Below are 56632 nucleotides of genomic sequence, written 5' to 3' on the forward strand. Positions count from 1 at the left end.
GCCGCCGCGAGTCCCAGGTACGAGCCGAACAGGGCGCCCGCGGCCAGGTTCAGCAGCGGCCGCGGTACGAACGCCACCGTGCACAGGCCGTACGCCGTCGCGAACACCACCGCCGCGGCTACCCCGCCCAGTTGGGGCGGCCAGCCGTGCGCCAGCAGCCGCTGCGGCTCGAAGAGCAGCACGGACACTCCGGCCGCCGTGAGCAGGGCGAGAAGCAGACAGAGCCGCGCCCAGGGGGACAGCAGCACACGCGCCCAGCGGGCGGGAGGGGCAGACGTGGCGGACACGGACGGGACGACCGGGACCGGCGGGGCCGCGGGGACGGCGGCGGCCGGCTCGGTGGCGGCGGCCCGGGCAGAGGCCGTGGCGGTGCCCCCAGAGCGGGTGGTGGCATCGAGCATTCGGTGACATTAGCGGACGGATGTCAGTGATCGCCGCATGGCCCGGAACACGGGAGCCGTCCGCCGCCCTGAAAACCGTTCGACGGGCGGCAGGGGTCTCGTGAATGATCGGTCCCATGTTCCGGCACGCCTTCGTCCTCACAGCATCCGCGGTCGCGGATGCCCCGGAGGCTGCCGTCCTGATCCTCGTCGCCGCAGTCGACGGCGCCCGAAGCTGACCCTCCCCGGACCGTCCGGCGGACCCCTCAGGGGGAGGGTCGGCCATCCCGTGGGGTCCCGCAGCGCAGCACCTACCAGGCTTCGAGGTACAGCCATGCCCAAGACGGCGTACGTACGCACCAAACCGCATCTCAACATCGGCACGATGGGTCATGTCGACCACGGCAAGACCACGTTGACCGCCGCCATCACCAAGGTGCTGGCCGAGCGCGGCTCCGGCACCTTCGTCCCGTTCGACCGCATCGACCGGGCCCCGGAGGAGGCCGCGCGCGGCATCACCATCAACATCGCGCACGTCGAGTACGAGACCGACACCCGGCACTACGCGCACGTGGACATGCCGGGCCATGCCGACTACGTCAAGAACATGGTGACGGGGGCCGCGCAGCTCGACGGCGCGATCCTCGTCGTCTCCGCGCTCGACGGGATCATGCCGCAGACCGCCGAACACGTGCTGCTCGCCCGGCAGGTGGGTGTGAACCACATCGTCGTCGCCCTCAACAAGGCCGACGCCGGCGACGAGGAACTCATCGACCTCGTCGAGCTGGAGGTCCGCGACCTGCTCACCTCGCACGGCTTCGGCGGCGACGCGGTCCCCGTCGTACGGGTCTCCGGGCTGCGTGCCCTGGAGGGCGACCCGCGCTGGACGGCGTCGATCGAGGCGCTGCTCGACGCGGTGGACACCTATGTGCCGATGCCCGAGCGGTACCTGGACGCGCCGTTCCTGCTGCCGGTGGAGAACGTGCTCACCATCACCGGCCGCGGAACCGTGGTGACGGGGGCGGTCGAGCGCGGCACGGTCCGCGTCGGCGACCGGGTCGAGGTGCTGGGTGCCGGTCTGGAGACGGTGGTCACCGGCCTGGAGACCTTCGGCAAACCCATGGAGGAGGCGCAGGCCGGGGACAACGTGGCGCTGCTGCTGCGCGGGGTGCCGCGTGACGCGGTCCGCCGTGGCCACGTCGTCGCGGCGCCGGGCAGCGTGGTCCCGCGCCGGCGCTTCACCGCGCGGGTGTACGTGCTGTCGGCGCGTGAGGGCGGCCGCACGGCACCGGTGGCCACCGGCTACCGGCCGCAGTTCTACATCCGCACGGCGGACGTGGTGGGCGACATCGACCTCGGTGAGGCGGCCGTGGCGCGGCCCGGCGACACGGTCACGGTGACGGTGGAGCTGGGGCGCGAGGTGCCTCTGGAGCCGGGGCTGGGGTTCGCCGTCCGTGAGGGCGGTCGCACCGTCGGCGCGGGGACCGTGACCGCCGTGGTGTGAGTCGGGTGAAGGGGCTCGTGGGAGCCGGGGACCGCCGGCCGGTGTCAGCCGGTCGGCGGTCCCCCCCACCTGGGGCGTGACGGGGCCGTCCGGCGTGTGACGGACCGGCACAATGGACGCGTGATGGAGCCGATACCCGTGACCCGACCCGTCGATCACGGGACCGCCAAGCTGATGCCCGACGTCGACCGCGAACGGGCCTGGCTGCTGACCGTGGACGGCGCGCCGCAGTCGTACGTCGACCTGGACGCGCCCGCCCACCTGGAGTTCGAGTACACGCGGAGGCTCGGCCACGCCCTGGACACGGTCGCGGAGCCGGGCTCCCCGCTGGACGTGCTGCACCTCGGCGGGGGCGCCCTCACCCTGCCGCGGTACGTGGCAGCGACCCGGCCCGGCTCCCGGCAGGACGTCGTCGAGGCCGACCGCGGCCTGCTGGAGATGGTCGTCGACCATCTGCCGCTGCCGGACGGAGCCGACGTCTCGCTGCACACCGCCGACGCCCGTGCCTGGCTGGAGGCCGCCCCCGGCGACTCGGCGGACGTCCTGATCGCGGACGTCTTCGGCGGCTCGCGGGTGCCGGCCCACCTCACGTCCCTCGGCTACGTCCGCGAGGCGGGGCGCGTGCTGCGCCCGGACGGCGTCTATCTCGCCAACCTCGCCGACGCCGCTCCGTTCGCCTTCCTGCGTTCCCAACTCGCCACCCTGGCAGCGGTGTTCGAGGAGCTCGCGCTGATCGCCGAACCCGCGGTGCTGCGCGGCCGCCGTTTCGGCAACGCGGTGCTGCTCGCCGCGCACCGCCCCCTCGACGTGGCCGCGCTGACCCGGCGGACCGCCTCCGACGCGTTCCCCGCCCGCGTCGAACACGGCGCCGCGCTACGGGAGTTCACCGGGGATGCCGAGCCGGTGCGGGACGACGGGGCCGTACCGTCGCCCGAGCCTCCGGAGGGCGCGTTCGGCATCGGCTGACCAGGGCCGGCCCGGCGCCGCCGCGGGTGCCGGACAGCCGTCCGTCAGCCCCCGGTCGGGGTTCCGTGCAGCCGGACCGTGCTGAGGATCTTCATGATGGTCGCGGTGGGGACCTCGTCGCCCACACCCTTGGCGCCGTAGAAGTTCCAGGACACGAAGTCCCCGGCGGAGTTCTTGAAGCCGAAGGAGAGCGCCTTGCCGTCGCTCGCGCACTTCCCCTTCTGGGGCGTGTTGCTCGACTGGGCCCAGGCGATGCTGCCCTTGACGCCCGACGTGGTCGTGTAGGGCTTGGCCTTCTGGTCGAACGTCAGGCTCTTCTTGTCGGGCTGGGTGTAGCCGCCGTAGACCCACCAGCCCACGGTGTTCACGGCCACCTCGTCGGTGTTCTTGGCGCCGTCGGCGCCCTTGGTGCCCGCCGCGGCGAGCGAGGTGTCCACTTCGCGGCCGCCCTTTTCGGCGGCGGACGTGCACCACTTGGTCTTGTACTCGGCCACCCCGGACATGATGGTGAGCGGCTTGCCGCTCTTGTGGTCCTCGAAGCCGATGCTCAGACCCGCGGACTGCACCTCCCAGTCGGCCGGCACGTCGAAGGCGACGCCCCGCTTGGGGTTCACGACGACCTTCCAGCCGGGAACCGTCGGCTTCTCGGTCTCCGTGCCGCGCGGGTTGTCGCCCGAGCCCGAGTCCGAGTCGGAGGCGCTCGGTTCGGCGGAGGCGGAAGCGGTGGGGGACGGGCTCGACCCGGTGTCGTTCGACCCGCCGCCGGCCTTGTCGTCCTTGCCCCCGCCGAGCACCAGGAAGCCGGTCACCGCGGTGGTCAGGGCCACGGCCGTGAGGCAGAGGATCGCGACGAGCTTCGTCCGGTCGCCGCCCCCGCCCGGCTGCTTCGGCGACTCGGGGCCGCCTATCTGTGTGGGCGCGCCCCACTGGGGTTGCTGGGCATATGGGTTGGGCTGCTGGTAGCCGGGCTGCTGATAGGGATTCGGCTGCTGGTATCCCGGCTGCTGATACGGGTTGTTCTGCGGGTTCTGCTCGCCCCCGGGCGGCTGCTGTCCTGGCCACATGGGCAGTAACCCTAGTGGCGCCAGGGACACGATTCGGTCACCGGCTTTTGTCAGGGACGTACCAGTAGGGCGTGCCTTTGCCGCGTGCGGGCTCTGGCCCGAACGGGCTACTGATGAGTAACATTCCGGCATGAGTGCTGACCAGATGTCGATCGGCGAGATGCTCGCCGCCACCGTGCCGATGGCCCGGACCCTGAACCTCGAATTCCGTCGGACCACCCCGGAACGGGCGGAGGTGACCCTGCCTGACCAGGCCGACTATCACAACCACGTGGGCGGGCCGCACGCCGGCGCGATGTTCACGCTGGGGGAGTCCGCGAGCGGGGCCATCGTGCTGGCCGCGTTCGGCGACCAGCTCTCGCGTGCCGTGCCGCTCGCCGTACGGGCCGAGATCTCCTACCGGAAGCTGGCCATGGGAGCCGTCACCGCCACCGCGACCCTGGGCCGTCCGGCCGCCGACGTCGTCGCGGAGCTGGACGCGGGACAGCGGCCGGAGTTCCCGGTGTCGGTCGAGATCCGGCGCGCCGACGGAGAAGTGACGGGAGAGATGACCGTCGTCTGGACCCTGCGGCCCAACGGCTGAGCGGTTGCCGCCGCCCTCTGCGCGGCCGCGGAGCACCGGGGCCGCGCAACACCGGGGGCGGACCCCCGCCCCCGGGGTGGACGCCCGGCGCCTCCTCCGGGCGGCGGCGCCGGTCCGCCGGGAGCGGCGGGGCGGGGGAGCTGCCGGGTCGCGGCCGGGAAAGACGCGCGTACGCGGGCTGCCGGCCGGGAACGCGGGCGCGATCCGCGCGAGCCGCCCGGCCGGGCCGACCCGGTAGGCTTCCGTGAGGGCGTGTCTCGCGGCGCTCCGCAACAGCACAGGGACGCGAAAAACGGGGAGGAACCTGCGGTGCACGTCCAGGAATGGCTCGACACGGTACCCGCGGCCGCTGTCTACGCCGTGGTCGGCCTGGTCATCGGTCTGGAGAGCCTGGGCATCCCACTGCCCGGCGAGATCGTCCTGGTCTCCGCGGCCCTGCTGTCCTCCCAGCACGCGGGCATCAACCCCGTCGTCCTCGGTGTGTGCGCCACCGTCGGCGCGGTCGTCGGCGACTCCATCGGCTACGCCATCGGCCGCAAGGGCGGCAGGCCGCTGCTCGCCTGGCTGGGGAAGAAGTTCCCCAAGCACTTCAGCGAGGGGCACATCGCGACCGCCGAGCGCTCCTTCGAGAAGTGGGGCATGTGGGCGGTGTTCTTCGGCCGCTTCGTCGCCCTGCTGCGCATCTTCGCCGGCCCGCTGGCAGGCGTGCTGCACATGCCGTACTGGAGGTTCCTCGTCGCCAACGTCCTCGGCGGCATCTGCTGGGCGGGCGGCACCACGGCGGTCATCTACTACGTGGGTGTCGTGGCCGAGTCCTGGCTGAAGAAGTTCTCCTGGCTCGGCCTGGTGGCGGCCGTGCTCATCGGGCTCGGCTCGATGCTGGTGCTCAAGCGCAAGGCGAAGAAGGCGGAGGCGAGCGCGCGGCCCGAGACCGAGGAGCCCAAACCGGTTCCCGCCGGCGAGTAGCCGGACGCCCTCCCCGAGGGGGCACGGGCGGCCGGTCTCAGGCGTGCGCCTCGCGGTGCGCCTGCGCGAGCTGCGTGTACATCGTGCCGTTCTGGGTGATCCCCTCACGCTCCTCCCGCGTCAGCTCCCGCCTGACCTTCGCGGGAACGCCCGCGACCAGCGACCCCGGCGGCACCCGCATGCCCTGCGGCACCAGTGCCTGCGCCGCGACCAGGGATCCGGCGCCGATCACCGCGCCGTTCAGCACGGTCGCCCCCATCCCGATCAGGCAGTCGTCCTCGACGGTCGCGCCGTGCACCACGGCGTTGTGCCCGATGGAGACGCGCTCGCCGACGCTTACCGGGAAGCCGGGGTCGGCGTGCAGCGTGCAGTTGTCCTGGACGTTGCTGCCCGCGCCGACGGCGATCCGCTCCACGTCGCCGCGCAGCACCGCGCCGTACCAGACGCTCGCGCCCGCACCCAGTGCCACGTCACCGATCACCGTGGCCGTGGGTGCCAGGAACGCCCCCGTGTTCACCTGGCGCTCGCGGCCGCCGATGCCCATGATCAGCGCCTTGTCCGTCATCGTCGTTCTCCCTTTCGCCACATGGGTCCGACGGCACCGTACGTCATCCGGTGGGGTGAAGATCACAGACGTGCGGCGCCGTGGGCGTGGCCCGGGCTGAGTACGGTGAGCGGGTGCCCACGCGTAGGAACACGTTCTCATCATGGTGGCGCCGCCTTGCGCAGCGCGCCGTGCACGCGGGCTGGGCCTGGGTGCAGCGCACGGGTTCCGTCACGGCGGAGCGCCCCGGACGCCTCCGCTTCGGCGCGATGGGAACAGGTACCAGGCTGGCCTTCCCGCTCGGCACGGTCTTCGGCGAACCGTGGATCCACCTCGGCGCGCACTGCATCGTGGGCGAGCAGGTCACGCTGACCGCCGGTCTGATGCCCGACCTGGACCTCGGCCCGGAGCCGATCCTGCGCATCGGGGACGGGGTGGTCCTCGGCCGCGGCAGTCACGTCATCGCCGACACCACGGTCACCATTGGCAGCGACTGCTACTTCGGCCCCTATGTCTACGTCACCTCGACCAACCACTCCTACGACGACCCGCACCAGCCCATCGGCAAGCAGTGGCCCCGGATGGAGCGGGTGGAGATCGGCTCCGGCTGCTGGGTGGGCACCGGCGCGGTGATCCTGCCCGGGGCGCGGATCGGGCGGAACGTCGTGGTGGCGGCCGGTGCCGTGGTGCGCGGCGAGGTACCCGACCACGCGGTGGTCGCGGGGGCGCCCGCCAAGGTCGTACGCCGCTGGACCACCGCCGAGGGCTGGCAGCCGCCGCTGCGGACCCCGGCTCCGGTACCGATACCGCAGGGGATGACTCCGGAGCAGTTGCTGGCGCTTGCGGAACTGGACGGGGAGAGCGCCGCCGAGTGGGACGGAGAGCCTGATTCCCGGCTGGCCGGGCTGGAGACCGAGGGCGGCTGATCAGGTCCGGGCCGTCGGCGGGCCGGCCCCGCGGCTCAGCCCGTCGCCAGCAGCAGTGTTCCGACCAGCGCCAGGCCCGCCCCCGCCGCCTGGACGGCCCGCAGCCGTTCGCTGAGGAAGCCGCGGGCGGCGAGCGCGGTCACCACCGGGTAGAGCGAGGCGAGGACGGCGGCCACGGTGACCGGGCCGTGCTGGGCGGCGACGCAGTACGTGCCGTTGGCCGCGACGTCCGCGAGGCCCACGGCGCCGAGGGCGGGCAGCGAGCGCCAGGGGAAGCCGGCCTCCGGCAGCACGGGCCCACCGCGCCGGGCGGAGGCGTACAGCGCCGCCCCGCCCACCGCCACATTGGTCACGCGCTGCACGAAGAGCGCGAGGAACAGGCCGGTGACGGTGGTGGAGGCCTCGGCGATCAGCGCGAACACCGTCCCGAAACCGAGGGCCGCGACCAGGGTCAGCCCGATCGCCCGCCGCTGCACCGCGGCGCCCCCGAGGCGCGGCCCGCCAGCGAGCATCACCCCGGTGACGGCGACCGCGATCCCCGCGACCTGGAGCAGTCCCGGCCGCTCGCCCAGCACCAGGCCGACGGAGATCGGCACGGCCACGCCGAGCGAGGCGAGCGGCGAGACCACGCCCATCGGGCCGAGAGCGAGCGCCTTGTAGAAGGAGAGCATCGCGACCGGACCGACCAGGCCCGCGGCGAACGCGAACCACAGCCGCGGTCCGGCCTCGCTCCAGCCGCCGGTGGCGACGACGATCACGCCCAGCACCGCCGCCGCGACGGACTGGGAGACCACGACGACCGTCAGCGCGGGCATGCGCCGGGTGAGCAGTCCGCCGCCGAAGTCGGCCAGACCCCACAGGAGGCTGGTGGCCAGGGCGAAGAATGCTGTCACGACGTACCTCGCAGTACAGTTCGGTGAACGATCGGGTGCAACCCACCGTAGTTCAGCGAAGTAAACTCTGTCATCCAAAATATTGGACGGAATGTGTCGGACCTCGAACTGCTGACCCAGTCCCTGGCGCGCAACGTCAAACGCTGGCGTACCGAGCGGGCCTTCACCCTGGACACACTCGCCGCCCGCGCGGGAGTCAGCCGCGGCATGCTCATCCAGATCGAGCAGGCCCGCACCAATCCCAGCCTCGGCACCGTTGTCAAGATCGGCGACGCGCTCGGCGTCAGCATCACCACCCTGCTCGACTACGAGCAGGGCCCCCGGGTCCGCGTCGTCCCGGCCGACCAGGCCGTCCGCCTGTGGCACACCGACGCGGGCAGCTTCAACCGGCTCCTGGCGGGTGTCGAGGCACCCGGGCCGCTGGAGATGTGGGAGTGGCGCCTGATGCCCGGCGAGGGCAGCCCCTCCGACCCGCATCCCACCGGCACCGTCGAACTGGTGCACGTCACCGCGGGGGAGCTGACGCTCACCGTCGACGCGGTGGAGTACCGCGTGCCTGCGGGCGCGAGCGCCTCCTTCGAGGCCGATACCCCGCACACGTACGCCAACGGCGGCGCCGAGCCGATGGACATGCTGATGGCCGTGTCGGTCCCGCCCGTGCACTGAGACGCCCCGCCGCACCGCCCGGCGCGGCTGTTAGCGTGCGGTCATGCGCGCACCCATCGGGAACTTCGACCAGGCCACCCCCGCCCCCGACTGCCTCGACGAGCTGACCCGCCCGGTCGCCGACGCCGTACGCCACTGGCACGGCTGTGTCCCGGCCGACCAGATCCTGTACGTCGAGACCGACCCGGAGTTGGCCGACACCGCCGTCTTCGTCGGGCACTATGGCCAGGACCTGCTCGAGACCTCCGCGAACTGCGTGGTCGTGGCGGGCCGGCGCGGCGGCGGGACCCGGCTGGCCGCCTGCCTGGTCCTGTCCACCACGCGCGTCGACGTCAACGGCGTCGTGCGCCGCCAACTCGACGCCCGCAAGGCCTCGTTCGCGGCCATGGAGGTGGCGACCGGGGAGACCGGCATGGAGTACGGCGGCATCACCCCGATCGGACTGCCCGACGCCTGGCCCCTCCTGGTCGACTCCCGCGTCGTCGACCTCCCCTACGTCCTGGTCGGCAGCGGCCGCCGCCGCGGCAAACTCCTGGTCCCGGGCAAGGCGTTCGCGGAACTCCCGGGCGCGGTGGTGCTGGAGGGCCTGGGCGTCTGACCGCGGCGGCCCAGTGGCAGGGGATCTCGACCGATACGGCGGGTCCTGGCATCCGCCGTGTCGCGCTAGGCGAGGAAGCGGGGTTCGAGCGTCGGGGCCGTCCGGCCCCCCGGGCCTCCGATCGCCGGGCCCTCGGGCCACAGATCGGTGAGGTCGGCCGGGTGGAGCGGCCTGCTGTAGGCCGCGCGCAGAACGCCGGCGGCCGTCGCGGGCGGGGCCTCGGCGAGCGCGGCGAACCAGTCGAGGCCGGCCGGGTACGCCCACAGGTACGAGCGCAGGAGCGGATCCCTGCCCCGGTCGGCGAGCAGGTCCGCGATCTCCGCGTCGTCCCAGAAGGGCACCCGCGCCACGGCGTGCGCGGCGCACGCGTCGACGCTCACGCCGGCATTGATCGCCAGGTGCAGTTCTGCGCGGACCAGTTGCAAGTAGTGCTCCAGCCGGACGCGGGTCATCAGCGGCCGGTCGTCGGCGGCGACGAAGAGCGGCAGCGCCTGGGCCAGCCCCTCGAGAGCGACCTGGCAGGGCGAGTGCACGGTGAGCAGCGGCAGCCACGGGAACTCGTCCCTGACGAAGGCCGCGTGGAAGCCGGCGCTCTGCAGCCCGTGCCCGAGGACCTCGTGGAGCGCGAACATCCGGGCCTGGACGATGGTGAAGGCCGCCCGCTTCAGGTTGACGCGCAGCCGTACGGTCCGTCCGGCGCCGTCCAGCCAGTACGACCAGTAGGCGTCCGCCCGGACCGTCTCGACGGTGAGGTCGTACGCGGCCGTCGTGCCCACCGCGGCGCGCACGCGCGGCTCGAACACGGCTGCCTCGTGACGGATCGCCTCGGCAGCCTCTTCGGCACTGATGACGCCCTCGGTGCGGCTCAGGTCGTGCTCGGTGTGCGGCCCCCAGGCGACCCCCGCCTCGGCCAGGAGGCGGCGAGCCGCTTCGCCGCGGGCCGTGATGTAGTCGGCCGGCCACCCCCGTGCGTCGCAGCCCTGGGTGCGGCACACATAGGAGTCGAGGGGAGGGCACTCGCCGAGCAGGGCGGCGAGGTAGGTGAGATGAGCCTCCGTCTCGCGCACCAGACGCCGGTCACCCGCCTGTCGCCCACGGGTCAGAAGCGTACGCAGACGCCGGTGGGCGGCCAGTCTGCCCAGTGCGGCCGGGGCCGACGCCGGAGCGCAGTCGAAGTCGACGACCGGCGGGTTCCCCGACTCGGTCTCGTACCGGTGCCAGCCGCGAAGGACGCGCTCCAACTCCTCGTAGAGCGGCGCGCTCATGAGGGCACGATTCCGGTCTGCGGTCGGTGACGGCAGGGCTTCCGGGCTTCGGTGGACGGAGTCATACTCGGATGATGGGCGATTTCCCGAGGACTTGCCCCGGAAAGGACGGAGAATCTCGTGGAGACCGAACTGCCTGATCTGAGCGGTGTGATGTTGGCCGATCTGGGCCGTGCGAGCGACGCGGGTACGGCCGCCGCTCTCGACTGGGTGACCCGTCAGTGCGACGGTGTGCCTGCCGTCTGCGCCGGCGGCGGCGAGCCGGGCGGCGGAGCCGAGCGTATCGACTGAGTATCTGTCACCAGCCCACGGGCAAGGGAGCCGACCGACGTGATCGAATCTCAGATACCGGACCTCAGGGCCGTGCAGCTCCACGAGCTGCTCGGCAGTGATGACATCACGCTGCACCGCGGCCTGCAGTGGATCGGCGCGGACAGCGACAAGGTGGCCGCCGTCGCCGCCAGTACCGGCGGCGGCGCCGGCGCGGAGCGCATCGGTTGACCGGCACGGGGCTCACCAGCCACCGGATCTCCTGGAGTACCGTCGACGCCATCGCCCGAGGGACCTCGGGCCCTGGCGTCGTCCGGGAGATCAGAAACGCCGAGCGCAGTCGGACCCTGCTGCTGTTGCGCGCCATCCGGGACGAGGCCGCGGCATCCCCCCAGTCCACGGGGCCCCTCCCTCCGCCGGAGTCGGCGTGGCAACTGCTGGACCACGTCCAGCAGACCGCGCCCGCGGCCCTGGAATCCGTGCTGTCCTATCCGTACGTCGCCGGTTGGGCCGGCTTCACCCTGCGCCGGCTGCGCCGCGGACATCCCACCGATCCCGCGCCGGCGTGGGTGCATCTCGGCCATCTCCACGGCGTCGCCGCCGCCGCGGCGCTCCACGCGGGCATGGACGTGGACGTGCGGGTGCCGGCCAGGAACGGAACCGTCCCTCTGCCCACGCTGGGCCTGGCCCGCTCTCCGGCCGAACCGGAGGCGCGATGGTCCGTGGCCAGGGTCGTCTCCCGCGACGGAACGTCCCGCGTCGAGATGGACGGGGGCACCGTACGACTGCCTGCAGACCTCGGCCAGGACGCGCCCGGCTGGTGGGCGCTGCGGCGCCTCGAATGCGGGGAAGGCGCGCACGCCCTGTCCGTGCGGCTGGACGACCTCGACCCCTACCGTGGGCTCTACGAGACGCTCGATCCGCACCGTCTCGAGGACGCCGAGGTCGTCACGTGGCAGGCCATGCTCGACGAGGCCTGGCACCTGATCCGCCGTCACCTCTCCGGCCGGGCAGATGCCATGAGCGCCGGCCTGGACGCCATCGCCCCGTATCCCTTCACCAGCCGCTTTCCGCTGATCAGCGCCTCCAGCGGTGAGGCGTTCGCGGGAATGGCCGTCGCCCGCCCGCACGCCGCCGAGGACCTCGCTGAGATCCTCGTGCACGAGTTCCAGCACATCCTGCTGGGCGGACTCCTCCGCCTGGTCCCCCTGATCCGGCGGGACGAGCAGGCCGAGGAGCGGCGTTTTTACGCACCCTGGCGGGACGACCCGCGTCCCGCCGCGGGGCTGCTGCAGGGCGTCTGCGCCTTCTTCGGTGTTACGGAGTTCTGGCGGGCCGCGCTCGGCTCCCGGGACGACGTCATCGCCGACGGCGCCGCGTTCGCCTGCGCGCGATGGGAGCGGCCGACACGGGAGGCTGTCCGCACTCTGCGGGCCGACCCGAGCCTGACCGAGGCGGGCAGCCGCTTCCTCCAGGCGATCGAAGAACGGTTCAGCGCCTGGGAAGAGGCTCCGCCGGTCACGCCGCCGCACACCGCGGCGCTGACGGGGAATACGGTGGCCGCCGACCACCGGGCCGGATGGCGGCTGCGGCATCTGCGGCCCGATCCGAGTGCCGTGGCCGACCTCGCCCGCGCATGGCAGAAGGATCCCGGCGCCAACACTGTACTCAGGTACACGGAGACACTCGTCCCGCAGCCCGACGGCCCGTGGTCCCTGGCCCGCGCCGACCTTCTGCGCCGCACGGCCCGGGCGGGCTCGTCGTCCCTGGACCCGGACCTCGCCGCGTCGACCGGGGCGACGGCGGCCGACCTGGCCCTCGCCGAACGACGGTGGGCCGACGCAATGGACGGCTACCGGGCGGAACTCGCGGACGACCCCGACCGTCCGTCCTCCTGGATCGGCTTGGCGCTGGCCTGGTCGTCCCTGGAACCCGGTCCCGGGGCCGCGCTCCTGCTGCGCCGGCCCCAGCTCGTACGAGCCGTCCACCGGCGCCTGCGGGCGAAACCGGGAGCGCCGCAGCCGGAGGCGCTCGCCACCTGGCTCGCCAACCGCCTGCCGGTCGGCGGTCAGGTTCCCGGACGTCCGCGGACGGGGATGGCGTAGCGGTATCCGAGTTTGGCCTGCCCCGTCTTCCACCGCACACCGTCGCCCGCCCGGCAGTACCGCGACTGCAACTGCGACTCGGGAGCGTCGGGCATTTCCATGCCCAACTGCTGTGCCTCCACACGGTTCTGCGCATACGGTGAGCACGAGATCGCGAGGCCGTCGCGGCCCGTGACGGTGACTTCGAGGTTGTCGGTCACGTACGAGACATCGGTGTAGCACTTCTCCTCGTGGCCGATGAAATCGAACGCCCCGAAGAGATCCAGCTCGACCGTGAAGGTGCAGCGGGTGCGGCCCGGCTCCAGGGATACGGGTACGCGCACCGCGCCGGACTCGACCAGACGTCCGTCGAGGGCCGTCGGTTCGGCGGGTATCTTGCGCTCTCTCTGGATGAAGGCGATGGCCGGGTCTGAATCCACCCCGTCCACGCTGACACGGCGCACGGTGATGCTCGTCCACGGCGGATGGTCCTGCGCCACCTCCGCGATCATGGGGAAGGAGATCCACGGGACGACCGCGGCGTCCGGCGACTCCACATCGCAGGAGATCCGCAGCGTCGCGGTGCCGTCGCCGGCGATGACGAAGGTGTCGTGCCGCCGGCGGAACCGGATGAGCCGCGGAACGTACGCCTCCAGATCGCGCAGGTGCGCGAGCTTTCGCACGTCCTTGCGGATGCTGTCGGCCACCAGCCACAGGGCTACCAGGCCCGACGCGATGGACGCCGCGATCAGCAGCCAGGTGAGCACCAGGAACAGCTCCGCCTGCGAGGCACTGGATCTGATGCCCACCAGCGTGCCCGCGATGGTGAGCACCACCGAGACGACAGCGGAGATGAAAGCCGCGAGAGCCGCGCTGACCCCGCTGTGCTGTGGCTCCTCCACGTCCGCCCTCCCCCGCCGGTGTGCAGTCGTGACCGAAGTGTCCCGCGTCCGGCGGCCCGTGTGGTCGGCGCGGCACGCAAAGTCATACGCGCACCGTAGGGCGGGTCAGTAAAGCTGCTGATGCACGGCGTCAAAACTGCTTATGCGGTGCGGGTCAGCCGAGGCGGGGGATCTCGATGGCCGGGCAGCGGTCCATGACCATGTCGAGGCCTGCCGCGCGGGTGCGTTCACAGGCGGGCTCGTCGATCACTCCGAGCTGGAACCAGACGGCCTTCGCGCCCTTGGTGACGGCCTCGTCGGCGACCTGGCCGGCGAGATCGCTGTTGACGAACACGTCGACCACGTCCACGTCGAACGGGATGTCCGCGAGGGAGGCGTACCCCTGCTCGCCGTGCACCGTCTCCGCCTTCGGGTGGACCGGCACGACACGCTTGCCGAAGCGCCGCAGCACCTCGGCGACGCCGTACGCGGCCCGGCCGCGGTTCGAGGACAGCCCCACGACCGCCCAGGTGTCACCGTGCTCGGTAAGGATCTTCCGGATGGTCGCAGCGTCGCCGTACACCAGCGGTCTCCTTGTCTCGGGAGGGGTTTCCGTCCGGGCAACGACGGGCGCCGCCCGGCGATTCCCGGCCGGTGCGGAACGCGCCGCAGTGTCCGGAACGCGCCCGCCGGACTGCGCGCGGCCGTCCGGCGGCCTACGCTCGGGCCGTGCTGCGCATCATCGACGCCCGAACCGGCGAGCCCGTGGACGCCGCCCCCGTCCGTCATGGGCTGACCCGTGTCGAGGCGCACGCGTCCGGCTGCGACGCCTCGGGCGTGCGCGTGCTGCTGGTCGCCGACATCCTCACCCGCGCCCTCGAACTGGACGGCACGCCCGTGTGGCCACTGCTGTCCGGCGGCCGGGAACAGGAGCAGGAGCTGCGGGCGGCCGCCGCCGCCCTCGGCATCCGCCCCTTCGAGGACGGCCGCGGCGCCGGCACCGCTTGGGGCGAGGCCCAGGCCGTCCATGTGGTCGTTGAGGGCGCCGACACCGCGGCCGGGGGAGTCCGCGTCGCCGTCGCGCCCGTCGACGCGGCCGTACCGTCCGTCCCCGCGCACGACGACGACCCCGCCGCCTGGCGCCTGGCGCTGCTCAGCCGCCGCCACACCCGGCCCGTGCGGCTGGACGAGGCAGCGCTGGACGACGCCCGGCAGACGCTGGCGCGATGGCGCGCGGCGGTCGCCGAGTGGGCGCGCCGGCCCTCCCGGCCGGTCCCCGACCAGGTGCGCGGACGGCTGCGCGGTGCCTGGGAGGACGACCTGGACGTGGCGGCCGTCCTGCGGGTCCTGGAGTGGGTCGGCACCGATCCGGACCTGGCGGACGGCGCCCGCTTCGAGACGTACGCGTACGCGGACCGGCTGCTCGGCGTCGACCTCACACGCGACCTGGGGCGTACGCCGTGATCGCCCGCACCGGAGCCGGCCCGCTGCGCCGCCTGGTGGTGCTGCGGCACGCCAAGTCCGCCTGGCCCGAGGGCGTCGCCGACCACGACCGCCCTCTCGCGCCCCGCGGCCGCCGGGACGCGCCCGCGGCGGGTCGCGCGCTCGCCGAGGCCGACTGCCTTCCGGACCTCGCGCTGTGCTCCACCGCGCTGCGGGCCCGGCAGACCTGGGACCTGGCCTCCGACCAGTGGGGCACCCCGCCGCCGGTGCGCCACGACCGTCGGCTGTACGCCGCCGACGCGCCCGAGCTGCTCGCCGCGGTGCGCGAGGCGCCGCCGGAGGTGGAGACGCTGCTGCTGCTCGGCCACAACCCGGGCCTGGAGGACCTGGTCCTGGAACTGGCCGGCGACGGTCTGGACGACACGCTGGAGCGACTCCGGACGAAGTTCCCGACCTCCGCGATCGCCGTCCTGTCCTGGTACGGCCCCGGCTGGCCGTCCCTCACCCCGGACGCCGCCCTCCTGACGGAGCTGATTGTGCCGAGGGGCACCAAGAAGCGGCGCTGAACCGCGCACGCGTGCCGGCGGCCGGGCCTTCCCCCGGTCGTCCGGAGCGAACCCTCCTGCGGCACCGGCTCGGGCGCCGCATAGGCTGGACCGATGCAGGACGAGTACCGCACAGTCGCACGCGCGGGCGTGCACGAGACCGAGATCAACCGCTCGCGCTTCCTGTGCGCTCTCGCCCCGGCGGCCACCGAGCGGGAGGCCCAGGACTTCGTCGCCGCCGTCCGCAAGGAGCACGCCGACGCCACGCACAACTGCTGGGCGTACGTCATCGGCGCCGACGCCGGGATCCAGAAGGCGAGCGACGACGGCGAGCCGGGCGGTACCGCGGGCGTTCCCATGCTCCAGATGCTGCTGCGCCGCGACATGCGGTACGTCGTCGCCGTCGTCACCCGTTACTACGGCGGCGTCAAGCTCGGCGCGGGCGGTCTCATCCGGGCCTACGGCGGAGCCGTGGGCGAGGCCCTGGACACGCTCGGCACCCGCACCCGCCGCAGGTTCCGCATCGCCACCGTGACCGTGGACCACCAGCGGGCCGGCAAGGTGCAGAACGACCTCAGGTCCACCGGGCGCGAGGTGCGCGACGTGCGCTACGGCGAGGCCGTCACCCTGGAGATCGGCCTGCCGGACGCCGACGTGGACGCCTTCCGGGGATGGCTCGCGGACGCCACGGCCGGCACCGCGGGGTTCGAACTGGGCGGCGAGGCCTACGGAGATGCGTAACACATCGGGCATATCGCACCAATCGCCCGGTGTGGCGTCGTGCGTGACGGTCGATACGGAAGTATCCGCCCGTGATGTCAGACCCGGCCGTTAGTCTTCGAGGACCATGAGGCTCCTGCACACTTCCGACTGGCATCTGGGCCGGGCGTTCCACCGCGTGAACATGCTCGACGCCCAGGCCGAGTTCATCGGCCACCTCATCACGACGGTGCGCGAGCGCGACGTCGACGTCGTGGTCGTGTCGGGAGACGTGTACGACCGCGCGGTGCCCCCACTGGCGGCGGTCGAGCTCTTCGACGACGCCCTGCACCGGCTCGCCGGCCTCGGCGTGCCCACGGTGATGATCTCCGGGAACCACGACTCGGCCCGCCGTCTCGGCGTCGGCGCGCGACTGATCGACCGGGCGGGCATCCACCTGCGCACCGAACCGTCGGCGTGCGGGACCCCGGTGGTCCTCCCGGACACCCACGGCGAGGTCGCCCTCTACGGTCTGCCCTACCTCGAACCCGCCCTGGTCAAGGACGAGTTCGCGGTCGACGGCGCAGGCCACGAGGCGGTGCTCGGCGCCGCCATGGACCGGGTCCGCGCCGACCTCGCCACGCGTGCGCGTGGGACCCGCTCCGTCGTCCTCGCGCACGCCTTCGTCACCGGCGGCGAGCCCAGCGACAGTGAACGGGACATCACCGTCGGCGGGGTCGCCGCCGTCCCCGCGGGCGTGTTCGCCGGCGTCGACTACACCGCCCTGGGGCATCTGCACGGCTGCCAGACCATCACCGAGCGCGTGCGCTACTCCGGCTCCCCGCTGCCGTACTCCTTCTCCGAGGCCGCCCACCGCAAGAGCATGTGGCTCGTCGACCTGGACGCCGACGGCTTCGCGGGCGCCGAGCGGGTCGACTGCCCGGTCCCGCGCGCCCTGGCCCGCATCCGGGGAACCCTGGAGGACCTGCTCGCCGACCCGGACCTCGCCCGCCACCGCGAGGCGTGGGTCGAGGCGACGCTCACCGACCCGGTCCGCCCCGCCGAACCCATGGCCCGCCTCACCGAGCGCTTCCCGCACACCCTCAGCCTCGTCTTCGAGCCCGAACGCGCGCCCGGCGAGCCGGACGTGTCCTACGCCCGCCGGCTGGCCGGCCGCGGCGACCAGCAGATCGCGGAGGACTTCGTCGCCCACGTGCGCGGCGCGGCACCCGACGAGCACGAACGGGCGGTGCTGCGCGAGACGTTCGACGAGGTCCGGGCGGACGAGGCGGTACGGGAGGTGTCGCGGTGAGGCTGCACCGGCTCGACATCACCGCGTTCGGCCCCTTCGGCGGCTCGCAGACGATCGACTTCGACACGCTGTCGGCCGCCGGGCTGTTCCTGCTGCACGGCCCCACCGGCGCAGGCAAGACCTCCGTCCTGGACGCCGTGTGCTACGCGCTGTACGGCGCGGTCCCCGGCGCCCGGCAGAGCGGACAGGGCACGACCCTGCGCAGCGACCACGCCGCCGCGGGCACCCGCACGCGGGTCACCCTCGACCTCACCGTCGCCGGACGCCGCCTGGAGGTCACCCGCCTGCCGCCCTGGGAGCGCCCCAAGAAGCGCGGCACGGGCACCACGCTCGACAAGGCGCAGAGCCTGCTGCGCGAGTACGACTCGACGGCCGGCGCCTGGAAGGACCTCAGCCGCTCCCACCAGGAGACAGGCGAGGAGATCACCCAGCTGCTCGGGATGAGCCGCGAGCAGTTCTGCCAGGTCGTCCTGCTGCCTCAGGGCGACTTCGCACGGTTCCTGCGCGCCGACGCCGAGGCCCGCGGCAAGCTGCTCGGAAGGCTGTTCGACACGCACCGTTTCGCCGCGGTGGAGAAGCGTCTCGCCGAGCGTCGGCGCGCCACCGAGGCCCGGGTGCGCGAGGGCGACGCGGCGCTGCTGGCCGACGCGCACCGGATGCAGCAGGCGGCGGGCGACGCCATGGAGCTGCCCGAACTCGCGCCGGGCGAGCCCGGCCTGGCACAGGCCGTCCTCACCGCGGCCGCCGTCGCCCGCGCCACCGCGCGCGAGCAGCTGACCGTCGCCCGCTGCCGGCTCACGGCCGCCGAGTCCGCCCACGCCGACGCCGAGGCGGCGCTGCACCGGGTACGCGAAACGGCCCGGCTGCAACAGCGGTACGCCGAGGCCCGGGAGCGCGCCGAGCGCCTCGCCGAGCGGTCCGGTGCCCACCGGGAGGCTCAGGCACGCATGGAGCGGGGGCGCAAGGCCGAGATGGTGGCACCGGCGCTGGAGCTGCGCGAGGCCGCCGACGCCGGGCACCGCCGGGCGGCCGCCGCCGAGGCACGCGCGCGTGCGGCGCTCCCGGCGGAGTTCGCCGACTCCGGCGCCGCCGGACTGGCCGCCGCAGCCCGCCGGGCCGCCGAGGAACTGGGCGGGCTGGAGTCGGCCCGCCGTGCCGAGCGGCGCCTGGCCGACGTCGTCGCCGAGCGCGCCGCGGCGGACCGGGAGGAGCGAGCCGACGACGACGTGCTCCAGGAGGCCGAGGCCTGGCTCGCGGGTTGGGAGACGGCCCGATCGGAGCTGCGCACGCGCATCGACACCGCCCAGGAGGCGGCCGCCCGGGCCGAGGGCCTCGCCCTGCGGCTCGAACCCGCGCGCCGGCGACTCGCCGCCGCCCGGGTGCGCGACGCACTGGCCGCGGACACCGAGGAGGCGCGGCGGCGGGCGCTCGCCTCCGCCGAGGCCGCCGCAGACGCCAAGGACCACTGGCTGGAACTGAAGGAGCAGCGCCTGAACGGCATCGCGGCCGAACTCGCCGCGAGTCTCGCCGACGGAGAGCCCTGCGCCGTCTGCGGCGCCACCGAACACCCCGCACCCGCGCGCAAGGTCGCCGGACACGTCGACCGAGAGGCGGAGGAGCGCGCGCTCGGCGAGCACCAGAGAGCCGAGGAACAGCGTGCCCGCGACGAGCGCCGCCTCGGCGCCGTACGCGAGGAGCTGGCCGCCGCCACCGCCGAGGCGGGCGACACCGCCACGGCACAACTCGCCGAGGAAGCCGGGGAGCTGGAAGCCGAGCTGGCTCAAGCCCGCCGGGATGGCTCCGCCCTGCACGCGGCGCGGCAGGAACTGCACCGCGCCGAGCAGGAGTGCGAGCGGCGGCTGACCGACCGCAGGCAGGCCGAACTCCGTGCGACCTCCCGGCTGGCCCTGCGGGAGAGCCTGGAGCGGGAGAAGGCCGCCCTGGAGGCGGAGCTGACCCACGCCAGGGGAACCGCCGGGACCGTCGCCGAGCGGGCCGCCCAACTGGAGCGGCGTGCGGCACTGCTCACCGGGGCCGCCGACGCCGCACGCGCCGCCGAGGACAGCGCCGAGCGGCTCAAGGACGCCGACGGACGTCTCGCCGAGGCCGCGTTCCGGGCCGGCTTCGACACCCCCGGGGCCGCGTCCGCCGCCCTCCTCGACGACGCCGCCCACCGCGAGCTGCAACGGCGCCTGGACGCCTGGCACACGGAGGAGGCCGCCGTGCGCGCGGTCCTCGCCGAGGCCGACACCGCGGACGCCGCCCACCAGCCGCCCGCCGACCTCACCGCCGCGGAGGCCGCAGAGGCCGACGCGGACCGGCGGCTGCGCGAGGCCGTCTCCGCGCGGGACGCCGCCGACCGCCGTCGCGACGAACTCGACCGGCTCTCCGCACGCGCGGCGACCGGCGTACGCCGACTGGCCCCACTGCGGGAGGAGTACGACCGTGTGGCCCGCCTCGCCGCCCTCACCGCGGGGACCTCGGCCGACAACGAGCGCAGGATGCGCCTGGAGTCGTACGTCCTCGCGGCCCGCCTGGAACAGGTGGCCGCCGCCGCGACCGTACGCCTGCGGCGCATGTCGTCCGGCCGCTACACCCTCGTCCACTCCGACGACCGGGCCGGCCGCGGCCGCAGCGGTCTCGGACTGCACGTCGTCGACGCCTGGACGGGCCGCGAGCGGGACACGGCGACCCTTTCGGGCGGCGAGACGTTCTTCGCCTCGCTCGCCCTCGCTCTCGGCCTCGCGGACGTCGTCACGGACGAGGCAGGCGGGGTGCGCCTGGACACCCTCTTCATCGACGAGGGCTTCGGCAGCCTCGACGACCAGACCCTGGACGAGGTCCTCGACGTCCTCGACTCCCTGCGCGAACGCGACCGCAGCGTCGGGATCGTCAGCCACGTCGCCGACCTGCGGCGGCGCGTCCACGCCCAACTCGAGGTGGTGAAGGACAGGTCGGGGTCGGCCGTACGGCTGCGCGGGGCGGGCTGAGCGGAGCGAGTGCGTGGGACCGCCGGGGCGGCCGGAGGACGGCCGCCCCGGCCGGGCTCACAGGTGGGAGAGTTCGTCCACCAGGTCGTCCAGGCCCAGCGAACCCTGGGACAGGGCCGCCATGTGCCAGGCCTTCGCGTCGAACGCGGCACCGTGGCGCTCCCTGGCCTTCTCCCGGCCCAGCAGCCAGGCCCGCTCGCCCAGCTTGTAGCCGATCGCCTGGCCGGGCATCGACAGATAGCGGATCAGCTCGCTCGCCACGAAGTCCCTCGGGCGGCTGCTGTGCGCGCCGAAGAACTCCCGCGCCAGCTCCGGCGTCCAGCGCTCACCCGGGTGGAACGGCGAGTCCGCCGGGATCTCCAGCTCCAGGTGCATGCCGATGTCGATGATGACGCGGACCGCCCGCATCATCTGCGCGTCCAGATAGCCGAGCCGCCGCTCCGGATCGGTCAGGAAGCCGAGTTCGTCCATCAGGCGCTCCGCGTACAGCGCCCAGCCCTCGGCGTTGGCGCTGACCCCGCCGACCGTGGCCTGGTAGCGCGAGAGGTCGTCGGCCACGTGCGCCCACTGGGCGAGCTGGAGATGGTGGCCGGGGACGCCCTCGTGGTACCAGGTCGAGACCAGGTCGTAGACCGGGAAGCGGGTCTGCCCCATGGTCGGCAGCCAGGTACGGCCCGGCCGGGAGAAGTCGGCGGACGGCGCCGTGTAGTAGGGCGCCGCGGCACCTCCGGGCGGGGCGATGCACGACTCCACCTTCCGCACCCGCTCGGCCAGTTCGAAGTGGGTGCCGTCGAGCGCCTCGATCGCCTCGTCCATCAGGTCCTGCAACCACTGGCGGACCTCGTCGACGCCCTCGATGTGCGTCCCGTGCTCGTCGAGGTGCGCGAGGGCCACCCACGGGGTCTCGGCGCCGGGCAGGACCTTCTCGGCCTCCTGCTTCATCTCGCCGAGCAGCCGGTGGAACTCCGACCAGCCGTACGCGTACGCCTCGTCGAGGTCAAGGTCCGTGCCGTTGAAGTAGCGCGAGAAGCGGGCGTAGCGCTCACGGCCGACCGTGTCCGGGGCGTCGCCGATCGTCGGCGCGTACACGTCGCGCATCCAGTCCCGCAGCTCCACGAGGGCCGCGTTCGCCGTACGGGCGGCCTCGTCCAGTTCCGCGCGCAGGGACTCGGGGCCCTCGGCGGCGAAGTCCTCGAACCAGCCGCGGCCCTTGCCGTCGGTGTCCGACCACTCGGTGAGCTGCTCGATGAAGATCGCCGTCGGCTGCGGGCCGCCGTACAGCTTGCGGTCCAGGCCGAGGGCGAGGGACTCGCGGTAGCCGCGCAGTGCGGCCGGCACGGCCCGCAGGCGCTCGGCGATCGCGGCCCAATCCTCGTCGGTGGCGCTGGGGGTGATCGTGAACACCTCGCGCACCGAGTGCACCGGGCTGTGGATGTTGCTCACCGTGCGCAGGCCCTCGTCGGCGTCGTGCACCGCGAGTTCCGCGGTCAGGCGCTCGCGCAGCAGGCGGGCGCACCGGCGCTCGATGTCACTGTCCGCGCCGGGCTGCCGCTCGGCCTCGTCCAGCCGAGCGAGGGTGGTGCGCGCGAGGCCGGCGAGCGCCTGCTGGCCGGCGGGCGAGGTGTCGGGCAGCCTGCTCGAGCTCTCCTTCACACCGAGATAGGTGCCGGTGAGCGGGTCGAGGGCGATGAGTTCGTCGACGTACGCGTCGGCGACCTGACGGGGCAGCTGGTTCTTGGTCTGTGACATGCCGACCATCCTCGTACGGACGGGCGGCTCACGTCAGCCCGGTTTACCCGGCACCGGGCCGTGTTCAGTCCGATTTCGCCGAGGGCGTGCCCGGCTGCGCGCCGGGCGGCAGCAGGGGGCCGCAGTCCCACTGCTGGAAGATCAGCCGGGTCTCCACCCGTGCCACCTCGCGCCGGGCCGTGAACTCGTCGAGGACCAGGCGCTGGAGGTCGGCCATGTCCGCGACCGCGACATGGACCAGATAGTCGTCAGGGCCGGTCAGATGGAACACGGTCAGCGACTCCGGCAGCGCCCTGATCCGTTCCACGAACGGTCCCACCAGCTCCCGCCGGTGCGGTCTGACCTGCACCGACAGCAGTGCCTGAAGACCCCTGCCCAGCTTGGCGGGGTCGAGCCGCAGCCGGTGGCCGAGAATGAGCCCCGAGCGGCGCAGCCGGGCCACCCGGTCCAGGCAGGTCGACGGAGCGACCCCGACCTGCGTGGCGAGGTCGCGGTAGGTGGTCCGGGCGTCGTTCTGCAGCAGCCGCAGCAGATGCAGATCCACCGGATCCAGTACGACGGATTCGGCCATGGGGCGAACGTAGCACGGCCTTCGCGCCCGTGATCCCGGCCGCTGTTCACCCTTCGGTCATGGACACGCCCTTGGACTCCGCGAGCACGCCCGCGTACGACGACGTACGCCCCGCACCCAGAGCACTGGCCACCGAGGCGGTGCACGCCGGCCGTGACGACCTCGCCCGGCAGGGACTGCACGCCCCGCCGATCGACCTGTCCACCACCTACCCCTCCTTCGACAGCCGCGCCGAGGCCGCCCGCATCGACGCCTTCGCCACCGACGGCGCCGAACTCGACGGCACCCCGGTCTACGGCAGGCTCGGCAACCCCACCGTCGCCCGTTTCGAGACCGCCCTGGCCCGGCTGGAGGGCACCGAGTCCGCGGTGGCGTTCGCCAGCGGCATGGCCGCGCTGAGCGCGGTCCTCCTCGCCCGGTCCGCCATGGGTCTGCGGCACGTCGTCGCCGTGCGCCCGCTGTACGGCTGCAGCGATCACCTGCTCACCGCCGGGCTGCTCGGCACCGAGGTGACCTGGACCGACCCGGCCGGGATCACCGACGCGCTGCGCCCGGACACCGGCCTGGTCATGGTCGAGACACCGGCGAACCCGACGCTGGCCGAGGTGGATCTGCGGGCCGTCGCCCACGCCTGCGGCTCCGTGCCGCTTCTCGCCGACAACACCTTCGCCACCCCTGTGCTGCAGCGCCCCGCCGAGCAGGGTGCGCGCCTGGTGCTGCACAGCGCCACCAAGTACCTGGGCGGCCACGGCGACGTGATGGCCGGTGTGGTGGCCTGCGACGAGGAACTCGCCGGACGGCTGCGGCAGGTGCGGTTCGCCACGGGCGGGGTGCTTCACCCGCTCGCCGGATACCTGCTGCTGCGCGGGCTGTCCACGCTTCCGGTCCGGGTGCGGGCCGCCTCCGCCACCGCCGCGGAACTGGCCGCCCGCCTGGCGGACGATCCGCGCGTCGCCCGGGTGCACTACCCGTCCATCGGCGGTGCGATGGTCGCCTTCGAGGTGCACGGCGACCCGCACGACGTCATCGGCGGCGTCGGCCTGATCACGCCGGCCGTGAGTCTCGGCAGCGTCGACACTTTGATCCAGCACCCGGCGTCCATCAGCCATCGCATCGTCGACGCGGACGACCGGCGCGGCGCCGGGGTCGGCGACCGGCTGCTGCGGATGTCGGTGGGTCTGGAGGACGTCGAGGACCTGTGGGCCGACCTGGACCGGGCGCTGGGGGCGCGGCCGGGACAGCCGCAGGTGAGGGGGCTGCACCAGGCGATGAGCTGAGCCGGGCGGCCCGGAGGCCGCGCGGCCCGGCGGTCCTGGACCGGGCGCCGGGCCGCGCGGCCGGACGCTTCCGGGCCGCGCACCCTCCGAGGCCGCTGCTCAGTCCCGCGGGCGGGAAGCCTCGTACCGCGCCCGCTCGGCGTCGTACGGCAGGCGGGAGGCCACCGGGGTCGCGTCCAGCCGGGCCGTGACGACCAGGGTGCCCTCCTCGATCTGGAAGTCGAGCGGCAGGCCGAGGCCCCGCATGGCGGCGACCATGCCGGTGTTCGCCGCCTGCGTCACGGCGTACACGCTCGCGCAGCCCGCCTCGACGGCCATCGCCACCAGCCGGCCCAGCAGTTCGCCGCCGACGCCGCGGCGCTGCCAGGCGTCCTCGACGAGCAGCGCGACCTCGGTCTCGTCGCCGTCCCACAGCAGATGGCCGAGGCCGACGATCCGCCCGGAGGCGGTCCGCGCGGCCAGGGTACGGCCGAACCGCGGGCTCAGCAGGTGGTCGAGATAGCGGTCGGCGTCGCCGACCGGCCCGTGGTAACGCAGGCCGAGGGTGCGCACCGAGCAGCGGCCGTGCATCTCGCGGGCCGCCGCGAGGTCGCCGGCGCCGGCCCTGCGCACGGTGATCGCGTCGCCCTCGGGCAGCGTCAGCACGTCCTGGCCGCGCGGAACGCGCGGTCCGAGCCGGGTGTCCAGCTCCACCAGGGCGCGCGCCCGCGCGAACTCGGTGGGCGTGAAGGGCAGGTACGGCCGCTCCACGGTGATCGTCCCGCCCTCCGGCGCCCGCAGCCGCATCACCGTGTCCTCCAGCGCCCCTTCGGCCGGCACCTCCCGCGAGCCCCCGGCCGGGGCCGGCCGGTCCGGCAGCGAACGGATGGTGCACCGCCCCAGCAACTGCCGCAGCGTCAGCGGGAGTTCCGCCGCGTCGAGCGCCGTGCGCGTGGCCAGGCCCAGGACCCGTGTGGGCGCGTCCACCAGATCGTGCGCGTCGGCCCGCTCGATCCACGTGTCGGCACCGCCGGCCAGCGCGGCCGCCCGGGTGATGTCCGACGCCTCGAGCGCGCCGGGAGCGCGCAGCAGGAACTCGTCCACCGTGCCCTCGGCCAGCGGATGCGCCTGCAGGCTGAGGATGTCCACGTGCCGGGCGGCCAGTGCCGCGCAGAGCGCGGCCAGCGAACCCGGCGCGTCCCGCACGGTCGTCCGCATCCGCCACAGCGCGCTGTCGCCCGGCGCCGCATCGGCCGCCGCGGGGCCGGCGGCCGGCGGCCCGGCCTGCTGGGCGGTGAGCGGCCGGGCGCCGGTATGGTCCGCGGGCGGTGCGTGACCGTGACGGCGTGCCCACCACGTGTGGAAGGCCGCCGTGGCCACCAGGGCGAACGCCGAGATCATCAGCAGGGTGGGACCCCCGGGCCCGTGGCCGATCAGGTTCGCCACCGCGTCGGCCACGGCGACGGCCGTGAAGAGCGCGGCCAGTTCGACCAGGTCCCGCCGCCAGTGATGCGCCCGGCGTCCGTGCTTCGACCACGTCGTGTTCGACACTTCTCCAGTCATACGACCACTGTGGCGGAACGGTGTTGCGTGATCGCGAACGCGCTGTGACCGATGAGTAAAGCGATGTTCGCACCTTTCGTCGTCGTTTCGTGAGGTTGTTCCGTGTAGTCGTCGTAGGCGGCGTAGTTGTCGTAGTTGGCGTAGGGGTCGTAAGTCGTTGTGATGGTTTCCAGAGGCCCGCCGGCCGTGCGCCGGGTCAGGCGGCGGCCGCATCCGGGGCCAGCGCGCCGCGCAGCCGGCGGGCCTGCGCGACCAGGCGCGACGTGCCGCCCCGGTCCGCCGCGCGCGCGAGGTGCGGCAGGTCGCCCCGCGCCCCCGACCGCTCGGCGCACTCGGCCGCCACGGCCAGCAAATCACCGAGCCCCCGCACCGGCCCGTCCGGTTTGTCGGCGGCGAGGCCGGAGAGCAGCGGCGGCAGGGCGTGGCCGAGCAGACCCCACACGGTGGCGTACGCCCCCGTGGCCGCGGCCGTGCGCAGCGACTCCGTCAGCCGCAGCGGCTTCACCGCGCCGTCCCGCACCAGCTCTCCGAGGTCCGCGCCCAGGCGGGAGACGTCCAGCTGCCCGCGCGCGGCGAGGACGAGCAGCGCGTCCACGGCGGCCAGCCGGTCCTCCGGGTGCCGGGCGCCCAGCCCGTACGCCACACACAGGTGCGTCGCCTCGCCCGCCTCACCGCCGGACTCGGCCAGCGGCGGAAGGACGGATGCGGTGCCCCTGGTGTCGTCGACGGCCAGGGAGGACAGGTCCCGCAGGAGCCGCACGGCCACCAGCTCCCGCAGTTCGGGCAGCACGGCCAGCCAGTGGGGGCGCGTGGAGTAGTCCCAGTGGTGGCAGTAGCGGCTTTCCGCGAAGGCGCTGGACGGGTCGCCCAGCGCGCGGAAGGCATCGGGGAAGTCGTCCTGCAGCTCGAGGAGTTCACCGGACTCCGCCAGTATCCGCGAGGCCGATGTGCGGCGCCGGATCGCCGGCAGCACGGGGGCGCCGGCGGTCAGCCAGCGGGCGAGCCGCCTCCCCTCCGCCGTGCCCAGGGCCGCCGCCCGTTCCGCCGCCGCCGCTGCCGCCGGGCGGTCCGCGCGCCGCACCCGGAGCAGCGCCTGCGCGAAGTCGGCCTCCGACACGCGTGCTCCCAGACGCCGGTACGCGTCGAGCCGCTCCACCAGCTCGTCCGGCTCCAGCAGGCCCGTGCTCCAGGTGGGCGTCGAGAGCAGGAACGGCAGGGGATCCATGCGCATCCGGTACGCCACCTCCCACAGGCGGGCGTCGAAGGCCTGGGAGAGCGCGGTGTGGACGCAGGTACGGGCCGGTGTCCTGGCCCGGCACGAGGCGCGCAGCGTGCCGGTCTCCAGCTTTCCCCGCAGTGTGACGAGCAGCAGGTCCAGGCCCCCGGACGCGTCGAAGCTGCCCCGGCCGTCGCCGAATTGGTGATTGAGCCGCAGGTCGTAGTACTGGTCGGTGCCGTCCCACCACCGGCGGGAGATCACCGGTTCCAGCGCCTGGAGCAGGGCGTCGCGGTCGCGGTGAGCGTGGCGCACCAGCCCGTCCAGGGCGCGTTCAAAACCGGTCACGTCGGTGTCGGACTCCAGCGCGGCCCCCACCTCCTCGGCGAGTTCGACGACCGAGGCCGCCGCGGGGGCGAGACGCGCCGGCTCCGGGACCAGCGGGAGCACCTCCTCGTACGCCGCGGCCGCGTCCACCGGTGCCGCGCCCAGCGATCCGACCGCCTGCGAGCGCAGCGGAGGGATCAGCTCCTCTGCCGCGAGCGCGATTTCGGCACGCACCTCGGCGGAGCGGACCTTCTTCACATGCCGCTGGGCGAGCTTGAGCGCCCGTTCCTGCACACCGGCGTCCTCGTGCCCGAAGGCCTGCGCGACGGCGGGCAGCAGATCGTCGGCCGCCGCGGCGTCCCGGGAGAGTGCCTTGCCGAGCAGCGCGAGCTGGGCCCGCACCAGCTTGCGCTCCGGCCGGAACAGCACCGCACCGGAGACCTCGGCCAGGCGGCGATGCGACAGCTGCCCCTCGAGGGCCAGTGAGCCCAGCACCGACTGGGCGTGCGAAGCCACCGGGGACACCGCGTCCGAGGCGAGCGCCATCCAGTCGGCCACCCGCTCCCGCTGCTCCTCGTGTGTCAGCGTCAGGGAGGTCAGCACCCGCAGGAACGCCCGGTGGTCGGCGGTCGTGCCGCCCCGCAGCAGGCGGGCCACGCACGCGTCGACGGTGGCCCTCCGGTCGAGTCGGCCCTCCGTCGTGAGCTGCCCGAGCGCCCCGTGCCAGCTGCCGGGTCCTTCGTCGGCCGCCCATTGCAGCAGGCCGCCGATGTCGTTCACCTCGAAGAGCGCGGCCACGAGCGGTACGAGGTGCGGGTCCGTGCGCAGCCGCTCCACCAAGGTGTTGCCGTGCCGCCACTCGCCGCCCACCTGCTGGGCCCAGCCCCGTACATAGGCGTCGGTCGTCGGCACCGGGCAGCCCGCCAGGCGCACCAGGGCGGACATCAGCTCGTAGGGCACCCGCGCGGTGGCGGGCCGCTGGGCGAGCCGGTCCGCCAGATCGGCGAGCCAGCCGGTCTCCCGGTCGGCGAGGACGCGGAGCAGCACGGCGGGGGAGACTCCCGGCCAGCGCATGTCGGCGGCCGAGATCCAGCTCGCCACGCCGGCCGCGCCGGTCTGGCACGCGACCCCGGCCACGTACAGCGCCGGGTACGCGAGGCGGGACGGCGTGTCCCAGCGGGTCGCTCTGAGTTCCTTGCGCAGCTCCTTCAACTCCGGGAAGAACGCCCGGCGTTCGGCGTCGGTCATGGCGTTCAGCAGGCCGATCACCTCGGCCGTTTGCCCGGCCCGCACTGCCCCCATCAGCGATGTCATCGCACACCCCCGTCGACTCGTGCCACGTCCTGCTCCACAAGGTCCTTCTCCGACGAGGCAGCGCCCCGCCGAGCCATCCGCACCGCCAGCGCGTGCTTGCAGGGCCCGCGCCCGCCCCGGTACTTCGCCCACCACTGGCAACTGCAGCTGAGCACGCCCTTGTCCTCACGCACCCGGTGCGCGTGCCCGTCCTCGGCCGTCACCGTCGCCAGGGCGCCGTCGAGGGCGACCGCTCCCGCGGCGACGAGCGCGTGGGCGGCCCGCAGACGCGGGTTGTGCCGCTCGGCGCGATCGGCGTCGTAGGGCAGCTCCCGGTGGAAGTACGCCGCCTCCGCGGTGTCGTAGCCGACCCGGCCCGAGGTGCCGAGCCGGACCAGCGCCGCCCGGACCCGCTCGGGGGTGAGCCCGGAGGAGGCGGCGAGGTCGGCGACGTCGACGCGGGGTTCCCAGGCCAGCAGCACCGCGATCAGCTCCGCGTCCTCGGCCGCCTCGTCGGTGGCGAGCGCGTCCAGCACCCCGCCCTCGCCGGAGAACCCGCGGGAGGCGTCGGGCGACAGCGTCAGCGTAAGCCGCATGCCGGGCAGGACGGCCTCCCAGGCGCTGGCCGTGGCGGCGGCGCCCGCGACTGCCGGGCCGTACACGCGCAGGGCGGTCGCATGCCTCAGCACCCGCTGCAGCGCGGCAAGCCGCTCGGGCCCGGGCAGGCAGACCGCGCCCGGCACGGGCCGGGTGGTCGGCCGCAGGACGCGACCCGCCGGAACCACCCACCGCGGACCGCCCCCGGCACCGCGCGGCCCGCTCCGCGGCAGCGACCGCAGGAACCGCACGGCCTCGGCCGCGGGAAGCTCGGCCCGCAGATCGAAGCCGGCGGCTATGACCTGGGCCTCCGCGAACCCGCGCAGCCAACGGTCCGGCAGCGGCACCTTCTTCTCCACCACGGGTCCGTCCAGGGTGGTCACGGCCAGCTCCTCCGGGCCCACCCGCATATGGAGCGGATCGTCCGAGCCGATCCGGGACAGCGCCTCGCGCAGCGGGTTGTTGACGTCGACGTTCGTCGTGCCGTGCCCCACCTCGCCGCCGTCCAGGCCGGAGCGCAGCACGTCCAGGCGCGCGTACACCCCGCAGCAGCCGGAGAAGGACTCGAAGCGCAACCGGTCGCCGTTCCCCGTCACCACCGGGTCGATTGAGGCGCGCAACTGCGGCTGGTAGTAACGGGCGGCCGCCACGTCCGCCACCGCCAGCAGCCCGGCTGAGGCCACCTGAGGAGACGTCAGGAAGCCTGCGAAGAACCGCGGATGGTCCTGGACTCCCGAGGGCGTCGCACCCCTGGACGTCTCAAGTCCGAGGAGCTGTCCGCCCGCGGAGGGCTCCAGCGCGGAGGGTCGGCAATAGGCCACGGCCTGCAAGGATCGCGTCATGGAAAAACCGTAGAAGCGACCACTGACAACCGGCCTCGACCTGTGGAAACCCCCTTCGCGGAAGGGGGGAGAGGCGGGCGTCGCCGAGGGCGGGGCGCACGCGGTGGTGGTGCCCGGTCGGACGATCGGTCAGCGGCTGCCGTCCAGGAGGACGCGCGCGACCAGGGCCGGGTCGTCGTTCATCGGGACGTGCCCGCAGCCGGGCAGGCGCACGAGCCGGGCCCGGGGGATGATCTGCTTGGCGCGCACTCCCTGGCGGCGTACCAGCAGCCGGTCCTTGGTGCCCCAGGCCACGGTGACGGGGATGCCGGGCAGGACGTCAGTGAAGCGGACGCCGACGCCCGTCCGGAGGATCTCCTCGAATCCGCTCGCCCGCGCGAGGGCCAGGGTCTCGGCCACTACCGCCTCGGGCGAACGGCGGGCTGGGCGGGCGTAGATGGTGCTGGTCAGGACGGTGCGGCCGGCCGCCGTCCGGGAGAGCCGCTCGACCAGGGGCAGCGGCATCCGCCGGGCGAGCGCGCGCATCGTCCGCAGCACGCCGAAGGCGTAGCGCCGCTCGGACTGCGTCCAGAACCCCGCCGGTGCCAGCGCGGTGACGGACCGTACGAGTTTTTCGCGGCCCAGTTCCAGGGCCAGCAGTCCGCCCAGGGAGTTGCCCGCCACATGGGGCCGTTCTATCTCCAGCGCCTCGCACAGGGCGCCCAGGACCACGTTCATCGTGGGCAGGTCGTGCCGGAGCCCCTCGGGCAGCGCGGGGGAGGCGCCGAAGCCCGGCAGGTCCACGGTGATCACCTCGCGTTCGGGTGCGAGCAGGTGGACCACCGGGTCCCAGGCCTGGCGGTGGTGTCCGATGCCGTGCAGCAGGAGGAGCGGCTCGCCGTCGCCCACGCGCGCGTAGGAGAGGCGCACGGTCCGCGGGCCGTGCGCGGAGGGGACCTCGATGGAGACGGTGGCGGACATGGGTGCTCCTCGTGGGGGACGCCGACAACGGTGGTAGACAGACTGTCAGCAATTGCTACCGACCGGTAGCCCCCGGGCGGGACGAGGCTCGAAACGCCAACGCCGTTCTTCGGCCACGGAGGGCGCACCCCGGCCCGGCGCGCCTGGACACGAACACCGGACGTCGGCTGGGATGAGGGGCGTGACCACCGATACCGGCACCGAAGTCTTCGAAGAGCACCGCCCGGTCCTCATGGGAGTCGCCTACCGCATGCTCGGGCGGGTCGCGGACGCCGAGGACGTGCTCCAGGAGGCCTGGCTGCGCTGGTCCGCCGCCGACCGGACCGCCGTGCGCGAGCCGCGTGGCTACCTGGTGCGGGTCACCACCCGGCTCGCCGTCGACCGGCTCCGACGGATCAAGGCGAGCGGCGAGACGTATGTCGGCCCCTGGCTGCCGGAACCGCTGGTCACGGATCTCGCGCAGACCGTCCCGGACGCGGAGGAGCGGGCCGTCCTGGCCGACTCCGTGTCACTCGCCGTGCTGGTCGTCCTGGAGACGCTGTCGCCGCTGGAACGCGCGGTGTTCGTCCTGAGAGAGGCCTTCGGCTGTCCGTACGCGGAGATCGCCGCCCTGCTCGACCGGGGTGAGCCCGCGGTGCGCCAACTGGCCGGACGGGCCCGCAGGCACGTCGGCGAACGACGGCCGCGCTACGAGGCCGACCCCGACCAGCGTCGCGACCTCACCGAGCGGTTCCTGGCCGCGGCGGCGGGCGGCGACCTGCAGGGGCTGATGTCGCTGCTCGCGCCCGACGCCCGCCTGGTGGGCGACAGCGGCGGCAAGGCCAGGGCGCCGCTGCGGGTCCTGGAGAGCGCCGACAAGGTGGGCCGCTTCCTGGTCGGCGTGGCGCACAAGGGCGTCCCGGATCCGTCCGTCCGCTTCCTGGAGGTCAACGGCGGCCCCGCCGTGCTGATCCTGTCCGGGGGCAAGCCCGACAGCGTCTTCCAGCTCGACGTGGGCGATGGGCGCGTCCAGGCCGTGTACATCGTCCGCAACCCCGACAAGCTGCGGTCCCTGACCGCCTGAACCCAGCCGGCTCCCGGCGCTTCCGGCGTCGTGCGAACGGCTTGTGAACACCGCGCGACATGCTCCTGCGCGCCGTCCCAGGGAACGAGGATTGGTCTTGACCAAGGGTGGGGGCCGCCTTATCGTCGCAGATAAGTACAACAACCTTTAATAAACAAGGGCGCTAAAACGCGGCCGGATCACGGCGATTGCGGAGGACAGGGTGGGGACCACGCAGCTGGAATCGGTGCCGGAGCCGAAGTACTGGCATCTCAAGACCTTGCTCAGCGAGGCACTGGACTCCGAGTTCTCGGTGGGCGAGATCCTGCCCAACGAACGAGAGCTCGCCGCCCGCTTCGGCGTGGCCCGTGCCACGCTGCGCCAGGCGCTGGAGCAGCTGGAGCTGGAGGGACGGCTGCAGCGCCGCCGCGGTGTCGGTACGACCGTCGCACCCCCACGCGTGGGTGTGGCCGTCGGCACCGAGCAGCACGCCTGGCCGGGAGCGTCCGGCGACGCCTGGCAGAGCGTCGACTGCACCAGGGCCGTCGCGCCGGCCGCGATCGCCGACGCCCTGGAGATCGGCCACGAGGAGCCCGTGCACATGGTGCGCCGCTCCCGGATGAGCCACGGCCAGCCGGTCGCCGCCGAGCTGCTCTACGTTCCGGACGCGTCGGTGCCCGACCTGAGCGCCATCGACGCGTCCTCCGGGCCGGCACGCGCGCGTGCCGTGCTGCGCGAGCTGCACCGCCTCGGGCTGGAGGGCCAGGACCGCTCGGTCGAGCTGGGCTCGGCCCGCGCGGACGACGCCAAGGAGCTCGACCGGCTGCCCGGCGCCCCCGTCCTCGTCGTCACCACCCGCTTCGTCGTCGAGGGACGCACGGCCGCGATCTCCGTCGCCACCTACCGCGCCGACACCTGCCGCCTGACCTTCGGCGACTCGGGCGGCGTGGAAATACACCACGGCCCGCACCAGCAGGCGTCCTAGCCGACGGGCTTTCTGACCGGCAGGCCTCCTGGCCGGCGTCACCCGCCCCGAACCGGTCGGCCGGCACCGGGAGGGGCGGTCCCCGGCTGCCCCCCCGGCTGGTTCGTCGCCGGGGCCAGCGGCCGTCACTGGGACCGGCGAACCTCACCGGGGCCGGTCGGCCGTCAGCGGGACCGGTCGTTCGTCACCGCCCTGGACCGGTCGGCCGTCACCGCGACCGACGCCCCCACAGGGACCGGTCGGCCGGCACCGGGAGGGGCGGTCCCCGGCTGCCCCCCCGGCTGGTTCGTCGCCGGGACCGGCGGCCGTCACTGGGACCGGCGAACCTCACCGGGGCCGGTCGGTCGTCACGGGAAGCGGCGCTCCCGGCCCCCAGGGCGGCTCGGCGCCGGGACAGGCGACCCCTCACCGGGAGGGCCGGACTCCCCGGCCGCCCGCGGGGCGGCTCGTGGCCGGGACGGGCGGCCTTCCGCCGGAGCGGTCGGCTGTCACCAGGACCGGTGGCGCTCACCGCGATCGGTCGGTCGCAGCGGGAGGGGCCGATCCTCACGCCGGCCCCTCACCGTGCCCGGCGGGCCGTCGCGGTGCCCTCGACCGCGAACAACTGCTCCTCGACGTGGTCGAGGGCCAGGCGGAGCGCGCCCGTCGCCACGGCTGCCTCGCCGAGCATCGACAGGGTCACCTCGGGCGGCCGCAGGCAGTAGCGGTCCAGTTCGCGCCGCAGCGGATCGAGGACGCCGTCCAGCCCGGCCGCCCAGCCGCCGATGACGACGAGTTCCGGGTCCAGGGCCAGTGCCAGCGCCGCCACGTCGTGGACGAGTCGCTGGATGAACCGCTCGACGGCCGCGCCGGCCCGCCGGTCACCCCGGCGGGCCAGCGCGAAGACCTCGGCCACCGCCCGCTCGTCCAGCGGATGCAGCGGCTGGTCCGTCGTCGACAGCAGCGTCTCGGGGGTCGCCTCCCGGCCCAGCAGGTGCAGCGCGCCGATCTCACCGGCGGCCCCGCCGAACCCGCGGTGCAGCCGCCCGCCGATCAGCGCACCGGCGCCCGGGCTCAGGCCCGCCAGCACGAAGACCATGTCGTCGCACTCGGTGGCGGCGCCCTTCCAGTGCTCGGCCACCGCCGCGGCGTTCGCGTCGTTCTCGACCAGCACCGGGCACTTGAACGAACGGCTCAGCCGTTCACCCAGGTGCAGGCCGGTCCACCCGGGCAGCGCCGTGCCCAGCCGTACCGTGCCGTCCGCCTCGACGATCCCGGGCGTGCCGACCCCGACGGCCCGCAGCGAACTGCGCGGGACACCGGCCCTGCGCAGCAGTTCGGCGACCGCGCCGCGCAGCCGCTCCAGCCGCTCGTCCGCCCCGGCGGTCTCCTCCACGTCCTTGGCCTGGGAGGCCACCACGCGGCCGTCCAGATCGGCCAGCAGCGCGGCGACCCGGTGCGCGCCGATCTCCAGGCCCAGCAGGTGCCCGGCCTCGGCCCGGAACCGGAACCGGCGCGCGGGCCGTCCCTGGCGTCGTGCGGCGCCCTCCTCGGCCGCAGTCTCGACGACGAGTCCCGCCTCGATCAGGCCCTCCACGACTCCCTCGACCGTCGGCCGGGACAGCCCCGTCACCCGGGTGATCTCCGTGAGCGTCGCGCAGTCCGTGGCACGCAGCGCGTGCAGCACCACCGCGGAGTTGATCCTTCGCAGCAGCGAGGGGTCCCCGCCGGTCAGCCGCCCCACCGTCCGTCCTCCCAGCTCGTGCGCGTGTTGGGCGGATCGTACTCGGCACGGGCCGGGGCGGCGAGCGCCGGGCACGGCACGAGCCCGCGCCCGGCTGAGCGCCGCCCGCCCGGGGGGTGCGGCCGCTGACGCTCCGCCAGTTGTCAGTGGGGGTCGCTTTACTGGAGCACATGGACATCGCGAAGGCTCTCGCCGTCATCGACCGGCTGCGCCGCGGGGAGTATCCCGCCCAGCGCACCAGGCCGGACCTCGGCACGGCCGGACCCGGTTACCGGATGGCCGAGTTGGAGACGAGCGACGGCTTCTGGGAGGACGACGGCGGCCGGCGGGAGGCGGCGGCGGAGCAGTTCGAACTCGACCGGGACGGACTGGGGGAGCGGCTCACCGGACGCTGGGGCCCGCCGCAGGTGTTCAGCCTGTACAGCGTGCTCGAACGCACCCTGGCGGGTGAGGACGTGCCCGAGCCGTGGGCATCGCTCAGCGGGCACGTGCCGGACGTTCAGCTGTGGAGGGCGCGGGAGAGCGGCCCGTGGATAGCGCTCGGGGTCTCCCAGTGGGACCAGGAGCTGCCGTTCCAGCTGCTCGCGGTCGTCACCGACGTGGACCCGCCGTAACCCGTCCGCTACGACCCCTCCGCTACGACGCCTCCGCGGCGACCCTCAGCCGTGCGAACTCCTCGGCCATCGTCTCGGCCGTCCAATGCGCGTTCAGCCCGCTCGGGTTGGGCAGCACCCACACCCGCGTGTCGTCGAGCATCCTTTCCTGCGGCCCCACTTGGGCCGTTCGGTCGTCGAACGCCGCCCGGTACGCGGTGACGCCCACCACCGCCAGCCACCTCGGCCGCAGCCGCGCCACCTTCAGCGCCAGCAGCCGCCCGCCCTCGCGGTACTCCCGGGGTGTCAGCTCCTGCGCCCGGGCCGTCGGCCGCTCCACGACGTTCGTGATGCCCAGCCCGTACGACAGCAGTTCGCCCTGCTCCGCGGGCCGCAGCAGCCTCGGGGTGAACCCCGACCGGTGCAGCACCGGCCAGAACCGGTTGCCGGGCCGGGCGAAGTGGTGGCCGGTCGCGGCCGTCATCAGACCGGGGTTGATGCCGCAGAACAGCACCCGCAGGCCGTCCGCGACGACATCCGGCACCGGACGGTCGCGGGCGGCCTCGAGCTCCGCCGGGGTGAAACGGGTCAGAGGATCGCCCCCGGCGCGTAGGCCGCGGCCGCCGGGTGCTGCTTCACGATCTCCTCGATCCGGCCCACGACCGCGCCGACCTGGTCGGCCGCCGCACCGGTGAAGGACAGCTTGTCGGCCATCAGAGAGTCCAGCCGGGCGCGGTCGAGCGGGAGGCGGTCGTCGGCGGCCAGCTTGTCGAGCAGGTCGTTGCGCTCGGCGCCCCGCTCGCGCATGGCGAGCGCGGTCGCGACGGCGTTCTCCTTGATCGCCTCATGGGCGACCTCGCGGCCGACCCCGGCCCGCACGGCGCCCATCAGCACCTTGGTGGTGGCCAGGAACGGCAGGTAGCGGTCCAGCTCGCGGGCGATCACCGCGGGGAAGGCACCGAACTCGTCGAGCACCGTCAGGAACGTCTCCAGCAGCCCGTCCAGCGCGAAGAACGCGTCCGGCAGCGCGACCCGGCGCACCACCGAGCAGGACACGTCGCCCTCGTTCCACTGGTCGCCCGCCAGCTCGCCGGTCATCGAGGCGTAGCCGCGCAGGATCACCATCAGGCCGTTGACGCGCTCGCAGGAGCGGGTGTTCATCTTGTGCGGCATCGCGGAGGAGCCGACCTGGCCCGGCTTGAAGCCCTCGGTGACCAGCTCGTGCCCGGCCATCAGCCGGATCGTCTTCGCCAGTGAGGAGGGCGCCGCCGCGAGCTGCACCAGCGCGGTGACGACCTCGTAGTCCAGCGAGCGCGGGTAGACCTGGCCGACCGAGGTGAACGCCCGCGAGAAGCCGAGGTGCCCGGCGACGCGCCGCTCCAGCTCCGCGAGCTTCGACGCGTCGCCGCCGAGCAGGTCCAGCATGTCCTGGGCCGTGCCCACCGGGCCCTTGACGCCGCGCAGCGGGTAGCGGCCCAGCAGCTCCTCGACCCGCCCGTGGGCCACCAGCAGCTCGTCCGCCGCGGTCGCGAAACGCTTGCCGAGGGTGGTGGCCTGCGCGGCGACGTTGTGCGAGCGGCCGGCCATGACCAGCTCGCCGTACTCGGCGGCTAGCCTGCCCAGCCGGGCGAGGACGGCCACCGCGCGGTCCCGCATCAGCTCCAGCGAGAGCCGGATCTGCAACTGCTCGACGTTTTCCGTCAGGTCGCGAGAGGTCATGCCCTTGTGCACGTGCTCGTGCTCGGCGAGGTCGTTGAACTCCTCGATCCGCGCCTTCACGTCGTGTCGGGTGACCTTCTCGCGCTCCGCGATCGAGGCCAGGTCGACCTGGTCGAGGACCCGCTCGTAGTCGGCGATCGCCTCGTCCGGCACCTCGATGCCGAGGTCCTTCTGGGCGCGCAGCACGGCGAGCCAGAGCTGCCGTTCCAGCCTGACCTTCTGCTCGGGCGACCAGAGCGTGGCGAGCTCGGCGGAGGCGTAACGTCCGGCGAGGACGTTCGGGATGCGGGGCTTGGCGGGCGCTGAAGTCACGTAGACGGATTCTACTGGCGATTCGTGCAGGCCAGCGCCGCGGGGGTGTTCGTGGGAAGCTACGAGAGCTCCGCGTCGGCCGCCGTCGCGGGCTGCGCCAGGTCCTCGCAGGGCAGCAGTTCGGGCCGTTTCGCGGGGCGGCCGTCCCCGGAGGAACGGCCGGTCAGGCGCCGCCCCATCCACGGCAGCAGATGCTGCCGGGCGAAGCGGGCGTCCTCGACCCGGCGGTTGAGCCAGCCCGGACGCGCGGTCGCCGCCAAGGGCGTACGCCACTCGGTGTCCTCGGGCTCGTGACCGAGCGTCTGCCACACCGCCTCGGCGACCCGGCGGTGGCCCTCGGGGGTCAGGTGCAGCCGGTCCACGTCCCACAGCCGGGGGTCGGCGAGCGACGGCGCCCCGTACAGGTCGACGACGAGCGCGCCGTGCCGTGCGGCGAGCTCGTCGACGCAGGCGAACAACTCCTCCATACGTGGCCGGAAGCGTTCCAGGACGGGACCCCGCCGGCCGGGGCTGCGCATCAGCACCAGCCGCTCGCACGACGGCGCCAGCCGTTCCACGGCCTCCGTGAGCAGCCCCGTGACCCTGCCCATGTCGCACTTGGGCCGCAGGGTGTCGTTGAGGCCGCCCACCAGCGTCACCACGTCGGCGCGCATGGCCGCCGCCGCCTCCACCTGCTCGTCGACGATCTGCCCGATGAGCTTGCCGCGCACGGCGAGGTTGGCGTACCGGAAGCCGGGCGCGCGGGCGGCCATCCGCGCCGCGAGGAGGTCCGCCCAGCCTCGGTACGAACCGTCGGGCAGCCGGTCCGACATGCCCTCGGTGAAGGAGTCGCCGACCGCGACCAGGCTCGTGTACGTGGGATTCGTGTGCATGGCGTGAGCGATCGTATCCGGGCGGCCCGGTGGCGTACCAAGCGGTCGGTAGGTATCGCGTCAGGCCGTCCCGGTCACCCCCGCCGGTCCGAACAGCTCCCGTAGCACGTCCTCCATGGTCACCAGGCCCGCGAGCCGGTCGTCGGCCCCCAGGACCGCCGCCAGGTGCGTACGGCTGCCGCGCATCGCGGTGAGCACGTCGTCCAGCGGCGTGCCCTCGCGGACCCGGGCGATGGGCCGCATGTCCCGCGGCCGGAACGGCTCCTCCCGCGGCGAGGCGTCCAGGGCGTCCTTCACATGCAGGTAGCCGACGATGTGGCGCTCCTCGTCGACCACGGGGAAGCGCGAGAAGCCGGACTCGGCCGCCAGCCGCTCCAACTGCTCCGGGGTGACTCCCACCGACGCGTGGACGACCCGCTCCAGCGGGAGCACCACGTCACGCACGGGCCGGCTGCCGAGCTCCAGCGCGTCGTGCAGCCGCTCCTGCGCGCGGTCGTCGATGAGGCCGGCCGCGCTGGCGTCCTTGACGATCTGGGCCAGCTCCGCGTCCGTGAAGGTCGACGAGACCTCGCTCTTGGCCTCCACCCGCAACAGCTTGAGCAGGCTGTTCGCGAACGTGTTCACCGTGAAGATCACCGGGCGCAGGGCCTGGGACAGCGCGACCAGCGGCGGTCCGAGCAGCAGCGCGCTGCGCACCGGCTCCGCGAGCACGACGTTCTTCGGCACCATCTCGCCGAGCAGCATGTGCAGGTACGTCGCCAGGGCCAGCGCGATCACGAACGACACCGCGTGGCCCGCGCCCGGTGGCACACCCATGGCGTGGAACGCCGGCTCCAGCAGGTGTGCGATCGCCGGCTCGGCGACCACGCCGAGGACCAGGGTGCACAGGGTGATGCCGAGCTGCGCCGCGGCCAGCAGCGCGGACACGTGCTGCAGTCCCCACAGCACGCTCCGGGCGCGCCGGTCGCCCGCCTCGGCGTACGGCTCGATCTGGCTGCGGCGCACCGAGATCAGCGCGAACTCGCCGCCCACGAAGAAGGCGTTGACGACCAGGGACGCCAGCCCGATCAGAATCTGCACGCCGGTCATCGCCCGGCCCTCCCCTCGTCCTGCGCGCCACCACACGGCCGTCCGTCCTGCGGAGCGGATCCGTCACCGTGCCTGCCGCGCGTGCCTCCCCCGCGCTCCTCGGCCTCGTCGCGGTATACGCGGTCCTGGTGGTCCCCGCCGTGCCCGCTCTCCTCGCCCTGCGCCCCCCGTTCGTCGTCCAGTGGCGCGTGCAGGAGTACGCGCGCTGCGCGGTGGCCGCTCGAGTCCACGACGTCCAGTCGCCAGCCGGCGGTCTGGAGGATGTCGCCGGTCTCGGGGATCCGGCCGAGTTCGGCGGCGATCAGACCGGCCAGCGTCTCGTACGGCCCCTCCGGCACCCGCAGCCCGACCCGCGCGAGCTGGTCCACCCGCGCGGAGCCGTCCGCCGAGTACAGGGCGCGGCCCTCCTCGTCGGCACCGGCGGGCGCGATGTCGGGCGTCTCGTGCGGGTCGTGCTCGTCGCGCACCTCGCCGACCACCTCCTCGACGATGTCCTCCAGCGTCGCCACGCCCGCGGTGCCGCCGTACTCGTCGATGACGACCGCCATCGTGCGCTTGCCGGACAGCCGGTCAAGGAGCCGGTCGACGGTCAGCGACTCGGGGACCAGGAGCGGCTCGCGCATGATCTCCGAGACGCGTGTGCGGGTGCGGCGCTCGGCCGGTATCGCCAGCACGTCCTTGATGTGGGCGGTGCCCACGACCGAGTCGAGGCCGCCCTGGTGGACGGGGAACCGGGACAGCCCGGTCGCCCGGGTCGCGTTCGCCACGTCCTCGCAGGTCGCCCGGGCGTCGAGGGCCACGACCTGGACCCGCGGGGTCATCACGTTCTCCGCGGTCAGGTCCGCCAGGTTGAGCGTGCGTACGAACAGCTCGGCGGTGTCCGCCTCCAGGGCGCCCTCCTTGGCGGAGTGCCGGGCCAGGGCGGCGAGCTCCTGGGGGCCGCGCGCGGAGGCGAGCTCCTCGGCGGGCTCCATGCCGAGCCGGCGCACCACGCGGTTCGCCGTGTTGTTCAGGTGGGTGATGAAGGGGCGGAAGGCGGCGCTGAACCAGCGCTGCGGGCTGCCGACCCGCCGGGCCACCACGAGCGGCGAGGAGATCGCCCAGTTCTTGGGCACCAGCTCGCCGACGACCATCAGGAACACCGTGGACAGAGCCGTGCCGAGGGCCAGCGCGACCGAGGTCGCTGCGGACCGGGAGAGACCGAGTTCCTGGATCGGTCCCGCGATCAGCTTGGCGATCGACGGCTCGGCGAGCATGCCGACCACCAGATTGGTGACGGTGATGCCGAGCTGTGCCCCGGAGAGCTGGAAGGTCAGGTTCCGTACGGCCTTCAGCGCGCCGGCGGCGCCCCGCTCACCGCGCTCGGCGGCCCGCTCCAGGGCGCCGCGCTCGACGGTCGTCAGCGAGAACTCGGCCGCGACGAAGGCGCCGCAGGCGAGACTGAGCAGCACCGCCACCAGCAACAGGAGCACTTCGGTCATCGGGTCACCCCCGTCCCATGGTCGGGCAGGGGAGGGGCTGGCGCGCTGTGTCGCGCTCGGGGAGGCTCGCCCATGGGCGGACGCTCACAACCTTTCATGCGGGAACGGGTGTCCCACAATGGTAAAGGAAAGGCAAAGGGGGGTCGTGTTCAGTCCACCAGGGGCTTCACCCAGCGACGCCAGCGCTCCTCCGGCGCGTAGCCCGCCGCACGCCAGGCGTGGTGCGCGTTCTCGTTGCGGGTGAGCACCATGGCGTCCCCGCGCCGCCCGCCGAGTCGCACGAACCGTTCCTCGGCGGCCGCCAGCAGGGCGGAGCCGATGCCCTGGCGCCGCCGGTCCGGGTGCACGGCCAGCCGGTACAGATGGCAGCGCCAGCCGTCGAAGCCCGCGATGACCGTGCCGGCCAGTTCGCCGTCGCGTTCCGCCAGCAGCAGGGACTCCGGGTCGCGGGCGATCAGGCGGGCCACGCCGTCCCGGTCGTCGCTGATGCTCGTGCCCTCCGCGGCCGTCGTCCAGAAGGCCAGTACGGCGTCGAGGTCGTCGGCGGTGGCCGCGCGTATGTGCAGATCGCTCATGCGGCGATGACACCACGCACGACCGCGCGCCGGGCGCAATTCCAGCATCCGGACGCCGCGCCCGCCGCGACCGGGTCATTCGTGCGCGATCGCCGCCAGCACGTTCATCCGGGAGGCGCGCAGCGCGGGCAGCAGGGCCGCCACGACGCCCACGAGCGCCGCGCCGACCACCACCGCCACGATCGTGTTCCAGGGGATGGCCAGCGTCCTCATGCCCTGAAGTGCCAGCACCCGCTGGGTGCACAGGCCCCACACCAGGCCCAGGGACAGCCCCAGGACCGCGCCGAAGACGGCGATCACCACCGACTCCAGCCGGATCATCCGCCGCAACTGGCGGCGGGACAGCCCGATGGCCCTCAGCAGACCGATCTCCCGGGTGCGCTCCACCACCGACAGGGCGAGGGTGTTGACCACGCCCAGGACCGCGATGACGATCGCGAGGCCGAGCAGCGCGTAGACGAGGTACAGCAGGACCGCGATCTGGTCGTGGACGAGCTTCTTGTAGTCCGCCTGGTCGCGCACCTGCACATTGGGGTACGGCACGAGGGCCTTCTCCAGGTGGGCGCGCAACTGCCCGGCGCCGGTGCCGGGCGCGGCGTTCACGTACAAGGCGGCGTCCGGGGTGTTCGGCACGTACCTCTCCAGGGTCCCCATGCCGAAGTACACGCCGCCCTCGATGCCGAATCCCTCGGCCGCGTCCTGGTTGGTGAGCGCCGCCACGGTCAGCCGGGCCTGCCGTCCGCCCTGGAACTCGACGGGCAGCACGGTCCCGGCCCGCACCCCGTGCTTACCGGCGAAGCGCGCGTCCATGGCGATGTGCCCGTCGGCGAGCGCCGCCGCCGTGTCACCGCGGACGTACTTGATGTGGGCGACCGAGTCGAGCCGCGGGTCGTACCCGGAGGCGGTGGTCGCGACGCGCTTGCCGTCCGGCAGCCGCAGGGCGACCGCCGCGAGGCGCTGCCGTACGACGGTGCCGGCGCCCAGGGTCTCGCTCACCGTGTGCGTGACCTCCGCGGAGAACGGCAGGAAGTTGCGGTTCTGCACCACGTAGTCGGCGCCCAGCACCCTGTCGATCTGCCGGTCCAGGGAGTTGGTCATGGAGGCACTGGCCACGGAGAGCCCGCCGACCAGGGCCAGGCCCACCATCAGGGCGGCCGCGGTGGCGCCGGTGCGGCGCGGGTTGCGCAGCGCGTTGCGCTGGCTCATCCGCCCGATGGACCCGAACAGGGCCGGGAAGGCCCCGCCCAGCACCCGGATCAGCGGGCGCACCAGCAGCGGCCCGGCGGCGACGGCGGCGACCAGGGTGAGGACGATGCCCACGCCCAGCAGGGAGGCGGCGGTCGCGGTCCGGTGCGCGGCGGCGCAGCCCGCGAGCGCCGCCGCGCCGACCGCGCCCACGCCCGCGCCCGCGAGCGCGCGTACCCGCAGCGGTCGGCCCACGCCGGCCACCTCGGTGTCCGCCAGGGCCGCCATGGGCGAGACGGCCGCGGCGCGGCGGGCCGGGAGGTAGGCCGCCAGGAAGGTGACGCCGATGCCGACGCCGTACGCGGCGACGGGCGTGCTCCACCTGACGACCATCGCCGAGGTCGTCAGATTCATGTCGAACGCGCTCATCAGCTGGATCAGCCCGGCCGCCAGGCCGATCCCGACCGCGAGTCCCACCGTGGAGCCGACCACGCCGAGCAGCACCGCCTCGGCCAGCACCGAGCGCCGCACCTGCCGCCGGTCGGCGCCCAGGGCGCGCAGCAGACCCAGCTCGCGGGTGCGCTGGGCGATCAGCATGGAGAAGGTGTTGACGATCAGGAAGATGCCGACGAGGACCGCGATCCCGGCGAACCCGACCATGACGTACTTGATGATCTTGACGAATCCGCCGAGCCGGGCGGCGGCCGACTTGGCCTGCTCACCGGCGGTCCGCAGGTCGTAGCCGCCGTTGCCGACGGCCTGGGCGACGCGTTGCTTGAGCTGCGCGTCGGTGACGCCCTTGGCCGCGTCGACCGAGATGCTCGTCGCACGGGCGGTCGAGCCGAGCAGCCTGGCCTGGGCCGTGGGTGTGTCCAGGAAGAGCCTGGCCGCGCCCGGGTTGGTGGTCGTGAACGTGGCGATGCCGACGACCCGGACGCGGAACGAGCCGGGCTGCGCCTGGACCGCGAGCATGTCGCCGATTCGTACGCCGTCGTGCCGGGCTGTGTCGGCGTCCAGCAAGGCCTCGCCGTCGCCGTGCGGGGCGTGTCCGGAGGTCAGCCGCACCGGGCTGCGGTCGGTGACCTGCCAGTTGGAGACGACGGTCGGGGCGCCGGTGGTCGGGCCGACCGCTTCGTTGCGGCTGTCGACGACCATCGCGTTCCGGACGGCCACGTCCACGTGCGTCGCCGCCACGCCGTCGACCCGGGCCACCCGCTGGGCGAGGGACGCCGGCACGGTCTGCACGACGCCGGTGGGCAGTGCGGACGTCAGCTCCTGCTTGGGCGCCACCGTCACATCGGCGGCGGTCGAGGCGAAAAGCTGGTTGAAGGTGCGGGCGACGGTGTCGGAGAAGATCAGGCTGCCCGTGACGAAGGCCACGGACAGGATGACGGCCAGGGCCGAGAGCAGCAGCCGCCCCCTGTGGTCCAGGAAGCTGCGCAGGGTCGCTTTGAGCACCGGATCAGGCCTCCTCGACGGCGACGCCGTCCCCGCCGAGCCGGCCGTGGACCGCGTCGAGGCCGGCAGCGAGGCCGGGGGTGAGGCCGGGGGCGGCGGGGACGACCGCTCCGGCGAACAGGCGCATGCGCTCCAGTACGGCCTCCGCGGTCGGATGCTCCATCGCGTCCACGATCCGGCCGTCCGCCAGGTACAGCACCAGGTCGGAGTGGGCGGCGGCGTTCGGGTCGTGGGTCACCATGACGACGGTCTGCCCGAGGCTGTCGACGGCGTCGCGCAGGAAGCCGAGCACCTCGAGACCGGCCCGCGAGTCGAGATTGCCGGTCGGTTCGTCGGCGAAGATCAGCTCCGGACGGGAGGCCAGGGCCCGCGCGCAGGCCACGCGCTGCTGCTGGCCGCCGGACAGCTGGGACGGACGGTGCCCCAGCCGGTTGCGCAGCCCCAGCGTGTCGATGACCTCGTCCAGCCACTTCTCGTCGGGCCCGCGGCCCGCGATGTCCATCGGCAGCGTGATGTTCTCCAGCGCGTTCAGGGTGGGGATGAGGTTGAACGACTGGAACATGAAGCCGATGCGGTCCCGGCGCAGCCGGGTCAGTTCGCGGTCCTTCAGCCCGGTGATCTCGGTGTCCCCGACCCAGACCTGGCCGGCCGTGACGGTGTCCAGTCCGGCCAGGCAGTGCATCAGCGTGGACTTCCCGGAGCCGGAGGGGCCCATCACCGTGGTGAAACGCCGGCGTGCGATGTCGACGTCCACCGAGTCCAGCGCGAGCACGGCGGTCTCGCCCGATCCGTACGCCTTGGTCAGCCCGCGGGCGCGGGCCGCGATCCCGTCGGCCGACGCCCGGCCCGACGGCGCAGCAGGTATGGACACGGGGGCCTCCTCGGGGGTCCTTCGACCCGTTACGTCCTGGCTCGTGACAGCTTCGTCCCCAGCCGAGCGTAATGTGACCCGGCCCACAGCCGGTATGCGTCAGTGGGCCGCGCGTCGCTCTCAGGACCCCGGTAACCGTGCAAGGAGGCGTGCGCGCAGCGCCCTGTGCCTGAGTGTGCACGGAGAGTGGCACGCCTAGTCGTCCGATCGGCTGATCAGGTGATCGGCCGCCCGCCGGGGCCCGTGGAGAGCGGACGCCAGGCCGTGCCCAGCACGCGGCCCCGACCATGACAAACCCACGGTGAGTGTGCCCAGCGCACGCCCACCGCACGCCCTGCCCCACACTCCCGCGATGCCGGGCGTCCCCGTCAGGCGCCGCCGCCTGTGAACGGTGCGGGTGCCTCGCGGCCGGTGAAGGCCGACGCGTTCCACGTGCCGTCGAGCCGGGGGGCCAGCCAGGTGGGGGCCAGGGAGCGGAAGGCGGGCGGGGGCAGGGCGCCGGCCGCTTCGGGGAGGGCGCCCAGCAGGGGGGCGCCGGCGGTTTCGGGGAGGTCGGTGACGTTGCAGCGGCAGGCGAGGTCGGGCTCGGCGGGCCAGCTGCCGATCACTACGCCGAGCAGGTCCAGACCGCGGGTGCGCAGTTCACGGGCCGTCAGCTCCGTCGTGTTCAGCGTGCCCAGACCCGCCGTGGCCACGACCAGCACCGGAGCGCCCAGCAGACTCGCCGCGTCCGCCAGGGTGCCGCCGTCCGCGTCGAAGCGGACGAGCAGTCCGCCCGCGCCTTCCACCAGCACCAGGTCGTGCTCGGTGGCCAGCTTGGCGGCGGCCTCGGCCACCTCGTGCGGGCGCACCGGCGCCAGCCCGGCCCGCAGGGCCGCCGTCGCGGGCGCCAACGGCTCCGGATAGCGCGCGAGTTCACGCGCCGTGACGTCACCGGCCAGCCGGGCGGCCTCGTCGGCGTCCCCGCGCTCGTCCGGCCCCACACCGGTCTGCGCCGGCTTCAGCACGGCCACCGACCGCCCGGCCGCGACGGCCGCGGCGGCGACGGCGGCCGTCGCCACCGTCTTGCCGACCTCCGTGCCCGTGCCCGTGATCACCAGTACCGGCATCTCAGCCCTCCCTCGCCGCCGCGCACACCGCGCGCGCGATCCGTGCCACGTCCACGTCGCCGGTGACGTACGGCGGCATCGTGTACACCAGGTCGCGGAACGGCCGCAGCCACACGCCCTCGCGCACGGCCGCCCGCGTGGCCGCCGCCATGTCCACCGCGTGGTCGAGCTGGACCACTCCGATGGCGCCCATGACACGTACGTCCCGCACACCCGGCAGCTCCGCCGCCGGAGCGAGTCCGTCCCGCAGCCCCGCCTCGATCCGCTTGACCTCCGCGCGCCAGTCCTGGCCGAGCAGCAGTTCGATCGACGCGCAGGCCACTGCCGCCGCCAGCGGGTTGGCCATGAAGGTCGGGCCGTGCGCGAGCACCGGCACCTCGCCGCGCGAGATCCCCTCGGCCACCCGCGCGGTGCACAGCGTCGCCGCCATCGTCAGATAGCCGCCGGTCAGCGCCTTGCCCACGCACATCACGTCCGGCGTCACGGCGGCGTGCTCCGCCGCGAACAGGGCGCCGGTGCGCCCGAACCCGGTCGCGATCTCGTCGAACACCATGAGCACGTCGTGCGCGTCGCACACCTCGCGCAGCACCCGCAGATAGGCGGGCGAGTGGAAGCGCATCCCGCCCGCGCCCTGCACCACCGGTTCGACGATCACGGCGGCCAGTTCACCGGCGTGCCGTTCGACCATCTCGCGCAGATGGCCCGCGTACGCCTCCTCGTACTCGGCCGGCGGCGCGTCCGCGAAGACCTGACGGGGCAGCACACCGGTCCACAGCTCGTGCATCCCGCCCTCGGGGTCGCACACGGACATCGGCTGCCAGGTGTCCCCGTGGTAACCGCCCCGCCAGGTCAGCAGCCGCCGCTTGCCCGGGCGGCCGAGCGAGCGCCAGTACTGCAGGCACATCTTGACCGCGACCTCGACCGACACCGAACCGGAGTCGGCGAGGAACACGTGCTCGAGTCCCTCCGGTGACATGTCGACGAGGAGCTTCGCCAGCCGGACGGCGGGCTGGTGCGTGAGCCCGCCGAACATCACGTGGCTCATCCGCTCCAGCTGCCCCCGGGCGGCCTCGTTCAGTACCGGATGGTTGTAGCCGTGGATCGCCGCCCACCACGAGGACATGCCGTCGACCAGTTCGCCCGAGCCGTCCGCGAGTCTCAGCCGGACCCCGCTCGCCGACTCCACGACGAGCGGTTCCTGGCGGCCGGGCATGGGTCCGTACGGGTGCCACACGTGCCGCCGGTCGAGCTCCAGCAGCTCGGGCACGTCCGGGCCGGGCGTGTCGTGCGGCTCAGGCATTGGGCGCGAGGTCCGTTCCGGCGCCCCGGCGGCGTACGGCGACCAGGTCGGTACGCGGCTCGTTGCCGGCCGCGGGCGCCGGTACCGGCGCCGATTCCGGTGCCTCGGCGGAGCCGCAGACCCCGCCACCCTGGTGCGACCCGCACCCCGGCTCCTCGTGCGATCCGCAGCCCGGACCTTCGTGGGACCCGCACCCGGCGCCGTCGTGCGACCCGCACGCGCCCCCGGCCGTCGCCCGGTGCTCTGGCAGCGTCACCTGGTCGGCGCCCTCCACCTCGAACCCGGCGTCCGCGATCATCTCCAGGTCGGCCTTGCCCGCCTGGCCCTCGCTGGTCAGGTAGTCGCCGAGGAAGATCGAGTTGGCCAGGTGCAGCGCGAGGGGCTGCATGGTGCGCAGGTGCACCTCGCGGCCGCCCGCGATCCGCACCTCCACGTCCGGGCAGACGAACCGGACCATCGCCAGGATGCGCAGGCAGCGCTGCGGGGTCAGGTTCCACTCCTTGGCGAGCGGCGTGCCCTCGAACGGGATCAGGAAGTTCACCGGAACGGAGTCCGGGTCCAGCTCGCGCAGCGAGAAGACCACGTCGACCAGGTCCTCGTCGCTCTCGCCCATCCCCGCGATGAGCCCCGAGCAGGCGGACAGCCCGGCCGCGTGCGCCTTGTGCACCGTGTCCACCCGGTCGGCGTAGGTGTGGGTGGTGGTGATGCCGCCGTACGTCGCCTCGGAGGTGTTGAGGTTGTGGTTGTAGGCGTCGGCCCCGGCCTCGCGCAGCCGCTCGGCCTGGCCGTCGGAGAGCAGACCGAGGCAGGCGCACACCTCGACGCCCTCGTTCTGCTCCTTGATCGCCTTGATGGTGTCGGAGACCCGGTCCACGTCACGGTCGGTCGGACCGCGCCCGCTGGCCACCAGGCAGACCCGCTTGGCGCCGCCCGCGAGCCCGGCCGCGGCGGCCTCGGAGGCCTGGTCGGGCTTGAGCCAGGTGTACTTGAGGATGTCGGCCTTCGAACCGAGCCGCTGCGAGCAGTAGGAGCAGTCCTCGGGGCACAGACCCGACTTGAGGTTGACGAGATAGTTGAGTTTCACCCGCCGGCCGAACCAGTGGCGGCGCACCTTCCCGGCCGCGGCCACCACATCCAGCAGGTCGTCGTCCGAGGTGGCCAGCACGGCCAGAGCTTCCTCGCGGGTCGGCGACTCGCGCCGAAGCCCCTTGTCCACCAGCGTGTTCAGCAGGTTCATGAGAGCTGATCCTGTCCTACGGCCCGGTCCGCGGCCAAGGAGACTCCGCACAACGACGGGCACATCGGCATGTGGGTATGGCCACATGAGGGGCGGCAGGCCTTGCCGCTAGGGTCTGTGCACTGCCTACACATGCCCCGGAGGACCCATGGCGTTCGGCTGGATCGAGGAGCAGGCGGACGCACGCCGCCGGGCCGGACTCGTACGGACCCTGCGGCCCCGCCCCGCCGACTCTCCGCTGCTGGACCTCGCGGGCAACGACTACCTGGGGCTCGCCCGCCACCCGGAGGTGACCGAGGGGGCCGCGGCCGCGGCACGCACCTGGGGCGGCGGCTCGACCGGCTCCCGGCTCGTCACCGGCACCACCGAACTGCACGCCGAACTCGAGCGTGAACTGTCCGGTTTCTGCGGCTTCGAGGCGGCGCTGGTCTTCTCCTCCGGATACGCCGCGAACCTGGCCGCGGTCACCGCGCTGGCGCCGCACGGCTCACTCGTCGTCTCCGACGCGGGCAACCACGCCTCGCTCATCGACGGCTGCCGGCTGGCCCGGGGCACGACACAGGTCGTCGCGCACGCCGACCCGGACGCCGTGCGCAAGGCGCTCGGCACGCACGAGGGCCCGGCCGTGCTCGTCTCGGACACGGTGTTCTCGGTCGACGGCGACGCGGCCCCGCTGGCGGAGTTCGCCGCGGTGTGCCGGGAGCGCGGCGCGGGACTCCTCGCCGACGACGCCCACGGGCTGGGCGTCCTCGGCGCCGGCGGCCGCGGCGCCGCGCACGCGGCCGGACTGGCGGGCGCCGACGACGTGGTCGTCACGGCCACGCTGTCGAAGTCGCTCGGCAGCCAGGGCGGAGTCGTCCTCGGGCCCGCGCGGGTGATCGACCACCTCGTCAACGCGGCCAGGACGTTCATCTTCGACACCGGACTCGCCCCCGCCGCCGCGGGAGCCGCCCTGGCGGCGCTGCGACTGCTGCGCCGCGAACCGGAGCGGGCGGCACGCGCGCGAGCGGTGGCGGCCGAACTCCACGCGCGCCTGACCGCCGCGGGTCTGGAAGCGGTGCGTCCGGACGCCGCGGTGGTCTCGGTGCGCGCGCCGTCCCCGGAGCAGGCCGTGCGTTGGGCGGCCGACTGCCGGGCGGCCGGCCTCGCCGTGGGCTGCTTCCGTCCTCCCTCCGTGCCCGACGGCATCTCTCGGCTGAGGCTGACCGCCCGCGCGGACCTCTCCGGGGCGCAGATCGAACGCGCTGTACGGGTGATCGGTGGGACGCGACCATGAGTCGGCGTGACACGGCCGCGCGTCACCGTGGGCGGATGTGACCGGACGGTGCGTCAGACGCGGTGTGCCGCGGCCGTGAAGCGGGCCCAGCTCGCGGGGGAGAAGAGCAGCGCCGGCCCGGCCGGGGCCTTGGAATCGCGCACGGCGAGCAGCCCGGACCACGGTCCCGTGGCGGGCCGGGCCGTCTCGACGCAGTTGTTGGCTCCCGTGCTGTAGCTGCTGCGCAGCCAGCGCACGCCGTGCAGATCGATGCTGGAAGATACGTGCCGAGGCAGAGCGGACATGGTGCCTCCTTAGGCGGTACGCGGTGGTGCGCCGTCAGGGTCCTGGCGTATCCCGGCGATGAAGTCCAACGAGTCCTCGGGCGAGAGGGCGTGGATCCGCAGGGTGTCGAAGGCCTCCGTGTAGGCCTCTAGGTCTTCTTTCCGCTCGAGATGGAAGCTACGCGTCAGGTGGTCGAGAACCACCACGTTCAGATCAGAGGTGTTCGAAAAAGAGAAGATTACGAAAGGCCCGGTGATGCCGATGTGCGCGCCGGCGGCGAACGGCAGCACCTGTAGCCGTACCTGGGGCAGCCTGGCCGCCTCCGTCAGCCGCTCCAGCTGCCGCCGCATGATCTCCGGACCGCCCACCTCGCGGCGCAGTACCGCCTCGTCAAGGACCGCGTCCAGCTCCAGCGGCGGTCGCGCGCGCAGCACGTCCTGGCGGGCCAGCCGCACCTCCACCAGCGCGTCCAGCCGGTCCTCGTCGAGCCCGTCCACGGCGGCCCGGGTGACCGCGCGGGCGTACTCGGGGGTCTGCAGCAGTCCGGGGACGACCGAGGTCTCCAGGGTGCGCATCCCGCTCGCCTGCGACTCCAGGCTGATGAAGTCCCGGTAGGTCGGGGGCAGCACCCCGCGATAGGCGTGCCACCAGTGGTGCCGGCCGTCGCCGTCGTCCAGTCCCGCGAGGACCAGGAGCAACTCGCGGAGCTGGGAGTCGTGGACCGCGTACGCGTCCAGGAGCGAGCGCACATCGGCCGGTTTCACCCCGCTGGTGCCGGTTTCGATCCGGCTGACCTTCGACTGGTGCCAGCCGACCAGGCGGGCCGCCTCACCGCTGGTGAGGCCCGCGCCGGTGCGCAGCGCGCGCAGTTCGGCGCCCAGTTTCCGGCGGCGCACCGCGGGACCGTGCTGCATGGGTTACTCCCTCGCTCCCTCTGAACGCTCCACGCGACCCGCCTCACATACGGTCTTCCGTCGCAGAGTTCACCGCATCGAGCGACAGATATATGCATATCCCGGTGGATCGCCACCGAGAGCGGAGCACTGATGGCAGTCTGACGGCGAAGCACCAGTGCGGGACCGTACTCGAACCATCCGCTCAGTGTCGGACTCCGCTCCCGTGGGAAAGGGACGACGTCGCCATGGCAGACCATCTGGAAGCATCCGTCACTCTGCCGAGCGATCCCGCCTCGGTCTGCGCGGCCCGCGCCTATGTGGCCGGCACGCTCGCGGAGTGGGGCCTGCCGCCGGCCACGGACACCGCCGAGACGGTGCGGCTCATCGTCTCCGAACTCGCCACCAACGCCGTACAGCACACTCTGGGGCAGTCACCCACCTTCACGGTGGACCTCGTCCTCGTGCGTGACGAACGGTTGTGCATCGGGGTCACCGACAGCCACCCCCGGTTCCCGAAACGACTGCCGGCCGCTGTCCAGCAGGACAACGGCCGGGGCATGGTGATCATCCGGTGGCTCACCGCCGAGTGCGGCGGCAGACTGACCGTGCGGCCGACCCGGGAGGGCGGCAAGACGGTCTGCATCGAACTTCCGTGGACGGCTCCCGCCCGACCCGTGACGGCCACGGGCCAGGAACCGTAGGAACGTGCGGTGACGACGCCGCGGCGCCGCCACCGCCCCGCACGGCAGCCGGGTCAGCTGACCCGGCCGTACCAGACGCTCTTCGTCCAGATCTTCTGCAGCTTCACCACGTCCCCGGTCTTCGGGGCGTGCCAGATCTTGCCCGAGCCGGCGTAGATGCCTACGTGGTACACGTTTGAGCCCGAGTGGAAGAACACCAGGTCCCCGGCCCGGCGGCTGCCCGCCGAGATGTGCCGGCTCTTGTTGTACTGCTGCTCGGCCGTGCGGGGCAGCTTCTTGCCCGCCCGCTTGAACGAGTACAGCGTGAGCCCGGAGCAGTCGAACCTCCGCGGCCCCGAGGCGCCCCACTGGTAGGGCGACCCCTTCTTGGACGCCGCGATCTTCAGCGCCTGGGACGCCATCGTCGCGGCCGAGGCCTCGGAGGCCACACCCGGCACCACGATCGAGCCGCCCACGGCGGCCAGGGTCAGGGCCGAGGCCGTACCGGCCCGGGCCATCAGCGACGGGACACGATTGAGCGCGGTCATGCGCAACCCTTCGTCAGCCGCCTGTGAAGGATGACCTGTCGGATTCGGGCTGGCGAAGTTGCCCGGCCGCGTTGCCGCGGCTTCACCCCAAGGGCTGCTCGGGCCGGCCATGGTGTGACCGTTCCGGCGACCCGTCGTGCTTGGGTCCTCCACTCCTGCCGATCCACTCCTGTCGACCGGTCATCCGGGCGGCGGCAGGACTCGGCGTCCGCCCGGACCGCCCCGCCGTTGTGGCGGGGGCTTGTCGTCAGACAGGGATCTTCACCCACGGATGTCCGAAAATCCCAATGGAAGCGAGTGTTTGTGTTGTTACTCACCACGCGCCCGTTCGGGTGGACACCTTCGCGATCGAACGGACGCCCACTCACCCGACGACCCCCGGACCAGCACCGGAACGCCTTGTTCCGCCGTTCGGGGAGGCGTGTTGCGCAACTGTGGCGGTCCCGGAAAGGGAGCCGAACCTACACCGAAAGGCGGTCGGTCATTCGGGGACATTCCGCGCCGCGTGTCGCGGCGCGCCGCCTCCTGCGCCCGCCGCGCCCCCGGTGGTGGATGACGTCAACTTCCGCAGTTTGGCGGCGTGGTGAAGGGTATGGTGCGCGGCTCGCCGTCCTGCCTCCGCGGCGCCCGCGGGTTCCGGTAGGTGCCCCCGGGCCGGCGCGGGTCGGCGCGGTCCAGCCGGCCGGTCGCCTCCGGGGAACGGCCGATCAGCTCCGCCTCGGCGCGGGTCGGGGGTCGGCGGCTCGTCCCGCGTCCGGCGCGGCACCCGTTGAGCGGCAATTCGGGACGATCTGGTCAACCAGCCCATATTTCATGACTCCTGGCACCCCGGGCGCCGGCCGCCGGTCCAGCCCGGCCCGCCCGCCGCGCGGACCACCCCGGAGCCTCCCGGCCCTCCATGCCGACCGCCGCCGGCCCTCCGGGCGCCGCCGAGACCCTCGTGGTTCCGCTCAGCGGGACACGCCGCGCCGCTTATCGGATTGGCAAAGAAGGTCAACGACCCCTGTTCTCAGGGACCTCGCAGCCGCAAAGATCCCCGTACCGAATTCGCAACGACGTACGGGGAGGTCCCCCTTGAGGGACATGAGACCCAGGAACCGGGTGCTGGCGCTCGGTTCGGCCGGTGCGCTGGTCACGGCGACCCTGATAGCCGGCGCGGTGGCGACGCCCGCGGCCGGCGCGAACAACGGCCAGGGACAGGACCGCGAGACCCGCGGCGCGGCGATCGCCGCGGAGCGTGCCGCGAAGGCCGGCATCGACTGGCAGGACTGCCCCGCCGACTGGGGGCTGGCCAAGCCCATCCAGTGCGGTTACGTCTCGGTGCCGATCGACTACGCCGACCCCTACGGCAAGCAGATCAAGCTGGCCGTCGACCGCATCGGCAACACCGGCACCAAGGAGGAGCGCCAGGGCGCCCTCCTCTACAACCCGGGCGGCCCCGGCGGCTCGGGCCTGCGCTTCCCGACCCGGGTCACCAACAAGAACGCCATCTGGGCCAACGTGGCGAAGGCCTACGACTTCGTCGGCTTCGACCCGCGCGGTGTCGGCCACTCGGCGCCCATCTCCTGCGCGGACCCGCAGAAGTTCGCCGAGGGCTCCAAGCTGGACCCGGTGCCGGACTCCGAGGCCGACAAGAGCATCCAGCGCAAGCTGGCCCGCGAGTACGCGCAGGGCTGCCTCCAGCGCACCGGCCGCGCCATGCTCCAGCAGATGACCACGCCGAACACCGTCCGCGACCTGGACGTCATCCGCGCCGCGCTCGGCGAGCAGAAGCTCAACTTCCTCGGCGTCTCCTACGGCACCTACCTCGGCGCCGTCTACGGCACGATGTTCCCGGGCCATGTGCGCCGGATGGTCGTCGACAGCGTCGTCAACCCGGCCCGCGAGAACGTCTGGTACCAGGCCAACCTGAACCAGGACGTCGCCTTCGAGGGCCGCTGGAAGGACTGGCAGGACTGGGTCGCCGCGAACGACGCCACCTACCACCTGGGCGCCACCCGCGACGCCGTCCAGCAGCAGTGGCTGAAGCTGCGCGCCACCGCCAAGAAGAGCCCCATCGGCGGGGTCGTCGGCCCGAACGAGCTGATCTCCTTCTTCCAGAGCGCGCCGTACTACGACTCGTCGTGGGCGCCGGTGGCGAAGGTGTTCAGCAAGTACGTCGCGGGTGACACCCAGGCGCTGGTCGACGCCGCCGCCCCGGACATGTCCGACATCGCGGGCAACATCTCCTCGGAGAACGGCAACGCCGTCTACACCGCGGTGGAGTGCACCGACGCCAAGTGGCCCACCAACTGGAAGACCTGGGACCGGGACAACACGCGGCTCCACAAGACCGCTCCGTTCATGACGTGGGCCAACGCGTGGATGAACCTGCCGTGCGCCACGTGGCCGGTCAAGCAGCAGAACCCGGTGGACGTCAAGACCGGCAAGGGTCTGCCCGAGGTGCTCATCGTGCAGTCCACCCGGGACGCCGCCACGCCGTACGCGGGCGCCGTCGAGCTGCACAAGCGGTTCAAGGGCTCCCGTCTGATCACCGAGAAGGACGCGGGCTCCCACGGAGTCACCGGCCTGGCCAACCCGTGCATCAACGACCGGGTGGACACCTACCTGCTCACCGGGAAGACCGACTCGGCGGACGTGACCTGCGCGCCGCACGCCACGCCCAAGGCGTAGTGATCGGCCTCGGGTGACGAGGGGCGGCCGGGATGCCCGGCCGCCCCTCTCTCGCGTCTGGCGTGCCCGGCGGCGTCAACCGAGCGGTGCCCGCGGGAACCTGCGCCTGTCGCCCTTCGCCTCGGACTGCTCCGCCTTGGCCACGGCCGCGTACTGGTCGACGTACTCCTGCTCGGACAGCGTCAGGATGGCGTACATGATCTCGTCGGTGGCGGCGCGCAGGATCGCCTTCTCGTTCTCCATGCCCGCGTAGCGGGAGAAGTCGAGCGGCTCGCCGAAGCGGATCACGATCGGGTGCGGGCGCGGGACGGTCTTCCCGGGCGGCTGGGCCTCGAACGTGCCGATCATCGCGCACGGCACGACCGGCACGCCTGCCCTGAGCGCCATGACCGCGACGCCGACCTTGCCCTTGTACAGGCGGCCGTCGTGCGACCGGGTGCCCTCCGGATAGATGCCGAGCAACTCGCCCTTGCGCAGCACCCCGAGCCCCTCCCGGATCGCGGCCTGCCCGGCCTCCTTGCCGGACCGGTCGACCGGGATCTGGCCCGCGCTGCGGAAGAAGGCCGCGGTGAGGCGGCCCTTGATGCCGGGACCCGTGAAGTACTCGGCCTTCGCCAGGAAGGTGATCCGCCGTTTGAGGATCGCGGGCATTACGAAGTGGTCCGAGAAGGAGAGGTGGTTGCCCGCGACGATGGCCGCTCCCGAGGCCGGCACGTGCTCCAGCCCTTCGATACGGGGCCGGAAGACCAGTCTGAGCAGTGGTCCCAGCAGAACGTATTTGAGCAGGTAGTAGAACACGGCTTGCCCCTCACTCCGACCAGCTCGGCTTCAGACCGGTGTTGTGCCAGGTAAAGGGCAGGATCCCGGATGTTGCCCACATACGTCAGTAGTCATCTGTAACCACGTTCGACCGAGCTCATGCCGACCCTTCGCTGACTGGAGTCAAACTGATCCCATCACGGCAACGCGCGCGTCGGCGTGACCGGCCGCCGCCGCGATGGGCGACTGGAGCCGCCGCACTGCTTCCAGATGGTCGCCGGTCCAGATGATGCGGATGCCGGTCCCCGTCGCCCGCCCGTCCGCACCACGCAGATCCCGGCGGACCGTCTCGACCAGCCGGGCGTTGTGCTCCCGGTCGGACTCCAGCGGCTCCGGCGCCGGCCCCTCGCTCTCCAGCCCTTCGGCCAGACTCTCGTACCACCGGAAGACCCGCTCCGCCATGACCAGCAGTTCCCTCTGCGCGGCGGCGCGGTCCTCGAGCGGCCGGCCGCCCGGGGCCCGCCGCCACAGCTCCAGGACCGCGTCGGCGGCCAGACGGAGCCCCACGACACCGTTGACCAGAGTCGTCGCCTCGCACAACGCGACGTCCTTCGCTCCGCGCTCGGACAGGTAGGTCCTGAAGGCATCGTCCAGTCGGCGCGCCGCGGCCGCCGCCCGGCGGCCCTCCTGCGGGCGCTCGATGGCCTCGGGCCTGAAAGTACAGCAGGACACCGCATAGCCCACGGCTCCGAGCACATAGCGCGCGCTGTCGACATACGCCTCCGCCAACGCCCTGGCGAGGGCGGCGGACGCGCCGCGCGGCCAGAAGAGCAGGCCGACGACCAGGCTCACCGCACAGCCGAGCGCGATGTCCTCGATACGGAACAGGATGACCGACAGGTCCGCCGGCCGGGCGGTGTCGAACAGGATGACCAGGGTGAGCGTGAAGGCCGCCTGCCCGGCGGCGAACGAGATCGCGGCCGGGACGACGCCCGCGGCCATCACCGCGACGGGCAGCAGGATCCACAGCAC

General features: G+C 73.3%; 52 protein-coding genes and 1 riboswitch (2 of these 53 running past the window's edge). Of the genes, 22 read left to right on the forward strand and 30 right to left on the reverse strand.

The window, feature by feature from the left end; genetic code table 11:
- On the reverse strand, positions 1–401 hold the beginning of the coding sequence (locus ACIOWN_RS21215) for a VTT domain-containing protein (protein ID WP_362352576.1). The gene continues 403 nt to the left of window position 1, outside the view; only the first 401 of its 804 coding nucleotides appear in the window; its start codon is at positions 399–401; its stop codon lies off the left edge, out of view.
- Between the two features lie 313 nt (positions 402–714).
- Between ACIOWN_RS21215 and tuf the strand changes: the two genes are divergently transcribed.
- Positions 715–1884 (forward strand): elongation factor Tu, encoded by a 1170-nt coding sequence (gene tuf / locus ACIOWN_RS21220; protein WP_362352579.1) that lies wholly within the window; start codon positions 715–717, stop codon positions 1882–1884.
- 120 nt (positions 1885–2004) lie between these two features.
- Complete coding sequence (locus tag ACIOWN_RS21225; RefSeq protein WP_401983098.1) at positions 2005–2850, forward strand: spermidine synthase; 846 nt, start codon at positions 2005–2007, stop codon at positions 2848–2850.
- A 44-nt stretch (positions 2851–2894) separates the two neighbouring features.
- Here the strand turns inward: ACIOWN_RS21225 and ACIOWN_RS21230 are convergent, their stop codons facing one another.
- Complete coding sequence (locus tag ACIOWN_RS21230; protein WP_401983099.1) at positions 2895–3914, reverse strand: hypothetical protein; 1020 nt, start codon at positions 3912–3914, stop codon at positions 2895–2897.
- 130 nt (positions 3915–4044) lie between these two features.
- On the opposite strand from ACIOWN_RS21230, the gene ACIOWN_RS21235 reads away from it, so the two are divergent.
- Positions 4045–4497, forward strand: a complete 453-nt coding sequence (locus tag ACIOWN_RS21235) for a DUF4442 domain-containing protein (protein WP_362352587.1) — start codon at positions 4045–4047, stop codon at positions 4495–4497.
- 309 nt (positions 4498–4806) lie between these two features.
- Positions 4807–5463: a DedA family protein gene (locus ACIOWN_RS21240; protein WP_401983100.1), complete on the forward strand. Its 657-nt coding sequence runs from the start codon at positions 4807–4809 to the stop codon at positions 5461–5463.
- Positions 5464–5500: 37 nt separating this feature from the next.
- On the opposite strand, the gene ACIOWN_RS21245 is transcribed toward ACIOWN_RS21240, so the two are convergent.
- Positions 5501–6028, reverse strand: a complete 528-nt coding sequence (locus tag ACIOWN_RS21245; RefSeq protein ID WP_401983101.1) for a gamma carbonic anhydrase family protein — start codon at positions 6026–6028, stop codon at positions 5501–5503.
- A gap of 113 nt (positions 6029–6141) precedes the next feature.
- Between ACIOWN_RS21245 and ACIOWN_RS21250 the strand changes: the two genes are divergently transcribed.
- A complete protein-coding gene (locus ACIOWN_RS21250; protein WP_401983102.1) occupies positions 6142–6933 on the forward strand; it encodes an acyltransferase in 792 nt (263 codons plus the stop codon).
- Between the two features lie 35 nt (positions 6934–6968).
- On the opposite strand, the gene ACIOWN_RS21255 is transcribed toward ACIOWN_RS21250, so the two are convergent.
- A complete protein-coding gene (locus ACIOWN_RS21255; protein WP_362352597.1) occupies positions 6969–7826 on the reverse strand; it encodes a DMT family transporter in 858 nt (285 codons plus the stop codon).
- A gap of 93 nt (positions 7827–7919) precedes the next feature.
- Between ACIOWN_RS21255 and ACIOWN_RS21260 the strand changes: the two genes are divergently transcribed.
- Both ACIOWN_RS21260 and ACIOWN_RS21265 read left to right on the forward strand, forming a co-directional pair.
- Entirely contained in the window at positions 7920–8492 is a 573-nt protein-coding gene (locus ACIOWN_RS21260) for an XRE family transcriptional regulator (protein ID WP_362352600.1), read from the forward strand.
- Between the two features lie 43 nt (positions 8493–8535).
- On the forward strand, positions 8536–9090 hold the full coding sequence (locus ACIOWN_RS21265; protein WP_362352603.1) for a YbaK/EbsC family protein: 555 nt from the start codon (positions 8536–8538) through the stop codon (positions 9088–9090).
- A gap of 65 nt (positions 9091–9155) precedes the next feature.
- Here the strand turns inward: ACIOWN_RS21265 and ACIOWN_RS21270 are convergent, their stop codons facing one another.
- Positions 9156–10355 carry a hypothetical protein gene (locus ACIOWN_RS21270; RefSeq protein WP_362352604.1) on the reverse strand — a complete coding sequence of 400 codons (1200 nt, stop codon included), beginning with the start codon at positions 10353–10355 and terminating at the stop codon, positions 9156–9158.
- 120 nt (positions 10356–10475) lie between these two features.
- On the opposite strand from ACIOWN_RS21270, the gene ACIOWN_RS21275 reads away from it, so the two are divergent.
- Genes ACIOWN_RS21275 through ACIOWN_RS21285 form a run of 3 tightly spaced genes read left to right on the forward strand, consistent with a single transcriptional unit; the run spans position 10476 to position 12730 of the window.
- A complete protein-coding gene (locus ACIOWN_RS21275) occupies positions 10476–10646 on the forward strand; it encodes a hypothetical protein (protein ID WP_362352607.1) in 171 nt (56 codons plus the stop codon).
- 39 nt (positions 10647–10685) lie between these two features.
- Complete coding sequence (locus ACIOWN_RS21280; protein WP_401983103.1) at positions 10686–10856, forward strand: hypothetical protein; 171 nt, start codon at positions 10686–10688, stop codon at positions 10854–10856.
- The gene (locus ACIOWN_RS21285) at positions 10853–12730 is read left to right on the forward strand and encodes an aKG-HExxH-type peptide beta-hydroxylase (RefSeq protein ID WP_362352613.1); all 1878 of its coding nucleotides are present in this window, start codon (positions 10853–10855) and stop codon (positions 12728–12730) included. The genes ACIOWN_RS21280 and ACIOWN_RS21285 overlap by 4 nt, the downstream gene beginning before the upstream one ends.
- Here the strand turns inward: ACIOWN_RS21285 and ACIOWN_RS21290 are convergent.
- The gene (locus ACIOWN_RS21290; RefSeq protein ID WP_362352616.1) at positions 12694–13611 is read right to left on the reverse strand and encodes a hypothetical protein; all 918 of its coding nucleotides are present in this window, start codon (positions 13609–13611) and stop codon (positions 12694–12696) included. The genes ACIOWN_RS21285 and ACIOWN_RS21290 overlap by 37 nt on opposite strands.
- A gap of 154 nt (positions 13612–13765) precedes the next feature.
- A complete protein-coding gene (locus ACIOWN_RS21295) occupies positions 13766–14173 on the reverse strand; it encodes a CoA-binding protein (RefSeq protein WP_362352619.1) in 408 nt (135 codons plus the stop codon).
- A gap of 146 nt (positions 14174–14319) precedes the next feature.
- Between ACIOWN_RS21295 and ACIOWN_RS21300 the strand changes: the two genes are divergently transcribed.
- The 5 genes from ACIOWN_RS21300 (at position 14320) to ACIOWN_RS21320 (ending at position 20579) form a co-directional block, all read left to right on the forward strand.
- Positions 14320–15054, forward strand: a complete 735-nt coding sequence (locus ACIOWN_RS21300; protein WP_362352622.1) for a hypothetical protein — start codon at positions 14320–14322, stop codon at positions 15052–15054.
- A complete protein-coding gene (locus ACIOWN_RS21305; protein ID WP_362352625.1) occupies positions 15051–15599 on the forward strand; it encodes a histidine phosphatase family protein in 549 nt (182 codons plus the stop codon). Before ACIOWN_RS21300 ends, ACIOWN_RS21305 begins: the two co-directional genes overlap by 4 nt.
- Before the next feature lie 93 nt (positions 15600–15692).
- Complete coding sequence (locus tag ACIOWN_RS21310) at positions 15693–16319, forward strand: YigZ family protein (protein ID WP_401983104.1); 627 nt, start codon at positions 15693–15695, stop codon at positions 16317–16319.
- 106 nt (positions 16320–16425) lie between these two features.
- Positions 16426–17589, forward strand: coding sequence for an exonuclease SbcCD subunit D (locus ACIOWN_RS21315; protein WP_401983105.1), 1164 nt, complete (start codon positions 16426–16428; stop codon positions 17587–17589).
- Positions 17586–20579: an AAA family ATPase gene (locus ACIOWN_RS21320; protein WP_401983106.1), complete on the forward strand. Its 2994-nt coding sequence runs from the start codon at positions 17586–17588 to the stop codon at positions 20577–20579. Before ACIOWN_RS21315 ends, ACIOWN_RS21320 begins: the two co-directional genes overlap by 4 nt.
- Positions 20580–20636: 57 nt before the next feature.
- Here the strand turns inward: ACIOWN_RS21320 and ACIOWN_RS21325 are convergent, their stop codons facing one another.
- Positions 20637–22328: a DUF885 domain-containing protein gene (locus tag ACIOWN_RS21325; RefSeq protein ID WP_362352635.1), complete on the reverse strand. Its 1692-nt coding sequence runs from the start codon at positions 22326–22328 to the stop codon at positions 20637–20639.
- 64 nt (positions 22329–22392) lie between these two features.
- Complete coding sequence (locus ACIOWN_RS21330) at positions 22393–22899, reverse strand: Lrp/AsnC family transcriptional regulator (RefSeq protein ID WP_362352638.1); 507 nt, start codon at positions 22897–22899, stop codon at positions 22393–22395.
- A gap of 59 nt (positions 22900–22958) precedes the next feature.
- Between ACIOWN_RS21330 and ACIOWN_RS21335 the strand changes: the two genes are divergently transcribed.
- Complete coding sequence (locus ACIOWN_RS21335) at positions 22959–24176, forward strand: trans-sulfuration enzyme family protein (protein ID WP_401983107.1); 1218 nt, start codon at positions 22959–22961, stop codon at positions 24174–24176.
- 99 nt (positions 24177–24275) lie between these two features.
- Here the strand turns inward: ACIOWN_RS21335 and ACIOWN_RS21340 are convergent, their stop codons facing one another.
- The 4 genes from ACIOWN_RS21340 to ACIOWN_RS21355 form a co-directional block, all read right to left on the reverse strand.
- The gene (locus tag ACIOWN_RS21340) at positions 24276–25718 is read right to left on the reverse strand and encodes a GNAT family N-acetyltransferase (protein ID WP_401983108.1); all 1443 of its coding nucleotides are present in this window, start codon (positions 25716–25718) and stop codon (positions 24276–24278) included.
- Between the two features lie 196 nt (positions 25719–25914).
- Positions 25915–28575, reverse strand: coding sequence for a DUF6493 family protein (locus ACIOWN_RS21345; RefSeq protein WP_401983109.1), 2661 nt, complete (start codon positions 28573–28575; stop codon positions 25915–25917).
- Positions 28572–29993 (reverse strand): SWIM zinc finger family protein, encoded by a 1422-nt coding sequence (locus ACIOWN_RS21350; protein WP_362352646.1) that lies wholly within the window; start codon positions 29991–29993, stop codon positions 28572–28574. The genes ACIOWN_RS21345 and ACIOWN_RS21350 overlap by 4 nt, the downstream gene beginning before the upstream one ends.
- 129 nt (positions 29994–30122) lie before the next feature.
- The gene (locus ACIOWN_RS21355) at positions 30123–30953 is read right to left on the reverse strand and encodes an alpha/beta fold hydrolase (RefSeq protein WP_362352649.1); all 831 of its coding nucleotides are present in this window, start codon (positions 30951–30953) and stop codon (positions 30123–30125) included.
- Between the two features lie 181 nt (positions 30954–31134).
- Here ACIOWN_RS21355 and sigJ point away from each other — a divergent pair, with 181 nt between their 5' ends.
- Both sigJ and ACIOWN_RS21365 read left to right on the forward strand, forming a co-directional pair.
- Positions 31135–32016 (forward strand): RNA polymerase sigma factor SigJ, encoded by an 882-nt coding sequence (gene sigJ / locus ACIOWN_RS21360; RefSeq protein ID WP_362352652.1) that lies wholly within the window; start codon positions 31135–31137, stop codon positions 32014–32016.
- Between the two features lie 202 nt (positions 32017–32218).
- Positions 32219–32980: a GntR family transcriptional regulator gene (locus ACIOWN_RS21365; RefSeq protein WP_401983110.1), complete on the forward strand. Its 762-nt coding sequence runs from the start codon at positions 32219–32221 to the stop codon at positions 32978–32980.
- A gap of 559 nt (positions 32981–33539) precedes the next feature.
- Here the strand turns inward: ACIOWN_RS21365 and ACIOWN_RS21370 are convergent.
- On the reverse strand, positions 33540–34703 hold the full coding sequence (locus ACIOWN_RS21370) for an ROK family transcriptional regulator (RefSeq protein WP_362352656.1): 1164 nt from the start codon (positions 34701–34703) through the stop codon (positions 33540–33542).
- A 170-nt stretch (positions 34704–34873) separates the two neighbouring features.
- Between ACIOWN_RS21370 and ACIOWN_RS21375 the strand changes: the two genes are divergently transcribed.
- Complete coding sequence (locus ACIOWN_RS21375; RefSeq protein ID WP_401983111.1) at positions 34874–35317, forward strand: hypothetical protein; 444 nt, start codon at positions 34874–34876, stop codon at positions 35315–35317.
- 22 nt (positions 35318–35339) lie between these two features.
- Here ACIOWN_RS21375 and mug read toward each other — a convergent pair whose 3' ends face one another.
- From mug to bioB, 11 genes are all read right to left on the reverse strand, one after another.
- Entirely contained in the window at positions 35340–35840 is a 501-nt protein-coding gene (gene mug, locus ACIOWN_RS21380; RefSeq protein WP_362352662.1) for a G/U mismatch-specific DNA glycosylase, read from the reverse strand.
- Between the two features lie 44 nt (positions 35841–35884).
- On the reverse strand, positions 35885–37327 hold the full coding sequence (purB, locus tag ACIOWN_RS21385; protein ID WP_401983112.1) for an adenylosuccinate lyase: 1443 nt from the start codon (positions 37325–37327) through the stop codon (positions 35885–35887).
- A 59-nt stretch (positions 37328–37386) separates the two neighbouring features.
- Complete coding sequence (locus ACIOWN_RS21390) at positions 37387–38199, reverse strand: SGNH/GDSL hydrolase family protein (RefSeq protein ID WP_401983113.1); 813 nt, start codon at positions 38197–38199, stop codon at positions 37387–37389.
- A gap of 60 nt (positions 38200–38259) precedes the next feature.
- The gene (locus ACIOWN_RS21395) at positions 38260–39288 is read right to left on the reverse strand and encodes a hemolysin family protein (RefSeq protein ID WP_362352670.1); all 1029 of its coding nucleotides are present in this window, start codon (positions 39286–39288) and stop codon (positions 38260–38262) included.
- Positions 39285–40769, reverse strand: coding sequence for a hemolysin family protein (locus tag ACIOWN_RS21400; RefSeq protein WP_362352672.1), 1485 nt, complete (start codon positions 40767–40769; stop codon positions 39285–39287). Before ACIOWN_RS21400 ends, ACIOWN_RS21395 begins: the two co-directional genes overlap by 4 nt.
- 149 nt (positions 40770–40918) lie before the next feature.
- Positions 40919–41344, reverse strand: coding sequence for a GNAT family N-acetyltransferase (locus ACIOWN_RS21405; RefSeq protein ID WP_362352675.1), 426 nt, complete (start codon positions 41342–41344; stop codon positions 40919–40921).
- 75 nt (positions 41345–41419) lie between these two features.
- Complete coding sequence (locus tag ACIOWN_RS21410) at positions 41420–43987, reverse strand: ABC transporter permease (protein ID WP_401983114.1); 2568 nt, start codon at positions 43985–43987, stop codon at positions 41420–41422.
- A 4-nt stretch (positions 43988–43991) separates the two neighbouring features.
- Positions 43992–44858 carry an ABC transporter ATP-binding protein gene (locus ACIOWN_RS21415; RefSeq protein ID WP_362352680.1) on the reverse strand — a complete coding sequence of 289 codons (867 nt, stop codon included), beginning with the start codon at positions 44856–44858 and terminating at the stop codon, positions 43992–43994.
- A gap of 368 nt (positions 44859–45226) precedes the next feature.
- Positions 45227–45967 (reverse strand): dethiobiotin synthase, encoded by a 741-nt coding sequence (bioD, locus tag ACIOWN_RS21420; protein WP_401983115.1) that lies wholly within the window; start codon positions 45965–45967, stop codon positions 45227–45229.
- 1 nt (position 45968) lies between these two features.
- Entirely contained in the window at positions 45969–47267 is a 1299-nt protein-coding gene (locus ACIOWN_RS21425; protein WP_401983116.1) for an adenosylmethionine--8-amino-7-oxononanoate transaminase, read from the reverse strand.
- Positions 47260–48504 carry a biotin synthase BioB gene (bioB, locus tag ACIOWN_RS21430; protein ID WP_362352688.1) on the reverse strand — a complete coding sequence of 415 codons (1245 nt, stop codon included), beginning with the start codon at positions 48502–48504 and terminating at the stop codon, positions 47260–47262. Before bioB ends, ACIOWN_RS21425 begins: the two co-directional genes overlap by 8 nt.
- Positions 48505–48652: 148 nt before the next feature.
- Between bioB and ACIOWN_RS21435 the strand changes: the two genes are divergently transcribed.
- Complete coding sequence (locus ACIOWN_RS21435) at positions 48653–49780, forward strand: 8-amino-7-oxononanoate synthase (RefSeq protein ID WP_362352691.1); 1128 nt, start codon at positions 48653–48655, stop codon at positions 49778–49780.
- 53 nt (positions 49781–49833) lie between these two features.
- On the opposite strand, the gene ACIOWN_RS21440 is transcribed toward ACIOWN_RS21435, so the two are convergent.
- Both ACIOWN_RS21440 and ACIOWN_RS21445 read right to left on the reverse strand, forming a co-directional pair.
- Positions 49834–50064, reverse strand: a complete 231-nt coding sequence (locus ACIOWN_RS21440) for a DUF397 domain-containing protein (protein ID WP_100567310.1) — start codon at positions 50062–50064, stop codon at positions 49834–49836.
- Between the two features lie 9 nt (positions 50065–50073).
- Positions 50074–50958, reverse strand: coding sequence for a helix-turn-helix transcriptional regulator (locus tag ACIOWN_RS21445; RefSeq protein ID WP_362352694.1), 885 nt, complete (start codon positions 50956–50958; stop codon positions 50074–50076).
- Between the two features lie 227 nt (positions 50959–51185).
- Here ACIOWN_RS21445 and ACIOWN_RS21450 point away from each other — a divergent pair, with 227 nt between their 5' ends.
- Complete coding sequence (locus ACIOWN_RS21450; RefSeq protein ID WP_362352697.1) at positions 51186–51641, forward strand: ATP-binding protein; 456 nt, start codon at positions 51186–51188, stop codon at positions 51639–51641.
- A gap of 53 nt (positions 51642–51694) precedes the next feature.
- On the opposite strand, the gene ACIOWN_RS21455 is transcribed toward ACIOWN_RS21450, so the two are convergent.
- Positions 51695–52168 (reverse strand): C40 family peptidase, encoded by a 474-nt coding sequence (locus ACIOWN_RS21455; RefSeq protein WP_362352700.1) that lies wholly within the window; start codon positions 52166–52168, stop codon positions 51695–51697.
- A gap of 3 nt (positions 52169–52171) precedes the next feature.
- Positions 52172–52385, reverse strand: a riboswitch (cyclic di-AMP (ydaO/yuaA leader).
- An 866-nt stretch (positions 52386–53251) separates the two neighbouring features.
- On the opposite strand from ACIOWN_RS21455, the gene ACIOWN_RS21460 reads away from it, so the two are divergent.
- Positions 53252–54841: an alpha/beta hydrolase gene (locus ACIOWN_RS21460; RefSeq protein ID WP_401983117.1), complete on the forward strand. Its 1590-nt coding sequence runs from the start codon at positions 53252–53254 to the stop codon at positions 54839–54841.
- Between the two features lie 75 nt (positions 54842–54916).
- On the opposite strand, the gene ACIOWN_RS21465 is transcribed toward ACIOWN_RS21460, so the two are convergent.
- Both ACIOWN_RS21465 and ACIOWN_RS21470 read right to left on the reverse strand, forming a co-directional pair.
- Entirely contained in the window at positions 54917–55639 is a 723-nt protein-coding gene (locus ACIOWN_RS21465) for a lysophospholipid acyltransferase family protein (RefSeq protein ID WP_362352706.1), read from the reverse strand.
- Positions 55640–55783: 144 nt separating this feature from the next.
- On the reverse strand, positions 55784–56632 hold the final stretch of the coding sequence (locus ACIOWN_RS21470; protein WP_401983118.1) for an FUSC family protein. Its footprint extends 1446 nt past the window's final position; the window shows 849 of its 2295 coding nt (coding positions 1447–2295); its start codon lies beyond the right edge, outside the window — the gene reads right to left on this strand; it ends in the stop codon at positions 55784–55786.

It is taken from the genome of Streptomyces sp. NPDC087787 (assembly GCF_044743035.1).
Classification (GTDB): Bacteria; Actinomycetota; Actinomycetes; order Streptomycetales; family Streptomycetaceae; genus Streptomyces.

Bases quoted from the DNA above. Each gene is read 5' to 3' on its own strand.
- tuf (WP_362352579.1), top strand. From the start codon at position 715: ATGCCCAAGACGGCGTACGTACGCACCAAACCGCATCTCAACATCGGC.
- ACIOWN_RS21230 (WP_401983099.1), bottom strand. From the start codon at position 3,914: ATGTGGCCAGGACAGCAGCCGCCCGGGGGCGAGCAGAACCCGCAGAAC.
- ACIOWN_RS21235 (WP_362352587.1), top strand. From the start codon at position 4,045: ATGAGTGCTGACCAGATGTCGATCGGCGAGATGCTCGCCGCCACCGTG.
- ACIOWN_RS21245 (WP_401983101.1), bottom strand. From the start codon at position 6,028: ATGACGGACAAGGCGCTGATCATGGGCATCGGCGGCCGCGAGCGCCAG.
- ACIOWN_RS21265 (WP_362352603.1), top strand. From the start codon at position 8,536: ATGCGCGCACCCATCGGGAACTTCGACCAGGCCACCCCCGCCCCCGAC.
- ACIOWN_RS21270 (WP_362352604.1), bottom strand. From the start codon at position 10,355: ATGAGCGCGCCGCTCTACGAGGAGTTGGAGCGCGTCCTTCGCGGCTGG.
- ACIOWN_RS21310 (WP_401983104.1), top strand. From the start codon at position 15,693: ATGCAGGACGAGTACCGCACAGTCGCACGCGCGGGCGTGCACGAGACC.
- ACIOWN_RS21315 (WP_401983105.1), top strand. From the start codon at position 16,426: ATGAGGCTCCTGCACACTTCCGACTGGCATCTGGGCCGGGCGTTCCAC.
- ACIOWN_RS21325 (WP_362352635.1), bottom strand. From the start codon at position 22,328: ATGTCACAGACCAAGAACCAGCTGCCCCGTCAGGTCGCCGACGCGTAC.
- ACIOWN_RS21330 (WP_362352638.1), bottom strand. From the start codon at position 22,899: ATGGCCGAATCCGTCGTACTGGATCCGGTGGATCTGCATCTGCTGCGG.
- ACIOWN_RS21335 (WP_401983107.1), top strand. From the start codon at position 22,959: ATGGACACGCCCTTGGACTCCGCGAGCACGCCCGCGTACGACGACGTA.
- ACIOWN_RS21340 (WP_401983108.1), bottom strand. From the start codon at position 25,718: ATGACTGGAGAAGTGTCGAACACGACGTGGTCGAAGCACGGACGCCGG.
- ACIOWN_RS21345 (WP_401983109.1), bottom strand. From the start codon at position 28,575: ATGACATCGCTGATGGGGGCAGTGCGGGCCGGGCAAACGGCCGAGGTG.
- ACIOWN_RS21350 (WP_362352646.1), bottom strand. From the start codon at position 29,993: ATGACGCGATCCTTGCAGGCCGTGGCCTATTGCCGACCCTCCGCGCTG.
- ACIOWN_RS21355 (WP_362352649.1), bottom strand. From the start codon at position 30,953: ATGTCCGCCACCGTCTCCATCGAGGTCCCCTCCGCGCACGGCCCGCGG.
- ACIOWN_RS21375 (WP_401983111.1), top strand. From the start codon at position 34,874: ATGGACATCGCGAAGGCTCTCGCCGTCATCGACCGGCTGCGCCGCGGG.
- ACIOWN_RS21390 (WP_401983113.1), bottom strand. From the start codon at position 38,199: ATGCACACGAATCCCACGTACACGAGCCTGGTCGCGGTCGGCGACTCC.
- ACIOWN_RS21395 (WP_362352670.1), bottom strand. From the start codon at position 39,288: ATGACCGGCGTGCAGATTCTGATCGGGCTGGCGTCCCTGGTCGTCAAC.
- ACIOWN_RS21400 (WP_362352672.1), bottom strand. From the start codon at position 40,769: ATGACCGAAGTGCTCCTGTTGCTGGTGGCGGTGCTGCTCAGTCTCGCC.
- ACIOWN_RS21405 (WP_362352675.1), bottom strand. From the start codon at position 41,344: ATGAGCGATCTGCACATACGCGCGGCCACCGCCGACGACCTCGACGCC.
- bioD (WP_401983115.1), bottom strand. From the start codon at position 45,967: ATGCCGGTACTGGTGATCACGGGCACGGGCACGGAGGTCGGCAAGACG.
- ACIOWN_RS21425 (WP_401983116.1), bottom strand. From the start codon at position 47,267: ATGCCTGAGCCGCACGACACGCCCGGCCCGGACGTGCCCGAGCTGCTG.
- bioB (WP_362352688.1), bottom strand. From the start codon at position 48,504: ATGAACCTGCTGAACACGCTGGTGGACAAGGGGCTTCGGCGCGAGTCG.
- ACIOWN_RS21435 (WP_362352691.1), top strand. From the start codon at position 48,653: ATGGCGTTCGGCTGGATCGAGGAGCAGGCGGACGCACGCCGCCGGGCC.
- ACIOWN_RS21440 (WP_100567310.1), bottom strand. From the start codon at position 50,064: ATGTCCGCTCTGCCTCGGCACGTATCTTCCAGCATCGATCTGCACGGC.
- ACIOWN_RS21445 (WP_362352694.1), bottom strand. From the start codon at position 50,958: ATGCAGCACGGTCCCGCGGTGCGCCGCCGGAAACTGGGCGCCGAACTG.
- ACIOWN_RS21450 (WP_362352697.1), top strand. From the start codon at position 51,186: ATGGCAGACCATCTGGAAGCATCCGTCACTCTGCCGAGCGATCCCGCC.
- ACIOWN_RS21455 (WP_362352700.1), bottom strand. From the start codon at position 52,168: ATGACCGCGCTCAATCGTGTCCCGTCGCTGATGGCCCGGGCCGGTACG.
- ACIOWN_RS21460 (WP_401983117.1), top strand. From the start codon at position 53,252: ATGAGACCCAGGAACCGGGTGCTGGCGCTCGGTTCGGCCGGTGCGCTG.